This is a genomic window from Actinoplanes sp. URMC 104, assembly GCF_051386375.1.
Lineage (GTDB): Bacteria > Actinomycetota > Actinomycetes > Mycobacteriales > Micromonosporaceae > Actinoplanes.
In genome coordinates this window covers 1-56841 of record NZ_JBPQTO010000005.1, presented here as the reverse complement: position 1 = coordinate 56841, position 56841 = coordinate 1, and the positions used below count along the sequence as shown (strand labels likewise).

Annotated in this window: 50 protein-coding genes (1 of these 50 only partly in view); 23 read left to right on the top strand and 27 right to left on the bottom strand. The window is 73.6% G+C overall.

The features are described 5' to 3' along the window. The 4 genes in view from ACSNN8_RS20170 to ACSNN8_RS20155 are tightly spaced (at most 49 nt apart) and all read right to left on the bottom strand, a layout consistent with a single transcriptional unit that may run on beyond the window. Positions 1-538 carry the beginning of a putative bifunctional diguanylate cyclase/phosphodiesterase gene (locus tag ACSNN8_RS20170; protein WP_436650818.1) on the bottom strand. 1655 nt of this gene lie to the left of the window's left edge, so only the first 538 of its 2193 coding nucleotides appear in the window; its start codon is at positions 536-538; the stop codon falls past the left edge of the window. Between the two features lie 49 nt (positions 539-587). After that, positions 588-2177, bottom strand: a complete 1590-nt coding sequence (locus ACSNN8_RS20165; RefSeq protein ID WP_436650817.1) for an acyl-CoA dehydrogenase family protein — start codon at positions 2175-2177, stop codon at positions 588-590. Positions 2178-2211: 34 nt separating this feature from the next. Beyond that, a complete protein-coding gene (locus ACSNN8_RS20160; protein ID WP_436650816.1) occupies positions 2212-2703 on the bottom strand; it encodes a DinB family protein in 492 nt (163 codons plus the stop codon). A gap of 23 nt (positions 2704-2726) precedes the next feature. Beyond that, positions 2727-3272, bottom strand: coding sequence for a hypothetical protein (locus ACSNN8_RS20155; RefSeq protein WP_436650815.1), 546 nt, complete (start codon positions 3270-3272; stop codon positions 2727-2729). A 302-nt stretch (positions 3273-3574) separates the two neighbouring features. Between ACSNN8_RS20155 and ACSNN8_RS20150 the strand changes: the two genes are divergently transcribed. After that, a complete protein-coding gene (locus tag ACSNN8_RS20150; protein WP_436650879.1) occupies positions 3575-5806 on the top strand; it encodes a glycoside hydrolase domain-containing protein in 2232 nt (743 codons plus the stop codon). Then, positions 5803-7107, top strand: a complete 1305-nt coding sequence (locus ACSNN8_RS20145) for a glycosyltransferase (RefSeq protein ID WP_436650814.1) — start codon at positions 5803-5805, stop codon at positions 7105-7107. The genes ACSNN8_RS20150 and ACSNN8_RS20145 overlap by 4 nt, the downstream gene beginning before the upstream one ends. Here ACSNN8_RS20145 and ACSNN8_RS20140 read toward each other — a convergent pair. After that, positions 7094-8287 (bottom strand): cytochrome P450, encoded by a 1194-nt coding sequence (locus tag ACSNN8_RS20140; protein ID WP_436650813.1) that lies wholly within the window; start codon positions 8285-8287, stop codon positions 7094-7096. The genes ACSNN8_RS20145 and ACSNN8_RS20140 overlap by 14 nt on opposite strands. A 302-nt stretch (positions 8288-8589) precedes the next feature. Beyond that, positions 8590-9381, bottom strand: coding sequence for a trypsin-like serine protease (locus ACSNN8_RS20135; protein ID WP_436650812.1), 792 nt, complete (start codon positions 9379-9381; stop codon positions 8590-8592). A 137-nt stretch (positions 9382-9518) separates the two neighbouring features. On the opposite strand from ACSNN8_RS20135, the gene ACSNN8_RS20130 reads away from it, so the two are divergent. After that, entirely contained in the window at positions 9519-10343 is an 825-nt protein-coding gene (locus ACSNN8_RS20130) for a hypothetical protein (protein WP_436650811.1), read from the top strand. Positions 10344-10347: 4 nt separating this feature from the next. Here ACSNN8_RS20130 and ACSNN8_RS20125 read toward each other — a convergent pair whose 3' ends face one another. From ACSNN8_RS20125 to ACSNN8_RS20115, 3 genes are read right to left on the bottom strand one after another with little or no spacing between them, the layout of a single operon-like run. Beyond that, positions 10348-11739 (bottom strand): NAD(P)(+) transhydrogenase (Re/Si-specific) subunit beta, encoded by a 1392-nt coding sequence (locus ACSNN8_RS20125; RefSeq protein ID WP_436650810.1) that lies wholly within the window; start codon positions 11737-11739, stop codon positions 10348-10350. Beyond that, positions 11736-12020, bottom strand: a complete 285-nt coding sequence (locus ACSNN8_RS20120) for an NAD(P) transhydrogenase subunit alpha (RefSeq protein ID WP_436650809.1) — start codon at positions 12018-12020, stop codon at positions 11736-11738. The genes ACSNN8_RS20125 and ACSNN8_RS20120 overlap by 4 nt, the downstream gene beginning before the upstream one ends. After that, positions 12017-13138, bottom strand: coding sequence for an NAD(P) transhydrogenase subunit alpha (locus tag ACSNN8_RS20115; RefSeq protein ID WP_436650808.1), 1122 nt, complete (start codon positions 13136-13138; stop codon positions 12017-12019). The genes ACSNN8_RS20120 and ACSNN8_RS20115 overlap by 4 nt, the downstream gene beginning before the upstream one ends. Positions 13139-13204: 66 nt before the next feature. Between ACSNN8_RS20115 and ACSNN8_RS20110 the strand changes: the two genes are divergently transcribed. Then, positions 13205-13945, top strand: coding sequence for an acetoacetate decarboxylase family protein (locus tag ACSNN8_RS20110; RefSeq protein ID WP_436650807.1), 741 nt, complete (start codon positions 13205-13207; stop codon positions 13943-13945). Between the two features lie 118 nt (positions 13946-14063). Then, on the top strand, positions 14064-14837 hold the full coding sequence (locus ACSNN8_RS20105) for a polysaccharide deacetylase family protein (protein WP_436650806.1): 774 nt from the start codon (positions 14064-14066) through the stop codon (positions 14835-14837). Here ACSNN8_RS20105 and ACSNN8_RS20100 read toward each other — a convergent pair. Continuing rightward, the gene (locus tag ACSNN8_RS20100; protein ID WP_436650805.1) at positions 14830-17370 is read right to left on the bottom strand and encodes a hypothetical protein; all 2541 of its coding nucleotides are present in this window, start codon (positions 17368-17370) and stop codon (positions 14830-14832) included. The genes ACSNN8_RS20105 and ACSNN8_RS20100 overlap by 8 nt on opposite strands. A gap of 288 nt (positions 17371-17658) precedes the next feature. Between ACSNN8_RS20100 and ACSNN8_RS20095 the strand changes: the two genes are divergently transcribed. Next, positions 17659-19239 (top strand): methyl-accepting chemotaxis protein, encoded by a 1581-nt coding sequence (locus ACSNN8_RS20095; RefSeq protein ID WP_436650804.1) that lies wholly within the window; start codon positions 17659-17661, stop codon positions 19237-19239. Between the two features lie 61 nt (positions 19240-19300). Here ACSNN8_RS20095 and ACSNN8_RS20090 read toward each other — a convergent pair whose 3' ends face one another. The 4 genes from ACSNN8_RS20090 to ACSNN8_RS20075 are packed head-to-tail and all read right to left on the bottom strand — an operon-like array spanning position 19301 to position 24874. Continuing rightward, positions 19301-20821 carry a methyl-accepting chemotaxis protein gene (locus tag ACSNN8_RS20090; protein WP_436650803.1) on the bottom strand — a complete coding sequence of 507 codons (1521 nt, stop codon included), beginning with the start codon at positions 20819-20821 and terminating at the stop codon, positions 19301-19303. A gap of 58 nt (positions 20822-20879) precedes the next feature. Next, complete coding sequence (locus ACSNN8_RS20085) at positions 20880-22247, bottom strand: transaminase (protein WP_436650802.1); 1368 nt, start codon at positions 22245-22247, stop codon at positions 20880-20882. Between the two features lie 40 nt (positions 22248-22287). Then, positions 22288-23178 carry a nucleoside hydrolase gene (locus ACSNN8_RS20080; protein WP_436650801.1) on the bottom strand — a complete coding sequence of 297 codons (891 nt, stop codon included), beginning with the start codon at positions 23176-23178 and terminating at the stop codon, positions 22288-22290. A gap of 4 nt (positions 23179-23182) precedes the next feature. Continuing rightward, a complete protein-coding gene (locus tag ACSNN8_RS20075) occupies positions 23183-24874 on the bottom strand; it encodes a sulfatase (protein WP_436650800.1) in 1692 nt (563 codons plus the stop codon). 145 nt (positions 24875-25019) lie between these two features. On the opposite strand from ACSNN8_RS20075, the gene ACSNN8_RS20070 reads away from it, so the two are divergent. Then, the gene (locus tag ACSNN8_RS20070; protein ID WP_436650799.1) at positions 25020-27413 is read left to right on the top strand and encodes a phosphoketolase family protein; all 2394 of its coding nucleotides are present in this window, start codon (positions 25020-25022) and stop codon (positions 27411-27413) included. Positions 27414-27500: 87 nt separating this feature from the next. Next, positions 27501-28379 carry a phosphotransferase gene (locus tag ACSNN8_RS20065; protein ID WP_436650798.1) on the top strand — a complete coding sequence of 293 codons (879 nt, stop codon included), beginning with the start codon at positions 27501-27503 and terminating at the stop codon, positions 28377-28379. A gap of 77 nt (positions 28380-28456) precedes the next feature. Here the strand turns inward: ACSNN8_RS20065 and ACSNN8_RS20060 are convergent, their stop codons facing one another. Further along, positions 28457-28918, bottom strand: coding sequence for a MarR family winged helix-turn-helix transcriptional regulator (locus tag ACSNN8_RS20060; protein WP_436650797.1), 462 nt, complete (start codon positions 28916-28918; stop codon positions 28457-28459). Positions 28919-28974: 56 nt separating this feature from the next. Between ACSNN8_RS20060 and ACSNN8_RS20055 the strand changes: the two genes are divergently transcribed. Further along, positions 28975-31119 (top strand): MMPL family transporter, encoded by a 2145-nt coding sequence (locus tag ACSNN8_RS20055; RefSeq protein WP_436650796.1) that lies wholly within the window; start codon positions 28975-28977, stop codon positions 31117-31119. Positions 31120-31121: 2 nt separating this feature from the next. Here the strand turns inward: ACSNN8_RS20055 and ACSNN8_RS20050 are convergent, their stop codons facing one another. Next, positions 31122-33698 carry a tetratricopeptide repeat protein gene (locus tag ACSNN8_RS20050; RefSeq protein ID WP_436650795.1) on the bottom strand — a complete coding sequence of 859 codons (2577 nt, stop codon included), beginning with the start codon at positions 33696-33698 and terminating at the stop codon, positions 31122-31124. A gap of 272 nt (positions 33699-33970) precedes the next feature. Here ACSNN8_RS20050 and ACSNN8_RS20045 point away from each other — a divergent pair, with 272 nt between their 5' ends. Beyond that, complete coding sequence (locus ACSNN8_RS20045; RefSeq protein WP_436650794.1) at positions 33971-34348, top strand: hypothetical protein; 378 nt, start codon at positions 33971-33973, stop codon at positions 34346-34348. A gap of 60 nt (positions 34349-34408) precedes the next feature. Here the strand turns inward: ACSNN8_RS20045 and ACSNN8_RS20040 are convergent, their stop codons facing one another. Then, on the bottom strand, positions 34409-34960 hold the full coding sequence (locus ACSNN8_RS20040) for an RICIN domain-containing protein (RefSeq protein ID WP_436650793.1): 552 nt from the start codon (positions 34958-34960) through the stop codon (positions 34409-34411). A gap of 398 nt (positions 34961-35358) precedes the next feature. Between ACSNN8_RS20040 and ACSNN8_RS20035 the strand changes: the two genes are divergently transcribed. Both ACSNN8_RS20035 and ACSNN8_RS20030 read left to right on the top strand, forming a co-directional pair. After that, the gene (locus ACSNN8_RS20035; protein ID WP_436650792.1) at positions 35359-36405 is read left to right on the top strand and encodes a calcium-binding protein; all 1047 of its coding nucleotides are present in this window, start codon (positions 35359-35361) and stop codon (positions 36403-36405) included. After that, positions 36303-36659 carry a GNAT family N-acetyltransferase gene (locus ACSNN8_RS20030; protein WP_436650878.1) on the top strand — a complete coding sequence of 119 codons (357 nt, stop codon included), beginning with the start codon at positions 36303-36305 and terminating at the stop codon, positions 36657-36659. Before ACSNN8_RS20035 ends, ACSNN8_RS20030 begins: the two co-directional genes overlap by 103 nt. 3 nt (positions 36660-36662) lie before the next feature. Here ACSNN8_RS20030 and ACSNN8_RS20025 read toward each other — a convergent pair whose 3' ends face one another. Then, entirely contained in the window at positions 36663-38873 is a 2211-nt protein-coding gene (locus ACSNN8_RS20025; RefSeq protein ID WP_436650791.1) for a putative bifunctional diguanylate cyclase/phosphodiesterase, read from the bottom strand. Positions 38874-38985: 112 nt separating this feature from the next. On the opposite strand from ACSNN8_RS20025, the gene ACSNN8_RS20020 reads away from it, so the two are divergent. From ACSNN8_RS20020 to ACSNN8_RS19975, 10 genes are all read left to right on the top strand, one after another. Then, on the top strand, positions 38986-39192 hold the full coding sequence (locus tag ACSNN8_RS20020; protein ID WP_436650789.1) for a hypothetical protein: 207 nt from the start codon (positions 38986-38988) through the stop codon (positions 39190-39192). Positions 39193-39246: 54 nt separating this feature from the next. Next, positions 39247-40968 carry a YncE family protein gene (locus ACSNN8_RS20015; RefSeq protein ID WP_436650788.1) on the top strand — a complete coding sequence of 574 codons (1722 nt, stop codon included), beginning with the start codon at positions 39247-39249 and terminating at the stop codon, positions 40966-40968. 17 nt (positions 40969-40985) lie between these two features. Beyond that, positions 40986-41543, top strand: a complete 558-nt coding sequence (locus tag ACSNN8_RS20010; protein ID WP_436650787.1) for a sigma-70 family RNA polymerase sigma factor — start codon at positions 40986-40988, stop codon at positions 41541-41543. Beyond that, entirely contained in the window at positions 41540-42235 is a 696-nt protein-coding gene (locus ACSNN8_RS20005) for an anti-sigma factor family protein (RefSeq protein ID WP_436650786.1), read from the top strand. Before ACSNN8_RS20010 ends, ACSNN8_RS20005 begins: the two co-directional genes overlap by 4 nt. A gap of 29 nt (positions 42236-42264) precedes the next feature. Then, positions 42265-43476: a TIR domain-containing protein gene (locus ACSNN8_RS20000; protein WP_436650785.1), complete on the top strand. Its 1212-nt coding sequence runs from the start codon at positions 42265-42267 to the stop codon at positions 43474-43476. A gap of 73 nt (positions 43477-43549) precedes the next feature. After that, positions 43550-44737 (top strand): tetratricopeptide repeat protein, encoded by a 1188-nt coding sequence (locus tag ACSNN8_RS19995; protein ID WP_436650784.1) that lies wholly within the window; start codon positions 43550-43552, stop codon positions 44735-44737. 22 nt (positions 44738-44759) lie between these two features. After that, on the top strand, positions 44760-45620 hold the full coding sequence (locus ACSNN8_RS19990; RefSeq protein WP_436650783.1) for an ABC transporter permease: 861 nt from the start codon (positions 44760-44762) through the stop codon (positions 45618-45620). An 11-nt stretch (positions 45621-45631) separates the two neighbouring features. Beyond that, a complete protein-coding gene (locus ACSNN8_RS19985; protein WP_436650782.1) occupies positions 45632-46660 on the top strand; it encodes a taurine ABC transporter substrate-binding protein in 1029 nt (342 codons plus the stop codon). Beyond that, positions 46647-47408, top strand: a complete 762-nt coding sequence (locus tag ACSNN8_RS19980) for an ABC transporter ATP-binding protein (protein WP_436650781.1) — start codon at positions 46647-46649, stop codon at positions 47406-47408. The genes ACSNN8_RS19985 and ACSNN8_RS19980 overlap by 14 nt, the downstream gene beginning before the upstream one ends. Then, positions 47405-48238 carry a TauD/TfdA dioxygenase family protein gene (locus tag ACSNN8_RS19975; protein WP_436650780.1) on the top strand — a complete coding sequence of 278 codons (834 nt, stop codon included), beginning with the start codon at positions 47405-47407 and terminating at the stop codon, positions 48236-48238. The genes ACSNN8_RS19980 and ACSNN8_RS19975 overlap by 4 nt, the downstream gene beginning before the upstream one ends. Here ACSNN8_RS19975 and ACSNN8_RS19970 read toward each other — a convergent pair. Then, entirely contained in the window at positions 48235-49044 is an 810-nt protein-coding gene (locus ACSNN8_RS19970; protein WP_436650779.1) for a tetratricopeptide repeat protein, read from the bottom strand. The genes ACSNN8_RS19975 and ACSNN8_RS19970 overlap by 4 nt on opposite strands. A 34-nt stretch (positions 49045-49078) precedes the next feature. Then, positions 49079-50053, bottom strand: coding sequence for an SDR family NAD(P)-dependent oxidoreductase (locus tag ACSNN8_RS19965; RefSeq protein WP_436650778.1), 975 nt, complete (start codon positions 50051-50053; stop codon positions 49079-49081). A 137-nt stretch (positions 50054-50190) separates the two neighbouring features. Here ACSNN8_RS19965 and ACSNN8_RS19960 point away from each other — a divergent pair, with 137 nt between their 5' ends. Further along, positions 50191-51150, top strand: a complete 960-nt coding sequence (locus tag ACSNN8_RS19960; protein WP_436650777.1) for a hypothetical protein — start codon at positions 50191-50193, stop codon at positions 51148-51150. Here ACSNN8_RS19960 and ACSNN8_RS19955 read toward each other — a convergent pair. The 7 genes from ACSNN8_RS19955 to ACSNN8_RS19925 all read right to left on the bottom strand — a co-directional run bounded on the left by ACSNN8_RS19955 (position 51147) and on the right by ACSNN8_RS19925 (position 56743). Then, positions 51147-51449: a hypothetical protein gene (locus ACSNN8_RS19955; RefSeq protein WP_436650776.1), complete on the bottom strand. Its 303-nt coding sequence runs from the start codon at positions 51447-51449 to the stop codon at positions 51147-51149. The two genes, ACSNN8_RS19960 and ACSNN8_RS19955, sit on opposite strands and share 4 nt — an antisense overlap. A gap of 355 nt (positions 51450-51804) precedes the next feature. Next, the gene (locus ACSNN8_RS19950; protein WP_436650775.1) at positions 51805-52047 is read right to left on the bottom strand and encodes a hypothetical protein; all 243 of its coding nucleotides are present in this window, start codon (positions 52045-52047) and stop codon (positions 51805-51807) included. 157 nt (positions 52048-52204) lie between these two features. Continuing rightward, the gene (locus ACSNN8_RS19945) at positions 52205-52969 is read right to left on the bottom strand and encodes an SDR family NAD(P)-dependent oxidoreductase (protein WP_436650774.1); all 765 of its coding nucleotides are present in this window, start codon (positions 52967-52969) and stop codon (positions 52205-52207) included. 266 nt (positions 52970-53235) lie between these two features. Continuing rightward, positions 53236-54021: an SOS response-associated peptidase gene (locus ACSNN8_RS19940; RefSeq protein ID WP_436650773.1), complete on the bottom strand. Its 786-nt coding sequence runs from the start codon at positions 54019-54021 to the stop codon at positions 53236-53238. Positions 54022-54143: 122 nt separating this feature from the next. After that, on the bottom strand, positions 54144-54551 hold the full coding sequence (locus tag ACSNN8_RS19935; RefSeq protein ID WP_436650772.1) for a hypothetical protein: 408 nt from the start codon (positions 54549-54551) through the stop codon (positions 54144-54146). Between the two features lie 571 nt (positions 54552-55122). Then, positions 55123-55473, bottom strand: coding sequence for a hypothetical protein (locus ACSNN8_RS19930; protein WP_436650771.1), 351 nt, complete (start codon positions 55471-55473; stop codon positions 55123-55125). 361 nt (positions 55474-55834) lie between these two features. Continuing rightward, on the bottom strand, positions 55835-56743 hold the full coding sequence (locus tag ACSNN8_RS19925) for an IS5 family transposase (protein ID WP_436649504.1): 909 nt from the start codon (positions 56741-56743) through the stop codon (positions 55835-55837). Between the last annotated feature and the right edge of the window lie 98 nt (positions 56744-56841).

The following is a 56841-nucleotide window of genomic DNA, read 5'->3' as shown; positions in this document are numbered from 1 at the left end:
GGCCGGGCCGGCTGAGCAGGCGGACCACCACCGCGCACAGGAGCACGTCGCAGCTCGGGTAGCCGACCGTGACGAGCCGCTCGACCAGCGGGATGCCCAGGTCGCCCAGCGTCGGCTCGATGACGAACACCCAGTAGACGAGCCCGACGGCGGTGGCGACCACGGCGGCGTCGATCAGGCCGGCCCGGTTGCGGTGGGTGCGGTCCCGCGCGATCCGCAGCAGACCCGTGACGAGCAGCGGGTACGCCGTGAAGTAGATCGCGTCGTCCCAGTACGGGTACGGGTGGAAGCCGAGGAGGTGCCCGCTCACCTCGTACACGACGTCGGCGCTGACGTACGTGACGAAGCCGGCCGCGAAGATCCACCAGGCCCGCGCGGCGGCGGGCCGGCGGCGCCGGACGCCGGCCACCACGGCCAGCGACGACAGCACGCCGACGCCGTTGTAGACCACGCTGGAGGCGACGTGCTCGTACGGGATCAGCAGGTAGCCGGCGCAGACCAGCGCCCCCGCCACCATCCAGCTCCACCACGCGCGCATCACCTTGCGGATCGGCCACCGGCAGCCGGGGCTGAACCTTCGGCGGTTGCTAGGCGGGTGCGGCGCGCTCCACGATGGCCGCGGTGGCCGCCGAGCGGGGCAGGGTGCCGAACGTGTGGCCCCACTCGCCGCCCAGACGGGTGGCGCAGAACGCGTCGGCGACGGCCGGGGGAGCGTACCGGACCAGCAGCGACGCCTGCAGGGTGAGCGCCATCCGCTCCGCCACCAGCCGGGCCTGGTCCTCGTCCGCGGCGGCGCCCAGCGCGCCGATCGCCGCGTCGAGCCTGGGGTCCGCGCCCCGGGCCGCCGACACCTCGGCGTGGAAGGCCTCGAAGGCGGCGGGCTCGCGGCGCAGCGTCCGCAGCACGTCGAGGGCCTGGACGGTGCCGGAGCCCTCCCAGATCGAGTTGAGCGGGGCGTCGCGGTAGAGGCGCGGCATCCCGGAGTCCTCGACGTAGCCGTTGCCGCCCAGGCACTCCAGCGCCTCACCGACCACCGCGGGCTGCCGCTTGCACACCCAGAACTTGCCCACCGCGATCGCCAGCCGCTGGAACGCCTGCTCGCCGCGGTCGACCGCCCCCGCGAGCCGCATCGCCAGCAGCGTGGCGGCCTCGCTCTCCAGGGCCAGGTCCGCGAGCACGGCGCGCATGGCGGGCTTGTCGGCGAGCGGGCCGCCGAACGCGTGCCGGTGCCGGGTGTGGTGGATGGCCTGCGCCAGCGCGGCCCGCATGCCCGACGCCGAGCCGGTCACGCAGTCGAGCCGGGTCATCGCGACCATCTCGATGATCGTCCGCACGCCCCGGCCCTCGCCGCCGACCAGCCACGCCACCGTGTCGTCGAACTCGGGCTCGCTGCTTGCGTTGCTGCGGTTGCCCAGCTTGTCCTTGAGCCGCTGGATGCGGAATGTGTTGCGGGTGCCGTCGGGCAGCACGCGCGGCACCAGGAAGCACGAGAGCCCCTGCGGCGCCTGGGCGAGCACGAGGAACAGGTCGCACATCGGCGCGCTGGTGAACCACTTGTGCCCGCGCAGCCGCCAGGTGCCGTCGCCGGCCGGGGTGGCGCGGGTGGTGTTGGCCCGCACGTCGGAGCCGCCCTGCTTCTCGGTCATGCCCATGCCGGCGAGCAGGCCGGCCTTCGTGGCCGGGGTGCGCAGACCCGGGTCGTACGACCGGGAGGCGAGCAGCGGCTCGTAGAGCGCGGCCAGCTCGGGCGCGTGCCGCAAGGCGGGCACCACGGCGTAGGTCATCGACACCGGGCAGGAGTGCCCCGCCTCCACCTGCGACCAGACGAACAGCCCCGCCGCCCGGGCCACGTGCCCGCCCGCCCGGCGCTCGGCCCACGGCGCGCCGGTGAGCCCCTCGCCGACCGCCACCTCCAGCAGCCGGTGCCACGACGGGTGGAAGTCCACCTCGTCGACGCGGTGGCCGTACCGGTCGTGGGTGAGCAGCCTCGGCTCGTAGCGGTTCGCCTCGTCGGCCCACCGCTGCGGCTCCGCCGTGCCCGCGAGCTTGCCCAGCCGGTGCAGGTCGCCGACCGCCCAGCCCGCGCCCTCGCGCTCGAGGGCGCCCAGCAGCGCGGCGTCGGCCGCGACGTCCACGTCGACCAGCGGCGGCGGCTGGTTGAACACCTCGTGCGTCACACCCCGGAATGTACCCCCGGGTAACTTGCCGGGGCTATCGCCCGGTGATGCCGTCGAGCTGCTCGCGCAGGATGTCGGCGTGCCCCGCGTGCCGGGCGGTCTCGCTGGTCATGTGGGCCACCACCCACCGCAGGCTCAGGAACCTGCCGTCCACCGGGTTGACCACCGGGGCCGTGAGGTCGCCGGCCTCCCGCACGATGCGGTTGCTCTCCGCCACGGCCGCGCGGTAGCCCTCGAGGACCGTCGCGGTGTCCAGGCCGGCGGGCACGGTCATGTCGAAGTCGTAGTGGTGCTCGCCCAGCCCGGCGACGTGGTAGCCGAACCAGTAGCGCTCGCCGTCGGTGAGGTGCGCGACCAGCCCGAGCAGGTTGGTGCCCGAGCCGACCAGCACCCGGCGCAGCTGCTCGTCGTCGAGGCCGTCGGTCTTCTTGAGCACCGACTCCCGCGCGAAGTCGAGGAACGCGAGCGCGGTGTCCAGCTCGCTGTCGTCGTTGCGCGGCACGGGCCGGCGCTGGGTCTCGGGCATCCCGGCACGATAGCGCCCGGGCGTCAGGACCGCGCGCCCTTGAACAAGCCCCGCACGCGGGAGCGGACCCCGTCGAAGGCGAACAGCGCGATCAGCAGGGCGAGGCCCATGAGCGCCGGCCCGGCGACCCCCGCGATCCGCCGCCACCGGTCGGGTCGTGCCGCGCGGGCCTCGCTCTGCGCCGTCGTGCCCGCCGTCGCGGACGTCGCGGGGGAGGGCGCCTTGGGCAGCACGGTGTAGCGCAGCTCGTTGTTCTGCGCGATCCGCCGGCCCGCGGCGGTGCGGGCCAGCACGCCCCAGCGCACGGTGTTCGGGCCCGGCTTGGCGGTGGCCGGCACGCGCACCTCGGCCAGCCAGCGGCCGCCGGACTGCCGGCACTCGACGCCCCGGTCGCGGAAGAACACCAGGCAGCCGACGATCCGGACGTCCTCGCTGCGCGGGAACACCACCACGCTGATCCGGTCGCCCGGGCGGGCCGTCTGCGGGGAGACCGACACCCCGAAGTCGGCGGGAGCGGCCGCGGGCTGGGCGAGGCCCAGCACGAGGAGCGCGGTCACAACGACTGCCATGGCGCCCCCAAGGACGGTGAGCCGCGCGGACGGTTCAGCTCACGGTGCACGCGGGCGGGCGGCGCTGTCAGCCGGATCGAGGACACCCGGGATCCGCACGCGCCGCTTCGGCGGTGCCGTGCCTCGCGGCGCGTGCGGGGGTCCGGAAACGAAGGATGGCGCACGTCCGGGCGCGGGGGGAGTCCCCGGACGTGTCGGAAATCCGTCCCGAAAGGGGGTGGTGCGCCCGCCCGCCGGTTGTCGACCCGGGGAGTTCACGTCGCCGAAACCTCCGGCCGCGCGCCGCTGGATAGTGTCCCGTCATTCTCGACGACGTTGACCCCTTCATCGGCACCGCGGCCACGGACCTGCCTCCCGCCCGCGGTCTGGCCGCCACGTGGTGGTGGCCCAAGCCCCAGGTGGGCAACACCCACCCGGGCGCCACATCGCCGCTGGGCATGGTGTCCGCCTGCGCCTACTCCGGCGCCTACCCCACCGGCTACGGGCGCTACACCAAGAACACCGAGGGCGTGCCCGAGACGATGTTCGACCGGATGCAGGCGTCCGGCTTCACCCACTTCCAGCAGTCCGGCACCGGCGCCATCCGCAAGTACTACAACTACGTGCGGGTGACCCCGATGGTGCAGTCGCTCGACGACCTGGGGCAGGCGTGGCCGCTGCACGACGAGACTGCCGAGGCCGGCTACTACGCCGCCACCCTGGGCACCGGCATCCGCTGCGAGATCACGGTCGGCGAGAAGGTGGCCGTGCACCGCTACACGTTCCCGGCCAGCAGCAGCGGCCGCGTGGTGATCGACCTGTCCTGCGGCGGCCTGGCCACCGAGCTGGGCCGCACGGTGCCGCTGCGCGCCCAGATCGAGAGCATGGGGCACGGCCGCGCGCAGGGCACGGTGGTGATGGAGGGCGTGCCGCTGTCGGTGTACGCCGAGGTGGACAGCCCCAACTGGCGGCAGATGCTCTGGTACGACCGCCGGCTGATCGACGGCGGCACCCGGCTCGACTTCGACAGCATCCGACACACCAACCTGCGCCCGTTCGGGATGCTGTTTTTGGGCTCCACCCGGCCCGGGCAGACCGTCGAGGTGCGGCTGGGCTTCTCGCTGCGCGGGTGCGAGCAGGCCCGGCGCAACCTGGAGCGCGAGTGCGGCACGCAGGGCACCGCGTTCGTCGCCGTCCGCGCGCGGACCCGGGCCGGCTGGCGCGAGCACTTCGGCAAGGTGCAGGTGGACGGGGGCACGCCGGCGCGGCGAACGGTGCTGGCCACCTCGCTCTACCACGCGCTGATCAAGCCCTGCTTCGCCGACGACGAGAGCCCGTTCTGGCCCACCTCCGGCCCGTACGCGTTCGACGTCTGCACGATGTGGGACATCTACAAGACCCAGATCCCGCTGCTGGCCACGCTCGCCCCGGAGCGCGCCGCCGACCTGCTCGAGTCGCTCGTCCGGGTGTGCGAGGAGGAGGGCAACTTCCCGATCGGCTACCGGATGGCGCGCGGCGCCGACCGGTTCTTCCGCCAGGCCAGCGCGCTGGCGCACACTGCGCTCGCCGACGCGCACGCGCTGGGCCGGGCCGGCATCGACTGGGCGTGGGCGCTCGTGCACATGGTGGACGATCTGCGGCGCATGTACGGCGAGGACTTCTACGAGCACGGCGTGGTGCACCCGATCACCCACACGCTCGACCTCGCGTACGGCTACCACTGCACCGCCCGGGTGGCGCGCGCGCTGGGCGACAAGCGTCTGGCCGCCGACCTCACCGAGCGCAGCCGCGGCTGGGTCAACGCGTTCGACCCGGTCACCGGCCTGCTGCGCGACTCGGAGTTCTACGAGGGCGGCAAGTGGAACTACTCGTTCCGGCTGCTGCACGACATGCGCGCCCGCATCGGCCTGGCCGGCGGCGACGCCGCGTTCCTCGGCAAGCTCGACGCGTTCTTCGGCTACGGCGCCGAGCCGGTCAAGCAGCCCGGGCAGCGCCCGCCGGCCGCCGAGATGCAGGCCGGGTACGCCCTCAAGCGGTTCGAGGGGCTCAACAACGAGCCCGACATGGAGGCCCCCTGGGCCTACCACTACGCGGGCCGCCCCGACCGGACGGCCGAGATCGTGCACTCGGCGCTGACGTGGCAGTTCGGCACCGGGCCGGGCGGGCTGCCGGGCAACGACGACTCCGGCGGGCTCAGCGCCTGGTACGTCTGGGCGTCGCTGGGCCTGTTCCCGGTCGCCGGGCAGCACCTGTTCCTGATCAACGCGCCGGCGTTCGAGCGCGCCGCGATCCAGGCGCCCGAGGGCGAGTTCGTGATCGAGACCAGCGGCCACCGCGAGACCCCGATCGGCGTCGACGGCCTCGACCGCGAGCCGCCGCCGCTGTACGTCCAGAGCGCCACGCTCAACGGCCGGCCCCTGCACGCCACCCACCTGAGCGCCGCGGACGTGCACCGCGGCGGCCGGCTGCACCTGCGGCTGGGCCCGGAGCCGTCGAGCTGGGGCAGCAGGACCCGCCCGCCTTCCCTGTCCGACCCGACGGAGGAAACCCGGTGACCAAGCAAGCACGCCGTCTCGTCATCGTGGTCCGCGCCGACCCGGTCATCTGCGGCCACTCCGGCGAGGCCCGCAACCTCGCCGAGGTCGCACTCACCCGCGGCTTCACGGACGTCCGCCTGCTCACCTGGCCGATCCCCGTGCTGCAGGCCGCCGGGCTGCCGCTCAAGCCGCTCGACCGGCTGCTGCCCTACAGCAAGGGCATCACCGTCGAACGGCCCGAGTCCGTCGGCGACTACCGGGTGCCCGACGGCCGGCACCTCGCCGGGCTCACCGGCCGGCTCGTGGAGCTGCTCTGCGAGCCGGTGCCCACGGTGTGCCTGTCGATGTATCTGGTGCCGCACACCACGGTCGTCGTCGACGCGGTGCACGCGGCGCGGGTGGCGGGCCTGAACCCCGACGTGCACACCATCGCGAAGGCGGTCGGCTCCGACGTCACCAACGTCATCCGGCAGTGCCTGCGCGAGGGCCGCTTCGGCGCGGCGACCGTGCTGTTCACGACGTTCCTGGCCAACGACGAGCTGGTCGCGGTCTCCGAGTACACCCGCGACGAGATCATCGCGTCGGCCGCCGAGGTGGACGCGGCGTGCGGCACCTCGTTCGCCCGGCAGTGCCGCGAGCGGGTGACCGTCAGCTACCCGCCGATCGACTCCTCGGCGTACCTGGACCTGGACCCGGCGGCCGTGGACGCCGCGCTGGCCCGGCGCGGCCTCGACCGCGACGGGTACGTGCTGTTCCTGTCCCGGGTGGCGCGGGCCAAGGGCATCCACGACCTGGTCACCGCGTACGGCCGGATGCGCGCCCGCGAGCGGGTGAAGCTCGTCGTCGCCGGCACCGGCCCCGCGCTCGAGCAGGTCCGGGCGATGGCCCGCGACGACGACCGGATCGTCTTCCTGACCGACGTCGACGACGCGGAGAAGCCGCTGCTCATGCGCGGCTGCGCCGCGTACGCGCTGCCCACCAGGCCCGAGCCCGACTTCGTCGAGACCTTCGGCATAGCCCTGGCCGAGAAGATGCTCGCCGGCGGCGGCCCGGTCGTCACCACGCTCACCGGCGGCACCGGCGAGGCCGTCGGCGGCACCGCCGTCATCGTCGAGCCCGGCGACGTGGACGCGCTGGCCTGCGCCCTCGACCACGCGGTGCTCGAGATGAGCGCCGCCGAGAAGGCCGAGATGGCCGGCCGCGCCCTGTCCCACGCGATGACCTTCGACCGCGCCGCCGTCTTCGACGGCCTCTTCTCCTCCGGCGTGACCCCCGTGGCGCCGCTCGGCCCGCTGCCGGAACGGGTCAGCCCGTGGTGACGGGCAGGGTGGCGAAGCCGCGCAGCGTGAGGCGGTCGCGCCGGACCGGGGCGCCGGCCACGGCCAGCCGCGGCAGCATGGTCAGCAGCAGGGGGAACGCGACCTGCGCCTCCAGCCGGGCGAGCGGGGCGCCGAGGCAGTAGTGGGCGCCGCCGCCGAAGGAGACCGGCTGGACGCCCTCGCGGTCGGGGTCGAAACGGTGCGGGTCGGGGTAGCGGGCGGGGTCGCGGTTGGCGGCGCCCAGCATCATCGTCAGCCCCGCGCCGGCCGGGGCGGTGACGCCGTCGCCCAGCTCGACCGGCTCGGTGGTGAAGCGGGAGGTCAGCTGCACCGGGGAGTCGTACCGCAGGATCTCCTCGACGAAGGCGGGCGCCAGCTCCGGGTCGGCGCGCAGCCGGTCGGCGTGGGCGGGGTGCTCGAGCAGCAGGTGCAGGCCGGTGCCGAGCAGGTTCGCGGTGGTCTCGAACCCGGCGACCAGCAGCAGCACGAGGTTGGCCAGCAGCTCCTCGCCGGTGAGCGTGCCGTCGGCGCCCGCCTCGACCAGCGCGCTGGTCAGGTCGTCCTGCGGGGCCCGCTGCCGCTGCGCGATCAGGCCGGTGAGGTAGTCCTCGAGGTCGCGCCCGGCCGCGTCGGCCCGGTCCATCTCCTCGACCGTGCTGATCGGCTCGAGCACGACGGTCAGGTCGGCGGCGCGCTGCCGGAACCAGGCGCGGTCGCCGGCCGGCACCCCGAGCAGCGCGCAGATCACGCCGATCGGCAGCGGGTAGGCGAACGCGGTCATGAAGTCGGCCGCGGCGGGCATCGCCTTGACCAGGTCCTCGGCCTGGCCGGCGATGACGTCGCGCATCGCCGCGACGCGCCGCGCGGTGAAGGTGGCCGCGGCGGCCCGGCGTACGCGGGTGTGGTCGGGCGGGTTGGTCTGCAGCATGGACAGCACCACCGAGGCGACCCCGCGGTTCTGCCGCCAGTCCGGCCAGAACTGGTCGTAGTCGCCCGCGTCGGCCAGCCGCATGCGCGGGTCCCGCAGCAGCCGGTTGGTCAGCGCGTTCGTGGTCACGTACCAGCGCTCGTCGGGGGCGAGGAAGGCCGGCGCGTGCGCCCGCAGCACGTCGTACGCCGGATACGGGTCCTCCCGGCCCTCGGGGGTGAACAGCGAGCCGAGCGCGGTGGCGAAGTCCATGGGGGACATTGTCGCCGCCGCGCGCCGGCCGTGGGGGGCTCGGGGGTGGGCGGGCCGCCGCCCCGCAGGCCCGCCCACCTCCTCACGTGGCCGCCGCCGCACGCCTGGACGAAGCGTGCTCCCGGCCGCGGCCACCGGGGCCCGCCGCGCCCCTCGCCAGGGTCGCCGGCCGGCCTCCATGAAGCTCGATGCCCCGCGTTCACGCTACGAACCCGCCGCGCCGCCCGGCTATCGGCCGTCCCAGCAGGACGCTCCCTCGCGTTGGGGAGGGCGTTCCGCCCGATCCGGCTACCCCGTGCGGGTCACAGCCCGGGCACGTAGGCGGCGAGGAACGGCCACGCCGCGCTGGCCCGGTCCACCCGGTTGGAGATGCCCACCCACGCCTGCGGGCGGCCCACCAGGTCGGGCGCCCCGCAGGTGACCCGGTCCGCGGCGCCCGCGGTGACGCTCTGCAGCAGCGGCACGCCGTCCTCCCAGCGCAGCAGGGGGCCGCCGCTGTCGCCGCGCCGCGAGCCGCCGTGCACCGAGGTCACGAACGTCATCGAGCCGCGGGGCGGGTCGGGGAACAGGCACGGCCCGTGGTTGACCGCCGCGAGCGAGGTGACCCGGACGTCGGCGGTGTGCGCCGAGCCGTACACGGTCGCCTCGCTCGCCGTGCCCAGCGGCCGCGTGGCGAGGCGGGCCGGGACCACAGTGGTCACCGGGGCGGCCAGCTCCAGCAGGGCGATGTCGTTGACCAGGCTGCGCGCGTCGTACCCGCCCATGCGGTGCACGGCCGCGACCGGCCACCCGGCGCCCACGGTGATCTCGCCCGGCCGGTAGGGGTGGCGCTGGTCGCTGTTCACGTTCGTGCAGTGCTGCGCGGTCAGCACCCAGGCGGCCGCGATCAGCGTGCCGGTGCAGGCGAGCCCGCGGTCCAGCAGCCCGCGGTCGGCCTCGACCCGCACGATCGCCGGCGCCCCCGCGCCGCCGCCGTCCTCCACCGTGGGCAGCGTGCCCACCATCGCCGACGCCTGGCCCGTCATCGCCCAGGCCACGAACGCGGCCAGGGCCATCGAGGCCGACCGCCTGCCGACCTGCCCGGTCACCCTCATGCACCCGACGCTAGAGACGGCCCGCGCCCCCCGGCATCGGCCGTCCCACCCGGTCCGGCGAGCCGTTCCGCGTAACCCGGACGGGGCGTGGCCGATACCCGACACTTGCGCGCCGCGGCGGCCGCCAGAATCACCGGATGGGTCTTCCGCCGCTCGCCCTGACCCTGGTGCTCGCCTCGGCCCTGCTGCACGCGCTGTGTAACGTCCTGCTCGGCCGGCTGGCGCCCGAGGGGTTCGACGGCGCGATCGCGGGCAACGCGCTCGGCCTGCTGGCCCTCACGCCGCTCGCACTGGCGCGCTGGCGGGTCGAGGACGCCGCGTGGGGCTGGGTGGCCGTCTCGGCGTGCCTCTCGGTGACCTACTTCCTGCTGCTCAACGTCGCATACGCGCGGACGCCCGTGCACGCGGCCTATCCGGTGGCGCGCGGTCTGGCCCCCGTGCTGCTGCTGGCCGTGGCGCTCGCCGCGGGCGACGAGGTGCCCGCGTGGGCCGCGCCGGGCGTGCTGGTCGTCAGCGCCGGCGTCCTGCTGACCGCGTCGGGGGCGACCCGCCGCTCGGTGGCGGCCGCCGCGCCGGTGGCGGTGTCGCTGGCCTGCTACACGTACGTCGCCTCGCTCGGTCTGCGGCACGCCGACCCCGCCACCTATCTCTGGCTGTCGATGGCGCCGCTGGTCGTCGTCTCCACCGCCGTGCGGCTGGCCACCCGGCCCGCCGCGCTGCGCGCCCAGGTCCGGCCGGCGACGTTCGTGATCGGCCTCGGCTCGGTCGGCGCGCACGTCCTCACGCTGGCGGCGCTCGCTCTGGTCGCCGCGGCGCAGGTGCCCGCGGTCGCCGCGCTGCGCGAGACCGGCATCCTGTTCGTCGTAGCGCTGTCGTGGCTCACGGGCGGTCGGCCCTCGGCGTCGGCGTTCGCGGGCTCCGCGCTCGTCTTCGCCGGTGTCGCGGTGCTCGCCCTCGCGTGAGGGGCTACCGTGCGTACGCGGAAAGACCGGCCAGCAGGGCACTCAGGCCCGCCTTCGCGTCCGCGAACAGCATGGCCGTGCGGGGGTCGGCGTAGAGCTCGTTGTCGATGCCCGCGTAGCCGTGCCCGAGCGACCGCTTGATCACGATGACGCTCCGCGCCCGGTCGACGTCGAGGATCGGCATGCCCGAGACCGGGTTGCCGGGCCGCCGCGCCGCCGGGTTGGTGACGTCGTTGGCGCCCACGACCAGCGCCACGTCGGTGCGCGGGAAGCCGGGGTTGCTCTCCTCGAGGTCCTGCAGCTGCTCGTAGGGGGCGTTCGCCTCGGCCAGCAGCACGTTCATGTGCCCGGGCATCCGGCCGGCCACCGGGTGGATGGCGTACGTGACCTCGACCCCGCGGTCGGTCAGCGCCTGCGCGAGCGCCACCGCCTCGTGCTGCGCCTGCGCGGCGGCGAGCCCGTAGCCCGGCACGATCACGACCCTTCCCGCGTACGCCAGCTGGATCGCGGCGTCCTCGGCGGTGACCTCGCGGACGGCCGCCGAGCCGGAGCGCGCCGCGACCGCGACGGCGTCGCCCGTGCCGTAGCCGCCGGCGACGATCGCGCCGATCGGCCGGTTCATCGCGTCGGCCATCAGCTTCGTCAGGATCGCGCCCGCCGCGCCGACCAGCGCCCCCGCGATGATCAGCGGGGTGCTGCCCAGCACGAAGCCCGCCATCGCCACCGCCGTGCCGGTGCACGCGTTGAGCAGCGAGATCACCACCGGCATGTCGGCGCCGCCGATCGGCAGCGTGAGCAGCACCCCGGCCGCCAGCGCCGCGGCCGCCGCGCCCGCCAGCGCCGGCGTGCCCCCGTCGAACCCGACCACCAGCACGCCCAGGACGACGACGACCACCGCGAGCGCCAGCGAGATCAGCCGGCCGTGCGGCACGACGATCGGGCGGCCCGGCACCCGCCCGGCGAGCTTGCCCGAGGCGATCAGTGAGCCGCTGAACGTCACCGCGCCGATCACCACGTCGAGCACGCCGGTCACCTCGGCGTGGGTGCTGGTCGCGCGGTCGCCGAGCGCGATCAGCGCCGCCGCGCCGCCGCCGACCGCGTTGAACAGGCTCACCAGCTGCGGCATCGCTGTCATCCGCACCACCCGCGCCGCCACCAGCCCGGCCACCGCGCCGCCGGCCGTGCCGAGGCCGAGCGCCCAGGCCGCGTACGCGGTGATCCGCCCGTCCTCGACGAGCACCGCGACCGTCGTCAGCAGCGCCACGCCCATGCCCGCGGCCGACACCTGGTTGCCGCGCCGGGCCGTGGCGGGCGCGTTCATCAGGTGCAGCCCGACCACGAACGCGCTCGCGCAGGCCAGGTAGACCAGGTGGACCGCGGTGTCGAAGCCGCTCACGACCGGCTCCGGAACATCGCGAGCATGCGGTCGGTCACCACGTAGCCGCCGGCCACGTTCATCGCGGCGAAGAACGCGGCGACGGCCAGCAGCGCGTACCCCGCCGGGGTGCTGACCGTGGCGGCCAGCAGCATGACGCCGACCAGCACGACGCCGTGGATGGCGTTCGCGCCCGACATCAGCGGCGTGTGCAGGGTGGCCGGCACCTTGCTGATCACCTCGAAGCCGACGAGCAGCGCGAGCGTGAACACGGTCAGGTCGGCCAGCAGCAACGGGCTCATCGGATCTCCCTCTCGTGGTGACGCAGCCGGGGGTGCACGACGGCGCCGTCGCGGCACACCAGCACCGCGGCCAGCACCTCGTCGGTGTCGTCGAGGTGCGGTCGTCCCTCGCGCAGCAGGCTGCCCAGCAGGGCGACCAGGTTCCGCGCGTACGCCGTGGACGCCGCGACGGGCACGGTGGCGGCCAGGTTCGGCGCGCCGATCACGGTGATGCCGCGGCCGGTGACCGTCCGGGTGTCCTCGGCGGACCCGGCCACGTTGCCGCCCAGGTCGATGACCACGGACCCGGGCCGCATCGCGGCCAGCGCCGCCTCGGAGACCAGCAGCGGCGAGCGGCCGCCGGGCACCCGCGCCGTCGTGATCACCACGTCGAACCGGGGCACGACCTCGTCGAGGGCCGCGAGCTGGGCCGCCGCCGCGTCGTCGGCGAGCCGCTGCGCGTACCCGTCGGCGGAGGCCTGCGCCGCGGTCGCGAGCTCGAGGACGGCAGCGCCGGTCGAGGCGATGTCGGCGCGGGCCGCCTCGCGCACGTCGTAGCCGGTGACCAGCGCGCCGAGCCGCCGCGCGGTCGCGATCGCCTGCAACCCGGCGACCCCCGCGCCCAGCACCAGCACCCGCGCGGGCCGGGTCGTGCCCGCGGCGGTCATCAGCATGGGGAAGAAGCCGCCGTACGCCTCGGCGGCCAGCAGCGCGGCCTTGTAGCCGGCCACGTTGGCCTGCGAGGTGAGCGCGTCCATCGGCTGCGCCCGGCTCAGCGTGCGCGGCAGCAGGTCGACGCTGATCGCCGTCACGCCCTGCGCCGCGAGCGACTCGGCGAGCGCGGGATCGCCGAGCGGGTCGAGCAGCCCGATCAGCACCCGGCCGGCGCCCAGCGCGGCGACGTCGCCGGGCGGGCGCACGACCAGCAGGACGTCGCTCCCGGCGTACACCTGCTCGCGGGATCCGACCTCGGCGCCGGCCGCCAGGTAGTCGCCGTCGTCGAACCAGGCGGCGCGTCCCGCGCCCGACTCGACCAGCAGCCGGACGTTCGCCGCGCGCAGCCGTGACACGCCGTCGGGGGTCAGCGCCACCCGGCGTTCGCGGCTCGCGGTCTCGCGCAGGACGCCCACTGTCGTCATCGACATATCGAAGCCCTATCACCTCGACGCTCGGCCGGGCTACCCGGTGGCGGGTAGGGTCGCCGCATGGCGCAGCGCGTGGGTGACGGCGTGTGGACCCTGCAGGGGAGAACCGTCACGCTGCCGGTGGAGATCACCTCGGCCCGCTTGACGGCCGCGGTCTTCACCTCGCGGGCCGCCGCGGTGCGCCCGCTGCTCGCCGGCGTGCCGCTGCGCCCGTTCACCGTGCTGGGCCGCGCGGTCGGCATGGTCCTGTGTGTCCACTACGACGAGTGGGCGCTGGGCGCCTACGACGAGGTCGGCGTCGGGCTGCTCGTGCGCGGCCCGTCCGGCCCGCCCGGGCTGCACCTGCTCGACCTGCCCGTGACCGGCGCCCTCACCCGCGAGGCGGGCCGCGACTTCTGGGCGCTGCCCAAGTGGCTGATGGACGCCGACCTGCGGTTCGCCCCGGCGCGCACCGACGTGGTGGTGCGCGACGGGGCCGCCGAGGCGGTGCGCGCGTCGTTCCGGCACGGGGGCGTGCGCCTGCCGTTCCCGCTGCGCGCCGCCCTGCCCGCGTGGTCCTGGCTGGACGACGGCGCCCAGCCGCGCACGCTGCTGCGCGGGCTGGTCCCGATGCGGCTGTCGGGCGTGCGGCTGGGCCGCGGCGCGTTCCGGGCGAGCTTCGGCGCCCACCCGATGGCCGAGCGGATGAAGGCGCTGGGCATGGCGGGGCAGCCGCTGCTCACCGTCCACGCGTCCCGGCTGCACGGGCCGCTGGGCGAGTTCCGGCCCGTCGCCGTGCCGTCCTCCGAAAGTCCGATCTGACCCGCGGACGTCCGTCTTTCGGCCGGTTCCCGCGGCCGGCAGGACCGTTCCCGTGGCAGAAGCGCGTCCCTTCCTTGATCGACCAGGCTGCGAGGCCGGAACGATCATGGAGGATGTCTTGGTCACTCGTCGTGCTCTGTTGCGTTCGGGCCTGCTCGCCGCGGGCGGGGCGGCCACGGCCGTCGCCGCCGGCGGTCACGTCGAGCATTGGCTCGGCTGGGACCGTCCGCCGCTGGGCGGTGGGTACGCGGCGGCGGCCGACGACCTGGGCGCGGTGCACCGCGGCGGGGTGCGGATCCACTACTTCGTGCCGACCACCGAGAAGGTCGTGGCGCTCACCTTCGACGACGGGCCGTTGCCGTCGTACACGCCCCGGTTCCTCGACGTGCTGGACGAGGCGGAGGTGCCCGCCACCTTCTTCGTGGTGGGCCGGCACCTCGAGGAGCACGCCGGGCTGCTGCGCGGACGCCTGGCCCGCCACGAGGTGGGCAACCACTCCTGGTCGCACGACGACCTGGCCACGCTGGACCTGGCCGGTGTCCGCCGCGAGCTCGAGCGCACCCACGACGCCATCCGGCGGCACCTGGGCCGCGAGGCCACGCTGCTGCGCCCGCCGTACGGGCACCTCGGCGGGTCCACGGTGCTGGCCGCCGACGCGATGGGCTACGACATCGCGCTCTGGTCGCAGCAGATGCGCGAGCGCCGCTACGCCGGCGACCCCGCCGCCCAGGCCCGCGACCTCGTCGGCGCGGTGCGCCCCGGCTCGATCGTGCTGGCCCACGACGCCGGCGACGAGCGGCGGCTGGTCGCGCTCGACGCCCTGCCCGCGGTCGTCGCCGGTCTGCGGGCCCGCGGCTACCGCTTCGTGACCCTCTCGGAGCTGCTCAGCTGAGGACGCTCGCCAGCCGCGCCGCCTCGGCCCGCAGGCGGCCGGTCCCCGCGGCGGTGGCCGCGGCGGCGACCTCGGGCAGGTCGGCCCGCGCGCCGATGGCGGTGGCGGTCGCCGCGGTGAGGGCGAGCAGGCCGGGCAGACCGGCCGGCGGGTCGTCGAGGCGCAGCAGAGCGGGCACGAGCGTACGGGCGACCGCCCACACGAGGTGCTGCGCGCCGCCGCGGGCGAGGTCGGCGAGCGCGTCGGTGGGCGCTTCGCGCCACGCGGCGAGCTCCCGGGCCAGCAGCTCGGGGTCCGCCCCGCCGTGCCGGGCCAGGTGGGCGAGCGCCGCGACGGCGTGCGCGCGGTCCCCGGCGCGGGGGGAGCCGAGGGCGTACGCGAGGGCGCGCGCGAACGCCGGGCCGAACGCGCCCGCCGAGCGGGCCAGATCCGGCAGCACCGCGGCGTGCCCGAGGACGTGGCGGGCGACCACCTCGCGGTGGCCGGGCAGGATCTGCGGCCAGCACGCCATCCCGGCCGGCTCGGGGCGCGGCTCGCCGGCCGGCGCCCCGACCAGCGTCTCGGGGCCGGGAGCGGGTGCGGGGTCGCCGGGCTGCGGCGGGGCGATCAGCGTGTCGGGGTCGGGGGCGTCGCGCAGCCAGGCGGCGAACCGGCGGCCGGCGGGGGAGGAGAGCCGGGCCGCGGCGGCGGCGATCGCCGGGTCGACCTCGCGCGGGAGCCGCAGCAGCGCCTGGGTGAGGTCGTGGCGGCCGGGCTGCCAGCCGTCGCGCTCGGCCTCGGCGAGGCGGAACAGCACTCGCGCCGGTTCCACGTGGCCGTCGACGGTCGCGGGCGTCGCCAGCAGCACGGGCTGCGCCGGGCCGGCGGCGACCTCGCGGACGCGGTCGAGCAGCATCCGTTGCAGACCCTCGGCGGGAGTCAGCGCGTCGGTCAGCGCCGCGAGAACCGGGCGGGCCGCCGCCGGGAACAGGACCGCGGCGGCGAGCACGCGCTCCAGCGGGACCGGCCGGAGAGGACCGTCGAGCAGGGCTGCCGCCTCGGCGGCGAGCTCGTCGGCCGTGCGCAGCGGCGGGGGCATGCGCTCCGCCTCGTACGGGATCGGTCTCGGCGGGAACAGCGGCGCGCGGGGGATGTCGAACGTCGCCAGCGGCTCGTCAGGCGCCGCCGGAGCGGCTGTGCCGGCGGGCTTGGCTGCGGGTGTGGCCGGAGCTGCTGTTACGGCGGGCTCTACTGCGGGTGTGGCCGAAGGAGCTGTGACGGCGGGCTTCGCCGCGGTGGCCGTTGCGGTGGCTGCCGGAGCGGCTGTGACGGAGGGTTCCGCTGTGGGTGCGGCCGGCGCGGCTGTTACGGCGGGCTTTGCTGCGGGTGCGCCCGGAGCGGCTGCCACGGCGGGCTTCACGGCGGTGGCGGCTGGAGCGGCTGTCACGGCGGCCGCGGCGAGCAGGTCGCGGGCGTAGCGGGGATGGCGGACGGCGGCCCGCTCCACCCAGGACAGCTGGGAGCGCACCAGCTTCTTCTCGGTGCGCCGCAGGACCGTACGGGTGGCCTCGACGACGGTGTCCCCGTCGAGCCGGCCGGAGTCGTCGAGCAGCCGCAGCGAGCGTTGCGCCACCTCGGCCACCGGGCCGTTCGGGCCGCCGAGCAGCTCGAGGAGGTCCGCGCGCCGCGCGAGGAGCTCGTCGGGGCTCAGGTCGAGGCGCCGGTACGTCTCGACGGCCGGCCGGGTGGCGACCCCCGAGCGCATCCGCTCGATCACCAGCCCCACGAGGCCGTCCCGGTCGATCCGCCCGGTCGAGGCCAGCAGCGCGAGCGCCGTGGCCCAGGCCGTGTCGAGCGCGGCCGCCGCCTTGGGCAGGCGGAACAGGTGCGGCACCAGCGTGTCCAGCCACGGGTCCGCCCCCAGGCGCGCCGCGAGCCGACCCGCGGGGTCCCCGGCGACGAACGCCATCAGCCCGGTGCTGCGCACGCCGGCGACGGACCCCTCCGCCGACGCCGGCCCCTGCTGCACCCGCGCGGACAGGTCCCGGATCCAGCCGCGCACGAAGGCCTCGGTCGCCGGCGGGAGCTGGCCCGTGGCGCGCAGGGCCGCCGCGGCGAGCGCCCACTCCCCGCGGTCCGACGCGTGGGCGCCCGGCAGCGCGGCCAGCCCGGCGGCGACCCGGCGCGGATCGGGCCGGCCCGGCGCGGACAGCACCCGGACGATCGCCGCCACGGTGTGCTCGGACATCGGCTCGCTCAGCCGGGCGGAGCGCAGCCACGCGACGACGTCCTCGGCGGCGGGCAGGCACCCGGCGCCCGCCACGAGCAGGGCCGCCTCCTGCCGGGGCCCGGCCGGCTCCGCGGCCCGCAGGCGCGCGGCCAGCGTGCGGCGCTTGGTCTCGTCGAGGTGCAGCAGCGTCTCGACGAGCCCGTCGACGTCGCCGTCGTCGAGCAGCCGGACGACGTCGTCGTAGGACCGGCGCGCACCCGCGGAGGCCGGGGCGGACCGGCGCGTCCGTGCGGCGGTCGCGGGAAATTCGCCTACGGCGGCCATGACTCGGACGGTAGCGGGCAACACCGCCTCACCGATCGAAATCCCCCTAGAACGTTCGAATCCCGTTGCCTAGCCTCCTAGGATGCCCTACGCGGAGCGGGCGTGGTCACGGAACAGCAGGCGCACCAACCACACCGTTCCCTGATCCGGCAAAGCCGCCGCCCTCACCGGAACGGCCCGATTAGCGTGATCGCGACAGCTTTCGTCGGAACCGTGCCGCGAACACTCAACCGCGGGGCCTCCGGTGCCGATCTGCCCCTCGACACCGAAACAGGAGAGGCACACCGCATGGGTCTGCTAGGAGCGTTCGACAACTGCTCGCTGCGTACGAAGATCGGGGCCGCGGTCACGGTGGGCACGCTCAGCGGCGTGCTCGTCGGTGGAGTCGCCCTCTACACCCTGCACGCCCACAACAAGGATGCGGCCACGGCGCAGCGCGAGACGATCGCGGTCGACGCGGCGGCCGGGGCGTTCGCCAAGAACATCGAGTCGTTCGGCGGCAACCAGTCCGCGCTGCGGCTCTACCCGTCGCTGCGGGAGTCGCTGCTGCAGAACCAGGAGGCCAACAAGGCCGCCATCGCGGACGCGCTCGCCACGCTGCGGGCCGCCTACGCCGGCGACCGGACCGGCACCGACGAGGTGGAGAAGGCCGCGGGGGACTGGAAGGCGTTCCTCGACTTCCTCCAGGAGGACCAGACCGGCCGCACCCCGGTCCAGCTCCAGGAGGCCGTCGCCACCTACAACCGGTTGTACGCCGCGCTGGGGCAGGACCAGCAGGCGCTGGCCGCGCGGGCGGCCGCGAACTCCGAGGCGGCCGTGAAGGCGGCCGAGGACGACACCACCCGGGCGACGTGGACGATCGTGGCGCTGCTCGTGCTCGGTGTGCTGGCCAGCCTGTGGCTCGGGTTCCGCGTCGCCGGCCGGGTGCGCAGCACCGTGGGCGCGGTGGGCCGGGTGGCCGAGGGGCTCGCCGAGGGCGACCTCACCCGGACGTCGGGTGTCACGGTCCGCGACGAGGTGGGCCGGATGGCGCTCTCCCTGGACCAGGCCGTCTCCCGGCTGCGCGAGGACGTCGTGACGCTGGCCGGCAACGCGTCCACGCTGCACGCCGCCGCCGGTCAGCTGACCGCGGTGTCGGGCGCGGTGGACTCGGCCGCCTCCGAGGCGTCGGTGCAGGCGGGCACGGTGGCCGCGGCCGCCGACGCCGTGTCGAACAACCTCCAGGTGGTGTCCGCCGGGTCGCAGGAGATGGGCTCGGCGATCCGCGACATCAGCGTCTCGACCACCGAGGCCTCCGAGGTGGCCGTGCAGGCCGTCGAGGTCGCCTCGGCCACCAACACGATCGTCGCCCGGCTCGGCGAGTCGTCCAGCGAGATCGCCTCGGTGGTCAAGACGATCACGGCGATCGCCGAGCAGACCAACCTGCTCGCGTTGAACGCGACGATCGAGGCCGCGCGGGCCGGCGAGTCCGGCAAGGGCTTCGCGGTCGTCGCCGGCGAGGTCAAGGACCTGGCCCAGGAGACGGCAAAGGCCACCGAGGACATCTCGCGCCGGGTGCAGGCCATCCAGAGCGACACCGGCGGCGCGGTCACCGCGATCGGCGAGATCTCCGCGATCATCGAGCGGATCAACGGCATCCAGATGACGATCGCCTCGGCGGTGGAGGAGCAGACCGCCACCACGCAGGAGATGAACCGCACGCTGTCGGAGGCTGCGGCGGGCGCCGGCGACATCGCGGCGACGATCGGCGGGGTGTCGGAGGCCACCCAGCGCACGACGGCCTCGGTCGGCGAGACGCGCCACGCGGCCGACGACCTGGCCACCACGGCCAGCCAGCTGCAGAGCCTGGTCGCCCGCTTCCGTTACTGATCTCCCCGTACGTGTCGAAGGGGCGCCCCGGGTTCTCCCGGAGCGCCCCTTCCCGTGCCGGTCAGTGTTCGAAGGCGTGCGCCATCGAGGCCTGCTCCTCGAGCACCTCGCCGATGCGGGCCTGCACGGCGTCGAGCTGCGCGATCGTGTCGCTGGTCGTGCGGATGCCGGAGGCCACCGACTCGGCGCTCGCCTGCAGGGCCGCGATCTGCTCCGAGACCCGCTTGGTCGCCTCGGCGGTCTCCCGGGCGAGCTCCTTGACCTCGCCGGCCACCACCGCGAAGCCCTTGCCGATCTCGCCGGCCCGGGCCGCCTCGATGGTGGCGTTGAGCGCGAGCAGGTTCGTCTGGTCGGCGATCGACGAGATGATCTGGATGACGTCGCCGATCGCCGCGGACGCGTCGTTGAGCGAGGCCACGTCGCCGGTCATGTCCGAGGCCCGGCCGACCGCCTCGTCGGCCACCCGGCTGGCGTCGGCGGTCGCCGTGCGCAGCCGCGACACGGTGTCGAGCAGCGCGCGGGCGTTCCGCGCGGCACTCTCGGCGCCGCGCACCACGTCGAGCCGCTGCGAGACGAGCTGCTGCACGTTGCGCAGCGCGTCCATCCGCGACTCGGACAGCTCGACGTACTCGGTGGTGAAGAAGTCCATCGTGCCGATGATCTTGTCGCCGCTGAGGATCGGGAAGCAAACGCCGGAGCGCACGCCCGCGCGCTGCGCGGCGGGGGCGCGCACGCAGTCGGTGAGCTGGCCGATGTCGCGAACGAACACCAGGTCGCGGGCGCGCCACGCGCGTCCCGACAGGCCGACGCCCTCGGCGAAGGTGGCCGCCAGCGTGACCTTCTTGAACTCCTCGCCGGCGGTGCCCGACTCGACGGCGAAGCGCAGCACGTTCTCCTGCTCGTCGATCTGCCAGTACGACCCGTACGCCCAGTGGAAGGCGGTGCGGACCGCGTCCAGCGCCGCCCTGATCGCCACGTCGGAGTCGGACGTGTGCCCGAGCGCGGCGACCACGTTGGTGACGGCGAGCCGGTCGTCGGCGACCTGCCGGGTGTAGTACGCCGTGAGGGCGGCCACCCGGGCCTGCTCGGCGACCCGCTGGATGGCGATCCACTTGCTGAGCAGCGACGCGTCCGGGTCCGGGTCGGTGCGGGAGTAGTACTCCATCACCGCGGTGACCCGCCCCTTGCTCACGGTCGGCACGGCGATTCCGGACTGCGCCCCGGCGCGCACCGCGGCGGCCAGCCGGGCGTCGGTGCCCGCCGCGCTCGCGTTGGCAACCGCCGGTTGGGTGGTGCGAGCGGCCTGCTGGACCAGCTGCGGCTGCCCCGCCGTGCCGCCGAGCGCCGAGGCCAGCCGGCCCACCTCGTACTCCAGCCGGGGCGCGCCGGCCTCGATCCGCCACACGGCCACGTACTCGAAGTCGTAGAACTCGAGGTACGTGGACGCGTAGATGCGCCAGCTGCTCGCCTCGTCGGTCACGCTCTCGAGGTTGTTCACCAGCTCCTCGAGCGCTTCGATGTCGCGGGGTTGCGCGCGCTGCGGTACGGGCTGGATCTCCGCCCGTCGTCCGAACAGACCCATGGCGTCAGGCTACGGAGTGAATTGACCTCGTTACGGCACTATCGCGAAAGCCCGGTCGTCAGGCCGTGAGCTCGGCGAGCGCCTCCGCGAAGATCTCGTGGTGACGCTCCACGTCGGCCGTGGTGGTCTGCGGCGCCATCAGCGCCATGTTGTGGAACGGGGTGAGCAGCACGCCGCGGTTGGCCAGATAGGTGTGCAGGAAGTCCTCGAGCTCGGCGTCCGCGGCGGCCGCCGACTCGGTGCCGTTGCGTGGGGCGGGGTCGGTGAACCGGTACTCGACCCGGGCGCCGAGCCGGCTGACCGACCACGGCAGACCGTGGCTCTCGATGATCTTGCGGATGCCGGTGGCGAACGCCGTGGCCGTCGCCGTCATGCCCGCGAAGGCCTGCTCGGTGAGCACCTGCTCGAGGCACGCGCGGGCGGCGGCCATCGACACCGGGTTGCCGGCCAGCGTGCCGCCGACGCCGCCCATGTCGACCAGGTCGAGGTCGGTGCGGCCGAGGATCTCGTCGGCCAGCGGGGCGCTCAGCCCGTACGCCCCGATCGGGATGCCGCCGGCGATCGACTTGCCGATCGTGAGCACGTCGGGCTCGAGACCCCAGGCCGCGGTGGCGCCGCCCGGACCGGCCGAGAACGTGTGGGTCTCGTCGTTGATCAGATAGGTGCCGTGGCGGCGGGTCAGCTCGCGCACGCCGGCCAGGTAGCCCGGCTCGGGCAGCACGATGCCGATGTTGGTCAGCGCCGGCTCCATCAGCACCGCGGCGACGTCGCCGTGCGCGAGCTCGCGCTCCAGCCCGGCCAGGTCGTTGAACTCGGCGACCCGGCTGGTCCGGGTGACGTCGACCGGCGCGCCGACGTTGCCCTCGCGCGAGACGCCGTGCCCGTCGGGGCCGACGACGATGAGCGACTCGTCGACCGAGCCGTGATAGCAGTAGCTGTTGACCAGGATCTTGGGCCGGCCGGTGACCGCGCGCAGCAGCCGGATGGCCCAGCGGTTCGCGTCGGTGGCGGTCAGGGCGAAGCTCCAGTACGGGATCCCGAAGCGGCGGGCCAGCTCGGCGCCCACGGCCGCCGCGTCCTCGGTGGGCAGCATGGTCGTGGCGCCGCCCAGCTCGCCGAGCCGCCGGGTGACCGCCTCGACGACCGGCGCGGGGGAGTGCCCGGCCATCGCGCCCGTGTCGCCCAGGCAGAAGTCGAGGTAGTCGTGGCCGTCGACGTCGGTGATCCGGTTGCCCGAGGCCTGCTGGAAGTAGATCGGGAACCCGGCGGCGGTCTTGTTCATCCAGGTCATCGGCACGCGGCCGAACAGGTGCTCGGAGCGCTGGTAGGCGGCGGCCGAGCGGGGGCGCTGGGCGGCGAAGGTGGCGCGCTCGCGGGCGGCGAGCTCGGCGAGACGGGTGCGATCGACCCCTGATTCCGTCGGCATGGCGGAACGCTACCAATGATCTCGTCGTGGGGCGAGCCTCCTACGACCCATTCCGTAGCAGACGCTCGAGGATGACCGGGCCCGCCGGCTCGGCCACGGCGAGCACGACGTCGATGCCGGGCGCCGCCGGGTCGGCCACCGTGCGGCCGTGCGCCACGTCGACGCGGACGCCCAGGCGGGGCTTGTCCGAGGCGGTCACCAGCCCGGTCGCCAGCGCGGCGGCGAGCGGGTCGTGCAGCGGCAGCTGGCGGGCGCCGAACCGGGGCTCGTACGAGTCGAGGTAGGCCGGCAGCATCGCCGCGATGGCGCGGTTCACCGGGTCGCGGGCGGCGGCCAGCGCCGCCCGGTCGTCCTCCGACCAGCGGTGCCGCAGGGTCACGTCGAGCGGCACGAGCGTCAGCGGCCACGGCGCGGCGAGGACCTCGGCGGCGGCGGACGGGTCGTCCGCGATGTTGGCCTCGGCCTGCTCGGGCCGGTTGCCCGGGGTGCGCAGGGCGCCGCCCATCACGGTCACCGCGGCGACCAGCCCGGGCAGCTCGGGCTCGGCGCGCAGGGCCGCCGCCAGGTTGCCGCAGGGGCCGGTGGCGAGCACGTGCAGCTCGCCCGGGTGGCGCCGGGCCAGCTCGACGAGCAAACTTCCGGCCGTACGGGAATCGGGTTGCCCGCCCCGGGGGAGCGGGACGCCGCCGACGCCGTTGCCGCCGTGCACGTGCGGGGTGCCGCCGCGCCACCGGCCGGCGCCGACCGCCACCGGGATGTCGTCGCGCCCGGCGAGCGCGAGCAGGCCCAGCGTGTTGGCCGCGGCCTGCGCCGCCGAGGTGTTGCCGTTGACCGTGCCGATGCCCGCCACGGTCACGTCGTCGTGGGCGAGCAGCAGCGCCAGGGCGATGGCGTCGTCGATGCCGGTGTCGCAGTCGAGGTAGAGCAGCATGCCTCTACGATGCCGGGGTCTGCCGGCCGAACGCGGTGAAGAACTTGTCGCGGAAGTCGCTCATCGGCCAGACCGGGGTGTCCGGCCGCGGGCGCAGGCCCTCGGCCCAGCCCCAGCCGGTGATCCGGTCGAGCACCTCCGGGTCCTTGGCGAGCACGGTGATCGGCACGTCGTGGCTGGCGCCGGCGCCCGCCGCGATCGGGGAGGGCTGGTGGTCGCCGAGGAAGACCAGGACCAGGTTGTCGTCGCCGTACAGCTTGACCCAGTTGATCAGCGTCGTCAGCGAGTAGACGATCGACTTGCCGTACTCGGCCCGGACCTTCTTCGGTTCGGCCCACAGCGCCTTGGGCTTCTGGCCGTTGTCGACCATCCGCTGGTAGATCGTGCCGTCGCCGACCTGGTTCCAGTCGGGCAGGTAGTCGGGGATCGGCGCCCACGGGGTGTGGCTGGAGACCAGCGGCATCTCGATCATCAGCGGGCCGCGGCCCGGCTTCTTGTACTCCAGGGCGTTGACCTGCTGGAGCGTGAACTGGTCGGGCATCGGCGACCAGCTGAACTTGGGGCCCGCGTAGCCCAGGTTGCGCGAGTCCCACACCGCGTCGTAGCCGTAGAAGGCGCCCTCGGGCCAGGCTCGGGTGGCGCCGGGCATGACGCTGACGGTCCGGTGGCCGATGTCGCGGAACGCCCGGGTGAGCGTGAGGCGGTCGCCGGCGACCAGGTTGCGGTACCGCTGCTCGTTGTTGATCCACACCCCGGACTCGAAGGTGGCGTGCGCCAGCCAGCTGCCGCCGCCGAAGGTGGGGGAGGTCAGCCAGCCGCTGCGCGCCGCGAACCCGGCGGCCTTGAGCTCGGCGGTGCCGCTGTCGAGCACCGGGCCGGTGATCCTGGACAGGGCGTCGCCCTCGACCGCGCTGCGGCCGTAGCTCTCCACGAAGGTGAACACGACGTCCTTGCCCTTGAGGCCGGTGAGCATCTGCGCCGCCGGGACGGTCTTGAACGGGTCGCGCTGCACCTCCGCGGCGAAGGTGGCCTCGTCACGCAGGCCGGCGCGCGCCTGGTGGGCGCGATCCCAGGCGTACGTGGCGGTGCTGCGCGCGGCCACCGGCACGGCGCCCCAGACCGAGACGCCCAGCGCGAACGCGAGCACCCAGGCCACGCCCGCGCCGCCGGCCGCGATCGCCGACGTGCGGCGGTGCCGGCTGACCAGCGCGCCGATCCGCAGCACCGACCACGAGGTCAGCGCGAGGATGGCCACGACCAGCAGCAGGATGCCCACCACAGCGGCGAGCGCGGCGGCTTGGCCGTACGCCTCGGAGGCGAAGCCGAACGCGTCGTCGAGCAGCACCCAGTCGAGCACCGGGTCGAACGGCCGGTTCAGCTCCTCGAAGAACCCCATGTCCAGGCACTTCTCGATGACCAGCAGGCCGAGGAGCGAGCCCGCCACGACCGCGAGGACCCGGCGGGCCCGGCGCGGCAGCACGACCAGCAGGCCCAGCAGCACGGCCCCCTCGATCGGCAGGCGCAGGAATCCCATCGGGGTCAGCCGCGACAACACGTTGGGGAACACGAGCGCCGCGAACAGCAGCACCCCGGCCGTGATCGTCAGCGCGAGCTGGACCCCCGGCCGGCTCCGGAAGGCTTGCAGGCGGGCACGGCGGCTGACGACGGCGGGCGGGCCGTCCTGGATCTCGGGCACGCCAGGGGGAACGGATGAGCGGGGCCCGTCGGTTCAGCGACACACCGAAGTCACTTCGACCCGGTACCAAAGACTCTATTGGCGCCGCGGGGGTAGCCCTAGCGTGAACGCCGACGAAGCGCCCTTGCGACGAGAGGACCTGCCCGTGTCCACGGCTGTCTCCGACCTGCTGCCCACGCTCGACGACGCCGACCTGGCCCGGCTCGACGCGTGGTGGCGGGCCGCGAACTACCTGACCATCGGCCAGATCTACCTGCAGGCCAACCCGCTGCTGCGCGAGCCGCTGACCGCCGGGCACATCAAGCCCCGGCTGCTCGGGCACTGGGGCACCAGCCCCGGGCTGTCGTTCGTCTACGCCCACGTGTCGCGGCTGATCCGGCACACCGGGCAGGACACGATCTACCTCACCGGCCCCGGCCACGGCGGTCCCGCGCTGGTCGCCGCCGGCTACCTCGAGGGCACCTACAGCGAGGTCTATCCCGCCGTCACCCGCGATGAGCTCGGCATGCGCCGGCTGTTCCGCCAGTTCTCCAGCCCCGGCGGCATCCCCAGCCACGTCTCGGTGACGACCCCCGGCTCCATCCACGAGGGTGGCGAGCTGGGCTACGTGCTGGTGCACGCGTTCGGCGCCGTGTTCGACAACCCCGACCTGCTCGCGATCGCCGTGGTCGGCGACGGCGAGGCCGAGACCGGCCCGCTCGAGGGCTCGTGGAAGGGCGTGTCGTTCCTCAACCCCGCGCACGACGGCGCGGTGCTGCCGATCCTGCACCTCAACGGCGCGAAGATCTCCGGCCCCACCGTGCTGGGCCGCAAGGACCCCGAGGAGGTCCGCAGCCTGCTGCGCGGCCACGGCTACGAGGTGATCGAGGTCGAGGGCGACGACGTGCCCGGCATGCACCACCGGTTCGCCGCCGCGCTGGCGCAGGCGTGGGGCCGCATCCGCGCCATCCAGCAGGCGGCGCGCGGCGGCGACTGGGACGGCGCCCGGCCTGCCTGGCCCGCGATCGTCCTGCGCACCCCGAAGGGCTGGACGGGCCCCGACCAGGTCGACGGCGTCCAGGTGGCCGGCACGTTCCGCTCCCACCAGGTGCCGCTGGCCGGCGTGCGCGACAACCCCGACCACCTCGCGCTGCTCGAGCGGTGGCTGCGCTCCTACCGGCCGGAGGAGCTGTTCGACGCCGACGGCGCGCCGGCGCCGCTGCTGCTCGAGCAGTCACCGGCCGGCGACCTGCGGATGAGCGCGAACCCGCACGCCAACGGCGGCGTGCTCACCCGCGAGCTCGACCTGCCCGACTTCCGCGACTACGCGATCGAGGTCAAGCAGCCCGCGGTCGCCCGCGCCGAGTCGACCCGCAGGCTGGGCGAGTTCCTGCGCGACATCTACCGCGCCAACCCCGACCGGTTCCGGCTGTTCTCGCCCGACGAGACCAACAGCAACCGGCTCGGCGCGGTCTTCGAGGTCTCCGACCGCGCCTTCCTCGAGCGGGTGACCCCGGACGACGTGGCGATCGGCCCGTCCGGCCGGGTGATGGAGGTGCTCTCCGAGCACAACTGCCACGGCTGGCTCGAGGGCTACACGCTGACCGGCCGGCACGGGATGTTCGCGACCTACGAGGCGTTCGCCATGGTGAGCGCGTCGCAGACGATCCAGCACGGCAAGTGGCTCGAGGAGGCCGACCACCTGCCGTGGCGGGCCAAGGTGCCCAGCCTCAACGTGCTGCTCACCTCGACGGCGTGGCGCAACGACCACAACGGCTTCAGCCACCAGGGCCCCGGCCTGATCCAGAATGTGCTCACCCAGCGCGGCACGGTCAGCCGCGTCTACCTGCCGCCGGACGCGAACTGCCTGCTATCGGTCGCCGACCACTGCCTGCGGTCGCGCTCCTACATCAACCTGATCGTCATCGACAAGCAGCCGCAGCTGCAGTGGCTCACCATCGACGAGGCGATCGAGCACTGCGCCCGCGGCGCCGGCATCTGGACCTGGGCGGGCACCGACGACGGCACCACCGACCCCGACATCGTCCTGGCCTGCGCCGGCGACGTCGTGACGATGGAGACCGTCGCGGCCGCCCAGATCCTGCGCGAGCGCCTGCCCGGCATGCGGGTGCGCGTCGTCAACGTCGTCGACCTGATGACGCTCGTGCGCCCCAAGGACCACCCGCACGGCATGAGCGGCACCCTGTTCACCGAGCTGTTCACCGACACCGTCGACGTCGTGTTCGCCTTCCACGGCTACCCCGGCGCCATCCACCAGCTGGTGCACGGCCGCCCCGACGCCGACCGCTTCCGGGTGCGCGGCTTCATCGAGCAGGGCACCACCACGACCCCCTTCGACATGACCGTCCGCAACAAGGCGTCGCGCTACCACCTGGTCATGGACGCCATCAACAACGCCCGCCGCCTCCCCCAGGGCGCCACCGACCTCAAGCAGTGGTGCGAGAGCCAGCTGGCCCGCCACGAGGCCTACGTGGTCGACCACCTGGAGGACATGCCCGAGGTCCAGGACTGGTCCCTCGGCGACTGGGCCACGTCCTGACCCTCCCTCCCCGGCGGCGCCGCCCGAGCGGCGCCGCCGGCCCCCACACCCCCGGCCGAGCCTGGTGCCCGCCGAAGTGACACTCCGATGAGCGGGAGCGTCACGCAGCCGTTCGACGACCGCGCTCGCCTGCTCTGTCCCGGCTTGCGCGTCGACTCCGTGCTGCACCGCACCGGCAAGGCGGTCCTGCTCGCCGGCGTGCTCGACGGCGTCGACGTGGTCGCGAAGCTGCTCACCGACGCCGGCCCGTTCTGGCAGGCCCGGTTCACCGCCGAGATCGACACCCACGCCGCGTTCGAGGTCGCGCCGCCACCGGTGCCCGCGCCACGCCTGCTCGCCGCCGACCCTGACGCCGGCGTCCTGGTCACCACCCGGCTGCCCGGCGTGCCGGTGGCCCGTGACCGGTACCCCGCCACGCTGCATCCCGACGCCGTGCGGGTGATGCTGCAGACGGCCCGGGACCTGCAGCAGTGGTCCGCATCGGGCAACGTGTTCACCGCCACGTGGGACTACCCGCACCGCTTCCACCGGTACCGCACCGACTACGGCCTGCTCGACGCCCGCGACGAAGCCGCCCTGAACGCGCTGGCCGCCGCGGCCGGGCCGATGCGCCCGGCGCACGGTGATCTGCTGCCCGCGAACGTGCTCCGCGCACCCGCAGGGATGCCGGCCGGGGTGGTGGACTGGGAGTTCACCGGCCGGTACCTGCCCGGCCTGGATGCCGCGCTGCTGTGGCTGGTTCTCGGCCGGCTGCCGGCAGCTCGGCAGGAGATCGAACGGTTCGCCGGCGACAGCGAGCCCGACCGGGCCGGGTTCTGGACCAACGTGGCTGCCTTGTGCATACGGGAGGTACGCACCCACGGCGACCTGCCCCACGGGCCGCTCCGTGCCGCCCGGCTGGCGTACCTCGCCGCGACGTGGAGGACGGTCCGCGCCCGGGTGCACAAGCTGGCCGGGCTGCTGTGATGCCGGTGGACTCGGTCCGCCGGGGATCCCCGGCCTCGCGCTGACCGACGCATCGCCGGGGTGGCGGGCCGAATCGGTCAGGAATCGGTCATCGCCGCGAGCACCTTGTGCAGCAGGGCGTTCAGCGTCTCGTCCTCGTCCGGGGTCAGGCCGAGCGCCTGTGGGGTGTTCATGGCCTGGACCAGCGGGGTCGCCCGGTCCAGGGCCGAGCGGCCGGATTTGGTCACCTGCACCACGCTCGCCTTGCCGCGGGGGCCGCGCCGGCGGGTGATGTGGCCGAGGCGTTCCAGGGAGGTGAGCAGTTCGCCGATGCTCTGCGGGGTCACCAGCACCCGGCGGGCCAGCTCGGCCTGGCTCAACCCCGGATCGCTCACCACCTGCACCAGGACGCCGAACTGCGTCGGGGTCAGGCCGGCCCGCGCCAGGGTGTCGACGAAGCGGCGCGCGACCGCGTGATGGGTGCGCACCAGCGTCCAGCCGGTCACCTGACCGGGGTCACCACCGGACCAGCCGGGATTCCGCTGCTCGACATCGCCCACGGACAGACTATAAGGTTCCTGACAGACCATAAGGATCCTTATAGCGGGGCGGAGCGATGCGACGCTGGACCACCTGGATGCTGCGCCATCGTGCCCTCGTGATCGTCGCCTGGGTTGTCGTCGCCGCGGCCGGCGGCGTGCTGGCCCCGCGTACCGTGGACGCCCTGCGGTACGAGTTCGCGTTGCCCGGCCGGCCTGCGTACGAGACCAACCAGCGCATCACAGCGGCGACCGGTGGCGGAGGAGCGGTCGACCCGCTGGTTCTCGTCGCCCGCCCCCGCCAGGCCGGCCCGGCCGCGCGCGAAGCGTTCGAGACGCAGGTGGCCCGGGTCACGGCCGCGTCCCCGGGCAGCCGCGTCCTCACCCCGGCCGACGCGAGCGAGCTGGCCTCCCCGGACGGCAGCGTCCTGGTCGCCCTGGTCTATCCCCGCGTGCTTCCGGGACCGGAGCCGTACGCCGCTGCGCTGCCGGCGCTCGAGGCTGCCGCCGCCCGGGCCGACGTCGGCGGGCGCCCGCTCACCGTCACCGGCACCACAGTGCTGGAGGAGACCTCGAGCGGCGGCAGGCGCGGGGTGCTGGTCGAGGCCGTGCTGGGCGGGCTGGGCGCGCTCGTCGTGCTCGCGGTGGTGTTCGGCTCGCTGCTGGCCGCCGTACCGCTGCTCGTCGCCCTGGTGTCGATCCTCGCCACCTTCCTCTGCCTGCTGGGCCTGACCGGGCTCACCGACGTGTCGTTCGTGGTCCAGTACCTGGTGGCGTTGATCGGGCTGGGGGTCGCCATCGACTATTCGCTGCTCATCGTCATGCGATGGCGCGAGGAGCGGGCCGGTGGCTCGGACAGTACGGCCGCGGTCGTGGCGGCCATGGCCACCGCCGGGCGGTCGGTGGTGTTCAGCGGGGTGACGGTCGCCGTGTCGCTCGCCGCGCTGGTGCTCGTACCGCTGCCGTTTCTGCGCAGCATCGGCCTCGGTGGCCTGCTGATCCCGTTGCTGAGCGTCGCCACGGCCACCACCCTCGTACCGGTCGTGCTCGCCACCGCGGGCGAACGCCTGCAATGGCCCCGCCGCCGGGTCACCGACCCGAGCAGCCGCACCTGGCGGCGCATCGCCACCGTGGCCGTACGTCGTCCCGCGCTCGTCGCGGTGGCGAGCACCCTGACGCTGCTGGCGCTGGCGGCGCCGCTGCTGGGCCTGCGGCTCGGCTCACCACGGCTGGACGCCTACGACGCGAGCACCCCGGCCGGGGTCGCCACGGCGCAGATCACGGACTCCGGGATCAGCGCGGGGGTGCTGCGCCCGACCGAGGTGCTGCTGCCACCCGCCGAGGCGCCGGGAGCGGTGGCGCGCTTCGCCGCTCTGCCCGGCGTCGCCGCCGCGGTCGCCCCGGCGCCGGCGGGCTGGAACACCCCCGCCGGGCAGCTGATCCAGGTCTGGACGGGCGAGGACCCCGCGACGGCGACCAGCCGGAAAGCGGTGCGCGCGGTCCGGGACACCGCGGCGACCATCCCCGGGGCGCGGGTCGGCGGGCACCCGGCCGAGGACGCCGACTTCGTCGCCGCGGTCTACGGCCACGCCCCGCTCGTCGTGCTGGGCATCGTCGTGGTCACGTTCCTGCTGCTGGCCCGGGCGCTGCGCTCGCTCTGGCTGCCGATCAAGGCGTTGCTGCTCAACGTGGTGTCGATCGCCGCGGCGTACGGCATCACGGTGGTGATCTGGCAGGACGGCGCCGGCAGTGAGGCGATCTTCGGCACGGCCGCGAGCGGCGCCATCACCATCTGGGTGCCGATCGCCGTGTTCGCGTTCCTGTTCGGCCTGTCGATGGACTACGAGGTCTTCATCCTGTCGAGGATGCGCGAGGCGTACGACGAGCACGGCTCCACCCCGCGGGCGGTGGTCGACGGCATCGCCCGCACCGGCCGGCTGGTCACCTCCGCGGCGCTGATCCTGTTCCTGGCCTTCGTCGCCCTGTCCACCGTGCCGGCCGTCGAGGTGAAGATCCTCGCCACTGCGCTGGCGCTGGGCATCGCCATCGACGCCCTGATCGTGCGGGCGCTGCTGGCACCCGCTGCGGTGGTGCTGCTCGGCCGGCTCAACTGGTCGCTGCCGCGGCCGCTCGCCGCCGTGCTGCGCCTCCCGCCGGAGCCTTCCCCGCGTACGCCATCGACCGCTGCCCGGGAGTCGCGCGGCCCGGCAGGCCCGCGCTGACGTCACCGCCGGTCGGCGCCGGCGGCCTCGGTCGCGGCCAGGTGGGCGCGGATCTGACCGGCCTCGGGCATGCCGAGATCGGTGTAGAGGGCCAGCGCGTCCCGGTAGTGCTCGCGGGCGGGGGCCGGGTCGCCGAGGGCCCGGTGGGCGTGGCCCAGGCCGGTGTGGGCCCGCGCCTGCTGCTGGCGGTCCCCGATGTCGGCGGCGATGACGCGGGCGGCGGTGTGGTGGTCGAGAGCGCGACGGGGGTCGCCCGCGGTGCAGGCGGCTTCGCCGAGACCGTTGAGCGCCCAGGTCTGGCCGGCGCGGTCGCCGATGTCGCGGAACAGGTCGAGCGCTCGCCGGTGGTGCTGGGCCGACCGGTCGTTGCGGCCGAGGCGGGCGTCGACGGTCCCCAGGCTGTCCAGCGCCCAGGCTTCCCCCCGCGGGTTGCCCAGCCGCCGGAACAGAGCCACGGCCTGCTCCTGGTGCTCGGCGGCCGACTCGTACCGGCCCAGCCGCTCCTCGGCCTCGCCGAGGTTGTTGAGCACGCTGGCCTCGCCGATCCGGTCGCCGGTGTGCCGCGAGATGGCCAGGGCCTGCGTGTGGTGGTCGGCGGCGGCGGCGTAGCGGCCCAGCCACCGCTCGACGACGGCGAGGTTGTTCAGCGCGCGCGCCTCCCCGGTGCGGTCGCCGGCCGACCGCGATCGGGCGAGGGCCTGCTCCAGGTGGTCGGCGGCGCGTGCGTAGCGGCCCAGCCGCTGTTCGACGACGCCCAGGTTGTTCAGGGCGTGGGCCTCGCCGATGCCGTCCCCGGACTGCCGGAAGAGGGCGTACGCCTGCTGGTAGTGGACGGTCGCCGACTCGTACCGGCCCATCTGGAAGTGGACGCCGCCGGCGCCGAGCAGTGCCTGCGCCTGCCCGGCCCGGTCGCGGATCTGGCGGGCGGCGTGCTGGGCGTGACCATGGATCGCCAGCGCATCGGCGTGATGACCGCTGTCGAGGTAGCGGTACAGGGTGCTCGACAGCCGGACCGACACCGCGGGCCAGCCGTGGCCCGCGGTGTGGACGGCGATCCCGGACAGGCAGAGCCGTTCGCCGTCCAGCCAGGCGCGGGCGGTGTCCGGGTCGGTCAGCGCGGGGGCCGGGGCGGCCGATGGGGGGATCCTCGGCCGGCGGTAGGCCTCCGCGGGGTGCAGGGTGTCCATGGCGGTGGCGGCGACGGCGACGTAGTAGTCGAACAAGCGGGTCAGGGCCTTGCGACGCTCGGGTGGGCGGTCCTCGTCGGTGGCCCGGACCGTGGCGTAGGCGCGCACGAGGTCGTGGAAGGTGTACCGGCCGGGGCCCGCCGGTTGCAGGAGATGATCGCCGGCCAGGTGGTGCAGGTGGGCCCGGCCGGCGGCGAGGTCGGTGTCGGCCAGCGCCGCGGCCGCGTAGGCGTCGAAGTCCGGCCCGGGGTGCAGCGCGAGCAGCCGCAGCAGTCGTCGCCGGTCGGCGGGCAGGTGCTGGTAGGACAGGTCGAAGGCGAGTTCGACACCCGTCTCCAGGCGCCGGTCGCCGTGGCGCTCGTCGAGCCGGTCGGCGTGGTCGGTGAACGTCCAGCCGGGCTTCGCCCGCACGTGCCCGGCGACCAGCCCGAGCGCGAGCGGCAGGTGGCCGCAGCGTTCGGCGATCCTCCGGACCGCATCGGGGTCGTCGCCGGCCGGTGTCCCGGGAGCGGCTCGAGCCAGGAACTGCCGGGCCTCGTCCGGGGTGAAGACGTCCACGCACAGGTGGGTCGCGGGGTCCAGGCCGGCCAGGCTGCACCGGCTGGTGACCAGGGTGAGGCAGCCCGGCACGGCGGGAAGCAGCGGGCGGACCTGGTCGGTGGTGGCGGCGTTGTCCAGCACCACCAGGGCGCGGGTGCCGGTGAGGCGATCACGGTAGGCGGCGGCCCGGGCCTCGAGGGTGTGCGGGATCTGCTGGGCGGGCATCCCGAGCAGGCGCAGGAATCCGTCCAGGACCGCGGCCGGGTCGGCCGGCGGCTGCGCCGGGTCCGGGTCGAAGCCGCGCAGGTTGACGAACAGCACCCGCTCGAACGGCTGCTCACGGTGGAGCAGGTGCCCGGCGTGCACGGCGAGCTGGGTCTTGCCGACCCCGGCCATTCCCTCGATCGCGGAGATCACCACCGCGTTCCCGTCCCGTGCCGCGTGGCGGAGCCGGTCGAGCTCGCCGGTGCGGCCGGTGAACCCGGCCAGGTCCTGCGGCAGGCTGTCCTGCACCCGCACCTGGGACACCGCCTCGATCTCCCCGCCCACGACCCGCAACGTCTGGCGCCACTGCGTCACGTATCCGGTCTCGGGGTGCAGCGCCTGCGCCACCGCGACCACCAGGTCGGTGTCCAGGCGTCGCCGGCCGGGACGGAAGCAGTACGCGACGGTGGACCTGCACACCAGCTCCCCGGCCGGCCGGCCCGCCGCCGTCCACGCCGCGTTGACCCGATCCTTGATGACCTCGTACGAGGGGTCACCGGCCCAGGCCTTCAGGCGGCGCAGCTGCCCGACGAGGTCGTCGAGGCTGGTGGCCTGCGCCGGATCGGGCAGGGTCGCGAACCGGTCCACCGGTGCGGTCCCCGGATCCCCTGGCATCGGCATCGCCCACCACCCCAATGAACCGCATCGATGTCCCGGTGCTTCGAAGGCTAGCTACCTCACGGCCCGGCGGCGGTCGCCCACCCGACTCACGGACCCACCGGCGTCCGAATTCGTCCGAACTCCGCCGCCGCCGGGCATCGACGTCGAAGACTTTCCAGGCGTGGCGGGGCGAGGGACCGGACGAGTCCGGCCCCCTCGGCCACCGTCCGTCCTATCGGAACTCGGGAAAGAAGATCACCATGCGAGTGCACCGGCCACTGGTTCTGCTCACGGCGGCAGCGACGGCGACCATGGCTCTCGTCGGCGTGTCGACGCCGGCCGCCGCCGCGTCGTGCGATCCCAACGTCGGCTACACGATCAAGGACGGCAACTACATCAAGGGCAGCGCGAGCCTGCCCTGCTCCGGCACGGCCACGGTGACGCTCCAGCGCACCTGGAACGGGATCTGGGGGACCGACCTGACGTCGATCACGCTCAACGGCGCCGGTGACAACCGCAGCGTCGTGTGGAACTGCAAGGGCACCGGGAGGTACACGTACCGCACCATCGTCACGTGGCGGAAGGTCAGTGGCCTGCCCGGTTTCAAGGAGTCGAACCACACCGAACACACCTGCTGAGACCGACGGCCGTCACGGGCGGTGCACGCCTGCACCGTCCGTGACGGCCGCGGTTCCCGGTCAGCGAGGGACGGAGATCCAGGTGAACTCGCAGCGGTTGCCCGGATCGGAGTAGGGGGCCGTCTTCAGGTCGGTGCCCGCGACGCTCGCGCCGGACGAGATGCAGTTGCCGTAGACCCCTTCTTCGAGGAAGTAGAAGTCCGGCGGGCCCGGGAACCACAACTCGGGCTTGAAGATGTCGTTACGGCGGCTGCTGAGGTTGTCGCTGCATCCGTAGAGCACCAGCGGCGTGCCCACGCCGCCCGCGTTGCGCACGTTCATGCAGGTGTGGCTGGCGCCGTTGACGATCAGCTTGTCCGGGTAACCCCAGGCCTGGCTGTCCCGGAAGTACCACTTCTGGGCGCCCACGTTGCGGCAGCCGACCAGCTCGATGACCGTCAGGTCGGCGAGCGACTCGCCCTGCGGCTGGGCGCAGAGGTTCATGTTGGCCAGCGGCTTGATCTGGTAGGGCCCCTGGGTGACGGCCCAGGCGGCGCCGGCGGGCACGGTGATGGCGGCGGCCGCGACGGTGATGATGACCATCACCGATCGCAGCAGAGACTTGAGGCGCAAGGAAACTCCCGTCCTTTGTGGAGTGGGGAGCATACGCCGATGGCCCGGGGGCGGTCACGAGCTCACCGGCGGAGCGGCATTCCGCATCGCCTTCACCACCGCCGGACCCATGAGGTCGAGGGCGAGCGGAGGAACGTCCTCGGGACGGAACCACCGGATCTCGTCATGCTCCTCGGGAGCGACGTTCGCCGGTGTTCCCTCCCGCGCCCGACGAGCCAGGCGCGGTGACGATCTCGTGCATGGCAAGGGATTGTCGCATGTCGATCCGCCGACGCCGTTCCGGAGACCCAGGCGACCGTAGAAGGAGGACGGCGCGTTGGCGATGGACCTGACGGGCAGTCTTGACCGGGCGACAGGGCCGTTCCTTCCGGCAGGATCTCTGGCTTGACTGCACACCTATGAGAGTCCGACTGACCGCTGCGGCAGCGACGCTGCTCGTGGCCGCCGCCGCCGCAATGGTCGCCGGCCCGGCCTTCGCCGCCACCCGGGCGAGCTGCCCGGTGCGGGCGACCGTCTACGGGACGACCGGCGACGACATCATCTCCGGCACGGCCGGCGCCGACACCATCTGCACCGGCGCGGGCAACGACGTCGTCCTCGGCAAGGGCGGAGCCGATCGGATCTACACCGGCCCGGGCAACGACCGCATCACCACGACCGGCCCGGCCCGGGCCAGCATCTTCGCGGGCTCGGGCGCCGACACCATCACCGCCGGGCCGGGCGACGAGCTGATCTACAGCGACAACCCCACCACCGGCCTGCGGGACAGAACCGACACCGGAACCGACGGCAACGACCTGGTGGACGCCGGCGCCGGCAGCGAGTCCATCACCGCGGGCGGCGGCAACGACCTGATCCTCACCGGCGGCGGTGGCGGCGCAAAACCCGCCCTGACCAGCGAGTTCGTGCACGCCGGCGCGGGCAACGACGTCATCCTGTCGGACTTTCGCAACCCGGTGGGCTTCGAGGAGATCCACGGGGAGGCGGGCTCCGACCTCATCTGGCCCAACCCGATCCGGCTCAACCCGCTCGGCAGCCACGCCGTCGGCGGCGGCGGCAAGGACGTCGTCATCCTGCTCAACGGGCTCCCCGACGGTGCGCACATGGGCGACCTGGGCACCACCGCCACCTTCCCGCTCGGAAGGTTGTGCTCGGTCACCGTCCCCCTGCCGACGGACCCCCGGCCGGGTGACTCCGGCAAGCTCGGCTGCAAGCTGCCGGTCAACGTGAAGATCCCGGGGCTGGTCAACGGGCTCACGCTGGGCGTCAGCATCGACGCCAACGGCAAACGCAAGAGCACGGTCAGCGTGCAACCGTCGGCGCAGCTCGCCACCGCGCAGGCCTGGCGGGACACGGTCCGGGGCACCTTCCCCGTCGAGACCTGCATCTGCGATCCGAAGCTGCCCGGCTGGGCGTCGATCCTGGGCGACACCGTCTACAACTGAGCGCCTGCGAAGATCGCAGCCATGCTGATTCGCGAGGCGTGCTGGCCGCCTGGCGCGGCCGCGGCGTCGCTTCGGCGCTGCTCGACGCGGTGATCGACCTGGCCGGGCAACGCGGCGTGCCCGGGCTGAGCCTCAGCGTCGAGGACGGCAACGCTGCCCGCCGTCTCTATGAGCGGGCCGGCTTCCAGGTGGTCGGCCGCACCGGCGGCTCCGACACCATGCTGCTGCGTCTCGGCCGGGAGCAGCGCGGCTGACCCTCACCCGGCGATCGCCGCGGACAGGGCGAAATCCGGGTCGGCGACCGGCCGCCCGAAGTGGTAGCCCTGCAGCAGGCGGTACCCCAGCCGGTGCAGCGCCTCGGCCTGGGCCGCGGTCTCGACGCCCTCGGCGACCGCGGCCAGGCCCAGCCCGGAGCTGACCTGGAACAGTGCCTCGGCGATGACGGTGTGACGGCCGGCCTCGGTGATGTTGTCGACGAACGACTTGTCCACCTTGAGGATGTCCACGGGGACGGTCTGCAGCAGGCCCAGCGACGAGTGGCCGGTGCCGAAGTCGTCCAGGGCGATCCGGACGCCCAGCGCGCGCAGCTCGTGCAGGGCGACCACGGCCTGGCCGCCCTCGAAGACGGCGGTCTCGGTGACCTCGACGGCCAGGCAGGAGGCGGGTAGCCCGCTCTCGGCGAGCGCGGCCGCTACCGTGGCGGCGAAGTGCGGGCGGGCGAGCTGTCGGGCCGAGACGTTGACGCTGACCCGGTCGGGTGCGGCCTCGCCCAGCTCGGCACGCCACGCCGCGAGGCGGTGGCAGGCGGTGCGCAGGATCCACTCGCCGAGCTCGACGATCAGGCCGTTGCGCTCGGCGACGGGGATGAACGCGGCGGGGCTGACCAGCCCGCGGGTGGGGTGCTCCCAGCGGACCAGCGCCTCGACGGCGGCGACGCGGCCGCGCGGCAGCTCGACGATGGGCTGGTAGACGACGCGGAACTGGTCGTTGTCGAGCGCCGTACGGATCTCCGCGCCGAGGCGGACGTGCTCGCCGGCTCGTTCGTCGAGCGCGGGCGTCCAGCGCCGTACGGGCTCGCCGGTGTGCTTGGCCGCGTACATCGCGGACTCGGCCTGACGCATGACCTCGACCGGGCTGAGGCCCGCCCCGCCGGCCAGGCCGATCGCGACGCCCACGTACAGCTCGTGGCCGCCCGCCATGACGGGTGCGCTCAGGGTGCCGGCCAGCGCGGCGGCGACCTCGCGGGCCTGCTCGGCGCTCGCGTCGGCGAACAGCACGGCGAACTCGTCGCCGCCCAGCCGCGCGACCAGGCACGACGACGGCGCCGCGGCGGACAGGCGGCCGGCGAGGGTCTCCAGCACCCGGTCGCCGATCGGGCGGCCCAGCTCGTCGTTGACGTTCTTGAAGCCGTTCAGCCCGAGCAGCGCCATCTGCGGGCGGCCCGCGGCCAGCGCCTCGTCCAGCGCCACCTCGAAGTGGCGGCGGCTCGCCAGGCCGGTGAGCGTGTCCTGCATAGCGGCGCGGGACAGCTCGGCGGACTGGCGGCGCACCTCGAACACGAAACCGGACATCCGGGCGACGACCAGCAGGACCAGGGCGCCCGCGCCGATCGCGACCGAGACGCGGCCGACCAGGTCGGAGCCGACGCTGGGCACCAGCAGCAGCGCGGGGGCGAGCAGCGCGAAGATGCCGAACAGCACGAGCCGGCCGGGGCCGACGCGCGCGGACTCGCGGCCGGTGGCGGGCGGCGCGGCCATCGACGGGTGCAGCGCCGCGGCGCCCCACAGGACGTACGAGAGCAGGAACATCGGGTCGGTGGGGTGGGTGCTGGCCGTGGAGTAGAGCGGGATGACGGAGAACGCGGTGTCCGCGGCCAGCATCATCGTCAGGGCGGCCACCAGCAGGTGCACGCTGAGCGTGCGGGCGCCGCCGCTGGTGAACAGCCGGGCCAGCAGGGCGATCAGCAGCACGTCGGCGACCGGGTACGCGACCGTGACGACGCGCTCGATCAGCGACGCGGCCGAGCCGGCGGCCACCGGGTGCAGCACGAAGATGAAGAACACCAGCCCCAGGCCGGTCGCCACGATCGCGGCGTCGATGAGGTCGCCGGTGGAGCTGCGGTGCTGCCGCACGAGCAGCAGCAGACCCGTCGCGAGCATCGGGTACGAGCCGAGGTAGAACGCGTCGGCGAGGGACGGGTACGGCGACAGGTGCAGCACGGCGTCGTAGATGGCGTACGTGATGTCGCCGAGCACGAAGGTGATCTGGCCGGCGGCGAACCAGTGCCACATCGCCGGGCGGCGCGGCCGGTGCAGCCGGGTGCCCGCCACGATCGCCAGCGCGGTCAGCAGACCGATGGCGTCGTAGGCGGCGCTCGCCTGCAGGCTGCCCTCGGGCAGCAGGTACTGACCCGCGACCGCGATGACGCCGGCCGCGAGCCACCAGATCCAGAGCCTTCCGTGCCTCACGTCCGGTCATCGGCGCGCCGGGGGAGAACTTGAGCCCCAGCGACGCGGTTCACTGAGGGCCGGCGCCATGATCGGCTTGAACCGGGGCGCGGCGGCGTCCGTACCACCGCGCATGTGGGATGACGGACGGTTGCTGGCAGCGCTCGCCGCGCTGCCCGCCGAGGCCTTCGTCGAGGGCCCGGCCGACGACGACGACGACGAGCTGAGATGGCGCCGTACGGCCAGACGCCTGCGGCAGGAACTGGGGGCGGCGCCACGCCCGGCGAGCGGGGGTGGGCTCGCCCCGGTCGTGCCGCTGCGGCCTCACCCGGCCGACTGACCCGATCTTCCGCCGGTTGACCGGTCGCCGCATGATGGGCGCGGTGAGAAGACGATGACCGACCACCTGCCACCGGGGCTCGCCGGGCGGCTCGGCGACCCCGACCGCGACGTGCGGCTCGCCGCCGTGGCCGACCTGCGCGAGCTGGCGGGCGGCGCGGACCGCGACGCCGCCGTGGCCGCCCGGGCCGCGCTCGTGCGGCTGGCCACCGACGACAGCCGCCAGGTGGGCGAGGCCGCCGGCGCGGCGCTGGCCGCGACCTCGATCGCGCTCGACCCGCCCCGGGTCGACTTCGGCGCCGTCCCGCCCGGCACGCCGCGTCTGGCCGCCGCGGTCCGCATCCACGGCTCCCCGATGGCGCTGGCCTCGGGGCTGCGCGTCACCGGGACGGGGCTGCGGGCCCGCATCGCCGGCGACCAGCTGCAGGTGCAGTGGCTGCCCGGCGCCGGCCCGCTGACCGGCATGGTGTCGCTCGACGGCCCGGCCGGGGCCGCGGACCTGCCGGTGACCGGCCACGTCGCCGCGGTGCCGCTGGCCGGCGCGGCGGCCGAGGCCCGGCGCAGCGCCGTCGCCGGTCTGGGCAGCCTCCAGTCCTCGCTGCCGCCGCCGGACCCGGTCCGCGCCGCCGGCCCCGCCGGGCGTCGCAGGGGCGTCGGCCTGGTCGTCGCGGCGGCCACCGCGGTCGTCGTGCTCGCCGGCACCGGCATCGCCGCGGCCGTCACCTCCCGCGACGAGGCCCGCCCCGCCCCGGCCCCGGCCGCCCGCGACGGCGCAAAACGGGCCGGCGCGGCCCCGGCCGCCTCCCGCGACGGCGCAGAACGGGCCGGCTCGGCCGGGGACGCCGGCGCCCGCACCTCCGTCGCCCCGCGGCTGACCAGCCTCGACGAGCCCACCGTCGCCGGGACCATCCGGGTGGGCGACGAGCCCGAGGGCGTGGCGGTCTCGCCGGACAGCCGCACGCTCTACGTCGCCAACCAGAGCGAGCGGGTCCTGTCGGTGGTCGACCTCGCCTCCCGCGCTGTCCGGTCCGTGCCGCTGCGCAACACGCCGCGCTTCGTGGCCGTCTCGCGCGACGGCGCGCGGGTGTTCGTCTCGATGTACGAGGACGACCTCAGCGGCAGCGGCGTGGCCGTCCTGGACGCCCGGCGCCTGATCGCCCTGCAGTACCTGCGGACGGGCGTGCAGCCGTACGCCCTCTCGGTCGCCCCCGACGGACGGCTGTGGGTGCCGATCCACGGCGGCCGCAACGTCGAGATCTACGCCGCCGACGGGCGCACGCTCGCCGGGCGGGTGTTCGTGCCGCAGAACCCGCACGCCGTCGCGTTCGACGCGGACGGGCAGCGCGCCTTCACGCCCGACCACGAGTCGAGCACGGTGTCGGCCATCGACATGCGCACCGACCGGCGGATCCGCTCGATCCCGGTCAGCGCGGCGCCGCACAGCCTGGCCGTGTCCCCCGACGGGCGTACGGTCGTGGTGGCCTGCTTCCGGGCGAACGCGGTCGACGTCGTCGACGCGGTCACCCTGCGGCGGCGCGGGCCCTTCCCGGTCGGCACGAAACCGCAGGCCGCGGCGTTCGCCACCGACGGCGGGCACGCGTACGCGGTCAACGAGGGCAGCAACTCGGTGTCGGTCCTGGATCCGCGCACCGGCCGGGTCACCGCTACCGTGCCGGTGGGGCGCAGCCCGCGGACCATGGCCGTCGCCCCGGACGGGCGGTTCGCGTACGTGTCCAACGGCGACGACGACACGGTCACGATCGTGCGGGTCGGCTGAGGCGGGGGAGGACCGGAATGGCTTCGTGGTCGCGCAGGCGCGAGAGCAGCGCCGACGAGGTGCTCATCCGCCGGCTCTACAACGAGCACGGCGGGGCGCTGCTGGCGTACGCGACCCGGCTCATGGGGGACCGCGCGCTGGGCGAGGACGTGGTGCAGGAGACGCTGATCAGGGCGTGGCGCAACCCCGGCGCGCTGACCGAGGACAAGGGCTCGGTGCGCGGCTACCTGTTCACCATCACCCGCAACATCGCCATCGACCGGCACCGCGCGCGCCAAGCCCGGCCCGCCGAGGTGGCCGAGACCGTCAGCAGCACGGCGGTCTCGGGCGACCACGCCGACGCGGTGGTCGACTCGATGGTCGTGCTGGGCGCGATGGGCAAGCTCTCCGACGAGCACCAGCAGGTGCTGCGCGCGATCTACTTCCAGGGCCGCACGGTCGACGAGGCCGCGGAGTCGCTCGGCGTGCCCGCGGGCACGATCAAGTCGCGCAGCTACTACGCGCTGCGCCGATTGCGGGAGGCGATCGCCGAGCAACCGCCGGGCCGGGTCGTCGCGGAGGGGGCAGCGGGATGAGCGAGCACGAGAACGAGCTGCTCGGCGCGTACGTCCTGGGGGTGCTCGACCCGCAGGAGCGGGCCGGGGTGCAGAGCCACCTCGACGGCTGCCCGCAGTGCCGGCGCGAGCTCGGCGAGTTGCGCGAGATCGAGGCCGTGCTGGGCGAGCTGCCGCCCGAGGCGCTGGTCGAGGGCCCGCCCGAAGGTGGTGACCTGCTGCTGCAGCGCACCCTGCGGCAGGTGTCGCAGGAGCGGACCAACAGCGACCGCGTACGCCGGACGGTCTGGCTGGCCGCGGCCGCCGTCGCAGCCGTCGCGGTCCTGGGCGGCGGCGCACTGCTCGGCCGCAGCACGGCGCCGTCGCGCCCCGCGGTCGAGGCCGCCCCCGCTGCCACGCTGCCCGCCGACGCCCGTACGGCCACCGCCACCGACGCCTCCACCGGCGCCACCATGACCGTCGCCGTCGTCCCCGCCGCCGGGTGGGTGCGCGTGCACGCCGAGGTCAGCGGCGTCGCCGCGGGCCAGCAGTGCCGCCTCTACGTGATCGCCCAGGACGGCTCGCGCCGCGAGGCCGGCAGCTGGCTGGTCTCGAAGAAGGCCGAGGCCGAGGGCGGCTCGGTCGACGGCGCGGCCCTGGTGACCCCCGACGACGTGGCCGCCGTCCAGGTCGAGACGTTCGCCGGCCGCCCCCTGGTCACCGTGCCGGTCTGAGGTCCGCCGGACGGTCGACGACGCCTTCGGTGGAGGTGCTCCAGGTACACTTGCGAGGTCACAAACGGTGCGCCCTCTCCTCCGGATCGGCGGCGATCATCGACATGACGGCTCGCGTGCAGACGTCCTTCATCAGCTATTCCCGCCCTGACGTTCCGTGGGCCAGGTGGATCGGCTGGCAATTGGAAGCTGCCGGGTACCGCGTCATCCTGCAGGACTGGGATTTCTCCGGCGGCGACGTCTTCCTCGCCAAGATGAACGACGCTCTGCGTGATGCCGACCGGACGATTGTTCTGCTGTCTCGCAGTTATGCCGCGTCTCATTACTGTCGGCAGGAGTGGACCGCCGCCGTCCGAACGGAGGAGGACGGGAAGGCTCCGCTGCTCCCCTTCCGTGTCGAGGACTGCCCGGTTCAGGATCCGCTGCTGGCCAGCCGGGTTTATCTCGACCTGTTCGGCCTCAGCAGGCAGGACGCGCGCGACCTCGTGCTGGCCCAGGTGCGCGGTGCCGGACGCCCCCGCGCCGAGCCGCCTTTTCCGGGCGCCGAGCCGCCCTATCCGGCGACTGCCGCCGAAGAGCCTGCGCCGGTCGCCGTCGGGCATGTCCCGGCCGACTTCCCGATCTTCGGCCGCAGCGAGGAGGTCCAGCGTCTGGTCCGGCATCTGCTGGCGAAAACCAAGCGCCCCGTTCCGGTCATCGGCGGCCCGGGGATCGGCAAGACCGCGATCTGTGTGAAGGCGCTGCGGAACCCCCGAGTGGTCAAGCATTTCGGATCCCGGCGCTACTGGGTCCGGTGCAACGGCGCCCTGTCGGCCGAGGCGGTGCTGGCCATGCTCGCGACCAGCCTCAACGTACGGACCGGACCAGCGGACCCGCTTCCGCAGATCTGTGCGCTCCTGGAGAGGGCGCCGTCGGTCGTCGTGCTGGACAACGCCGACACGCCGTGGGAAGCGGACCCCGACGGCACCGAGGCATTGCTGCAACGCCTCGCCGCGGTCTCGGGGCTCGCTCTGGTGGCGTCGATCCGTGGCCGGCAAAGGCCTGACTACGTGCCCTGGCAGAAGCCGATCGAGGTGCGGCCACTGTCGCCACGGGACGGCCGCCGCTTGTTCCTCGACAAGGCGGGGCACGGCTTCGCCGACGATCCGCACCTCGACGAGATCATCGCGGCGCAGGACGGGTTGCCGCTGACCATCAGTCTGCTTGCCTGGCAAGCCCAGGGGGGAGTCCAACCTCGATGACCTCCGCGAGCGGTGGCTCAAGGAACGAGGCGAACAACTGCAGCGCGGTGGCCCGCACGAGGCGGACAGGCGGGTGTCGTTCGAGCTGTCGATCAACAGCAGCCGGACGACGCCGCAGGCACGTCGACTGCTCGCCCTGATCGGCGTGTTGCCCGACGGCGTCGCCCGTGGCGACCTGGACCTGCTGCTGCCCGGCGAGGGCGAGGACGCCGCACGCAGTCTGCGCCGGGTCGGCCTTGCCTCCACCGATAACGACCGTCTTCGCGTGCTGCAACCGATTTCCGATTATGTCTTCCGCAACTACCCGCCCGGGCGTGACGACCTTGCTCGAGCCGTCACGCTGTACCGGCGGCGGGGCGAGGACCTCGGCCGCCGGGCAGGCCAGGCCGGCGGCGCAGCCGCAGGCATGCTGCTCGCAGCTGAGATCGGCAACGTCGCAGCCATGCTGCGCCTCGGCCTGGACGACGACGATCCCGGGCCGAGCATCGATGCGGCGGTTTCCATCGCCTCGTTCATCCGCTTCTCGGGACTCGGGTCGACCGACATCCTGGCGTCCGCGGCCGAGGCGGCAGCCCGGATCGGTGATCGGCGACGCATGGCACACGTGTCGAGGTGCCGGGGCTACGTGGACTTCGTCCGTGCCCGCCTGAACGCCGCGAGGAGGCACTTCGACGCCGCCAACAAACACTTTCAGGCGATCGGCGACCTCGAGGGCTGGGCGGATTGCATCAAGGGCTCGGGACATGTGGCACGCGCCCAAGGTGAGCTGATGGTGGCTTGGACGTCCTACACCGAGGCCCGGAAACTCTTTGTGAGCAGCGGGAACGTCATCGGCGAGGCGGATGCCATAGCTGGACTCGCCGACGTCGATTTCGACGAAGGGCGTTTCGACGCGGCGGAGCAAGGCTACCGGCAGGCGCGCAAGCTCTACGAGCGTGGCGGACATGTGCGAGGTGTGGCCAACACCATCACCGACATCGGCTGGATCGCCTTGAAGCGGGGCGACCACCGCGCCGCCTCCGAGCGGCTGATGGAGGCCCGTCCGCTGTACGAGCAGGTCGGGCACCTGCACGGCGTGGCCAAGTGCGATCTCGGGCTCGCCCATGTCGCCCGGACCGACGGGCGCGAGGCCGAGGCGGAGGCGCTGTATCGGCAGGCGGAGCGGCTGTACCTGCGGGTGGGCGCGCGACGAGAGCAGGAGGCGGCGGCGCGCGCGCTCGCGGCTGTCCAGCAGGCGGGACGGTGGCTTCCTAAAACTTGATCGGTCGGGTAGGAATTGGCGCGTGACCACATCGCTCACCGCGCCGCCCGCTGCGCCGGCCGAATCCGCCGTGCGGCGGCGCTCCCCGCTGGCGCCCCGGGGTGACCGGCGGCGCCGGCTCGCGCTGCGGGTGCTGGCCCTCGTCGTTCTCTACGGCCTGTGGGAGCTCGCCGCGCGGACCACGCAGAACCCGACGTTCATCCCCTCGCCCGGCGCCGTCTGGCATCAGCTGATCGTCACCTCGACCGTGCACGACGGCATCCGCGGCTACAGCGGGCACCTGCTGATCGAGCACCTCGGGGTGAGCCTGCGCCGCATCCTGATCGGCTCGGCGATCGGCGTGGCCGGCGGCCTCGTGCTGGGCGTGCTGATGGGCGTGATCGGCTGGCTGCGGGTGGTCACCGAGCCGGTGGTCACGTTTGTGCGGGCGCTGCCGCCGCTGGCGTACTTCAGCCTGTTCATCATCTGGTTCGGCATCGACGAGACCCCGAAGCTGTGGCTGCTGTCGATCGCCGCGCTGCCGCCGGTCGCCGTGGCCACCGCCGCCGCGGTGCAGGGCGCGCCCACCGGGCTGGTCGAGGCCGCCCGGGCGCTGGGCGCGGGCCGCTGGGCGGTCATCCGGGACGTGACGCTGCCGAACGCGCTGCCGGAGATCTTCACCGGCATCCGGCTGGCGGTCGGCATCGCGTACAGCTCGGTCGTCGCGGCCGAGACCATCAACGGCGTCCCGGGCATCGGCGGCATGGTCCGCGACGCCCAGCGCTACTCGCAGACCGACGTCGTCGTGCTCGGGCTGTTCGCCATCGGCCTCTCCGGCCTGCTCATCGACGCCCTGCTGCGGACGGCCGAGAACCGGCTGATCCCGTGGCGGGGCCGTGCATAGATAGGATCGTTGTGCTCAAGAAGATCATTGCCGGACTCGCCCTGCTGTCGCTGGCCGCGTGCGGCAACGGCGCCGCCAGCGGGGGCGGCGGGGCGGCCGCCGACAAGAAGACGATCCGCATCGCGTACCAGGCGTTCCCGAGCGGCGACCTGATCGTCAAGAACCAGGGTCTGCTCGAGAAGGCGCTGCCGGACTACCAGATCACCTGGACGAAGTTCGACTCCGGCGCCAGCATCAACACCGCGTTCGTCGCCAAGAGCATCGACATCGCGGCCATCGGGTCCAGCCCGGTCGCGCGCGGCCTGTCGGCGCCGCTGAACATCCCGTACCAGGTCGCCTTCGTCCTCGACGTCGCCGGCGACAACGAGGCGCTGGTCGCCCGCAACGGCAGCGGCATCACCGACGTGGCCGGGCTCAAGGGCAAGAAGGTGGCCACGTCGTTCGCCTCCACCTCGCACTACAGCCTGCTCGCCGCGCTCGACAAGGCCGGCGTCGCCGAGAAGGACGTGAACATCGTCGACCTGGAGCCGCAGGACATCCAGGCGGCCTGGCAGCGCGGGGACCTCGACGCGGCCTACACGTGGCTGCCGACGCTCGCCGAGATCAAGAAGACCGGCAAGGTGCTCATCTCCAGCCGCCAGCTCGCCACGGCCGGCAAGCCCACCCTCGACCTCGGCGTGGTCACCACCGCGTTCATCGAGGCGCACCCCGAGGCCGTCGACGCGTGGCGCAAGGTGGAGGCCCAGGCGCTCGACCTGATCGCCTCGGACCCCGACGCCGCGGCCAAGGCCATCGGCACCGAGCTCAACCTCAGCCCCGCCGAGGCCAAGGACCAGATCTCGCAGGGCGTCTTCCTCAAGCCGGCCGACCTGGCCAGCGACGAGTGGCTGGGCACCGAGGGCAAGGTCGGCAAGCTCGCCGACAACCTGGTCAGCGCCGCCGAGTTCCTCAAGAACCAGCAGAAGATCGACGCCGTGCCGTCGCTCGCCGACGTGCAGAAGGCCGTCTACGTGAAGGGCCTGCCCGGTGTCCTCGGCTGAGCCCGCCATCGTCCTGGACGACGTCGAGCACCGCTACGGCGACGTCACCGCGGTCGGGCCGATCGGCCTGACCGTGCCCGAGGGCGAGTTCCTGGTGCTGGTCGGCGCGTCCGGCTGCGGCAAGAGCACGCTGCTGCGGCTGATCGCCGGGTTCGAGGAGCCGACCTTCGGGACCGTACGGGCGGCCGGCGAGCAGCCGGTGCCCGGGCGCGGCGCCGGCCTGGTCTTCCAGCAGCCGCGCCTGTTCCCGTGGCGCAGCGTCGGCGGCAACGTCGCGATGGCCCTCAAGTACGCGGGCCAGCAGGTGACCCCCGCGCGGGTGGACGAGCTGCTGGCCCGCGTGGGCCTGCACGACGTGGCCCGCCGCCGCACCTGGCAGATCAGCGGCGGCCAGCAGCAGCGCGTCGCCATCGCCCGCGCGCTGGCGGTGGACAACCCCCTGCTGCTGCTCGACGAGCCGTTCGCCGCGCTCGACGCGCTCACCCGCGAGCGGCTGCAGGAGGACCTGCGCCAGGTGAGCCACGAGACCGGGCGGACGTGTGTGTTCGTCACCCACAGCGTCGACGAGGCGGTCTTCCTCGGCAGCCGGGTCGTGGTGCTCACGCCGCGCCCCGGCCGGATCGCCCTCGACCTGCCGATCGGCCTGCCGCGCACCGGGCTCGCCCCGGACGAGATCCGCGGCCTGCCGGAGCTCGCCGCCCTGCGCGCCGAGGTAGGCGCCGCCGTACGGAACGAGGTGTCCGCATGATTCTCGACCAGCTGTCGCCGCACTTCGGCGCGATCGTCCACGGGATCGACCTGGCCAAGGCCTCCGACCAGGACATCGCCGACATCCGCGCCGCGCTCGTGGACCGCAAGGTGCTGTTCTTCCGCGACCAGGCGCTCGACGACGACACCCACGTGGCGCTCGGCCGGCGCATCGGCGAGCTCACGCCCTCGCACCCGGTGGTGGCCGGGGTCGACGAGGAACACCCCGAGGTGTACGCCCTGGACAGCGCGGACAACGGCTTCGCCGACGTGTGGCACACCGACGTGACGTTCGTGCGCCGCCCGCCGCTCGGCTCGATCCTGCGGGCCGTGACGCTGCCGCCGACCGGTGGCGACACCAACTGGGCCGATGCGCAGCTGGCGTACGACTCGCTGTCCGAGCCGGTGCGCGCCATGGTCGACCAGCTCACCGCCGTGCACGACGGCAACCGCGAGTTCGGCTACTACCTGGCCCAGCGCCGCGGCGGCCGCGGCAACGAGTGGGACGGCGAGGTCGTCACCAAGCTCGAGCCCATCGAGCACCCGGTGATCCGCGTGCACCCGGAGACAGGCCGCAAGGGCATCTTCGTCAACCCGGGCTTCACCTCGCACATCGTCGGGGTGTCGGAGTTCGAGAGCCGGGCCATCCTCGACCTGCTCTACGCCCACCTGACCAAGCCGGAGCACATCGTGCGGCACCGCTGGGCGCCGGGCGACGTGGCGATGTGGGACAACCGCAGCACCGCCCACTACGCCAACCGCGACTACGGCACCCAGCGCCGCGTCATGCACCGCATCACCCTGCGCGGCGACGAGCCGGTCGGCCCCTAGGGCTGGAACGCCTCCGCGCCCTTCGCCAGCCGCAGCCGGTCGTGCCGGCTCGGGGTCCGCGCGGCGACCGCGGCCAGCTCCTCGTGGCGGCCGTGCTTGGCCAGCAGGTGACCGAGGGCGGTGTACGCACGTGGGTCGCCGCCCTCGATCGCCTCGCGGATCAGCGCGAGCGCCTCGTCCGTGCGTCCCTGCTTCTCGACGGCGCGCACGAGGCGCGGGCGCAGGTGGTCGTGCCCGGCGGCGATCGCCTCGCGGTAGAACGCGATCGCCTCCTCGGTCCGGCCCGCCTCCTCCAGCGTCGGACCGAGGGTCCACGGGGCGATCCCGTCGTCCCCGGCCGCCAGCCGGTAGGCGGCGATCGCCTCCTCGATCGGGCCCAGCTTCGCGAGCACCTGGCCGAGCCCGCTGCCCGCGTGCGTGTCACCTGCCGCCATGGCGGCCCGGTAGGCCACCTCGGCCTCGTCGAGCCGCTCCATCGTCGCGAGCAGCGAGGCGAGGTTGTGGTGCGCGTGGGTCTCCCCGGCGGCGGCCGCTTGCTGCCAGGCCGCGAGGGCATCGGCGGGCAGCTCCGCCGACTCGTACATGCCGGCCCAAGCACTGTGCGGGCGGTCGTAACCGCGCTCGGCGACGGCCCGGCACTGCGCGCGGGCGTGGTCGAGATGGCCGTACTCGGCGAGGGTCTGCGCGATGAACGCGTGCGCCTCGAGATCATCGGGATCGGCGTCCGCGCGGAGCAGCACGAGCGCCTCGTCCACCCGCCCCTGCTGCAGGAGTTCGCAGGCGGTCTCGTACGGATCGTCGATCATGGACGCCACCTTAGGGGCAGATCCTGTTGCCGAGCTACCGCTCGAGCAGCTGCTCGCTGAGCTCCCACAGGCGGCGGGCCGAGTCCGGGTCGATCGAGTGCGAGGCGACGTCGGCGGTCGTGTACTCCGCGGTGACCGGGTCGTCGTTGACGGGCGAGATGTCGTTGTCCCACAGATAGACGCCGCCGATGCCGGCCAGCAGCGGGCTGGTCGCCGCGAACACGAGCGTGCTGGCGCCCTGCTGCGGGCTCTTCTGACCGCGCGCGGGGTCGATGATCGGGCGGCCGGCGTCGTCGATCAGGCCCTGGGCGCGCAGCGCGTCACGGCCCGCGGCGGCGTTGAGCGAGGTGCCGACGACGATGCCGGGGTGCACGGCGTAGCCGCGGATGCCCTCCGGGGCGTACCGGCGGTCGAGCTCGACGGCGAACAGCACGTTGGCGGTCTTCGACTGGGCGTACGCGGTCGTCGGGTCGTAGCCGGAGGTGAAGTGGGGATCGTCCCAGCGGATGCCGGCGAGCCGCTGCGCGCCGGAGGACACGGTGACCACGCGCCCGCCGTGCGCGGCACGCAGGGCGGGCAGCAGTGCCCGGGTCAGCTGGAAGTGGCCGAGGTGGTTGGTGGCGAACTGCACCTCGTAGCCGCGCGCGTCCACGGTGCGCCGGGCCGGCGCGGGCACCCCGGCGTTGTTGATCAGGATGTGCAGGGGCCGGGCCGACGCGAGCCAGGTCGTCGCGAACTCGTCGATCGATGCGGGGTCGAGCAGGTCGAGCCGGGCGAACCGCGCGCGGTCGATGCCGGCGATCGACCGGGCGGCGCGGTCCGGGTCGCGCGAGGCCACGGTAACCGATGCGCCGGCCTTGGTGAGGGCCCGGGTCGCCTCCAGCCCGACGCCCGCGTTGCCGCCGGTGACGATGACGTTGGTGTCGCTCAAGTCGATCCCGGCGAGCACGTCGTCGGCGGTTGCCGACGCGTCGAAACCGGTACCCAGCGGGTGCTGCTGCTGTGTCATGATGCTGTCGCCTCACGTCAAATGGAACTCTGTTCCGCTACGTTAACCGGAACGGCGTTCCGTTATCAAGGGCGGGAGCCGGATCAAGGGCGGGCACGTCGAAACAGCGGTCACGGCGACAACGCGGGGGAGTGGCGATGACGAGGCGGCGTCGGCTGGAACGGCTCGTGCTGGTGGGAGCTCTCGTGGGCCTGCAGGCCGGATGCGGCGCCGGCGCCGGGGCAGATGCCGCCGGGCCCGGGCCGTCGGCCGGCGCGTCGTACGCCGCCGAACCGAGGCCGTCGGTCAGCAGGCCGGGCCGCGCGGACAACGACCGCCGGCTGCGGGAACGGGCCCGGGTCGTGCTGGGCAACTACGAGAAGGCCCTCGTGGCGCGGCCGTTCATCCCGGTGGAAGGCGGCGACACCGACGTGATCGGCGCGGGCGGTGAGCGGCTCCAGCGGATCGCGGCGGCGGGTCGCCTGGAGGCGGGCGCAACCCTGCCACTGGCACCGCGGGAGACGGGGACGGTCGTGTGGCGCAGCGGCGATCCGCTGACCGTGCGGCTGCTCTCGGCGAGCCAGGCCCTCGCCCAGCTGCAGCTCACCAACCAGGCCGATTGCCAGGGCTGCCCCATCGTGAAGGTGATCGGCGCCCGGCTGACCACCATGCGCGCCATGACCACGCGGGGCGAGGCCACGGCTCCGGCGTGGGAGTACACGCTCGCGGGTTCGAAGTTGCGGGTGACCCGGGTGGCGTTCAAGGGCGGCAGCCCGCTGCGGGTCGATCCGCCGGCCGGTGACCCCGAGCGGATCCCCGAAGGCGCCGTGGCCGAGTCGGTGCACGTGCGGGGCACCCGGATGACCGTGAAGTTCACCGGCCCGCAGCGGGGCGCCGACCAGCCCTGCGGCGCTGACTACACGGCCGAGGCGGTCGAGTCCCGGAATGCGGTCGCGGTGCTGATCCGGGAGCAGCCCTACACCGGCGAGTACCCCGAGAACTACGGCTGCCTCGCGGTCGGCTACGCGCGGACGGCCACCGTGACGCTCGCGAAGCCGCTCGGCGGACGGGCCGTCCTCGAGGTGCAGCAGGGGCAGCCCGTCCTCAGCGTCCGCTAGGCAGCGGTCACCGGCACCTTCACCACGGCGTCGAAGCGGTAGCCGAGCGTGTTGAACTGCGCGATGTCGGGCTGGGTGTTGCCGCGGACGTCGGTGGCGCGGGCCTGCAGCACGTGGCTGCCCGCGGCCGGGCGCCAGTCGAGTTCCCAGCGCTGCCACGCGCCGTCGATCGACGGGCCCACCGGGCGGGCGCGGCGCCAGGTCGCGCCGCCGTCGGTGCTGACGTCGACGTGCCGGATGCGGCCCGCGGCCGACCACGAGCGGCCGGTGAGCCGCACCCGGGAGCCGGCCGGGAGCACCGCGCCGGGGTCGAGCTCGAACGCGCTCTTGATCGACTGGCGGTCGAACGGCTGCCCCTCGGCGGGGAAGTCCGGGCCGAAGAGCCGGTAGAACTGCGTGACCTAAAGCCGGAAATGGGCGGCGTCCACCGCACCCCCACTGAGCTGCATAAACGAGACGCAAAGATCCAGCACCTGGCGAGGTTTCTGCAAATTGGGGGCACCATGGGGGCGCAGGACCTGCTCTGGCGGCGTGTTGCAGCCCTTATCGGCCGGGCTAGATTAGCCGCCGCCCGGTCCGCCGGGCCTTCTGGGACTGGCGCCGCGAAGCTTTGGCGCCGGCTCCGAGGCGACCGACGCGACAAGCGCAACCAATTCAATCAGCGCGAGCGAGTCGATCGAGATGGCGACCGCAGCCCGAAGGATGATCGACCAGGCTGCGAACCGACGAGGGGGCCGAGCGGCGCGTAAGGCAGTGGCGCAGCCACCCGGATCTGTCGCCGCGCTTGTCGGCGGGCTCGATCAGTTCCAGGCCCCGGACGGCGCCGCGGCCGGCCTTGTTGACGGCGGTGAATGCCTTGCGGACCTGCAGCAGCGGGCAGTCGGTCCCGGTGATCAATTTCGGGGCGGCCTATTTGTCGGCTATGGCCGGGTCCAGCCATGCGTCGATGCGCTCGGGCGGCAGGATCACCGGGTGCGCTCGTTCGTGTCTCCGTTCAAGGACTCCGTGAACTTAACATTCTTGGTCGCACCGTCTCCGCCGGGACGAGTCGGGCTTAAGCGCGGCGCTCATCCAACTGGTTCCCGCCATCGACGACCAGGACCTGGCCGGTAATGTAGCCAGCCCTGGGCGAGACCAGAAATGCGACCGCTGCCGCCACCTCGTCGGGCCGTCCCGGTCGGCCCACCGGCGTCGCGGTGCCGGCCCGCAGTTCCTCCGGTGTGCTGGACGCGGTCGCGATCCAGCCCGGGGCGACGCTGTTGACGGTCACCCCATGCGGGCCACCCTCCAGCGCCCATGTTCGGGTGAGGCCGTCCATACCGGCCTTGGCTGCGGCGTAGGCGGACTGGCCGGGAACGCTGACGAACGGGCCGGTGACCGAGGAAATGTTCACGACCCGGCCGCGGCCACGTCTGATCATCCCAGGCATGACGAGGCGGGTCACGGTGAAGCAGGTGGTCAGCGTGATGGCGAGCTGCCGGTCGAACTCGTCCGGGTCGAGGTCGGTGAGCTCGGCGGATTCGTCGGCGTAGCCGGTCTGAGCCATGCCGGCATTGTTGACCAAGACGTCCAGCTCTCCCACTGCCGCGTGCACGTCGTCGATCAGCCGGCGCGCTTGGTCCCGGTCGCGCAGATCGGCGATGAATCCGACCGTGCCGGCGCCGAGTTCCGCTGCGCGTTCGTGTATCCGGCCGGTGGTGGCGGTGAGCGCCACCCGTAAGCCCGCCGCCACCAGGTCCGCCGCGATGGCGAACCCGATGCCGTCTGGGCTGCCGGCGCCGGTCACCAGCGCTGCGGATACCCGGTCGTCGTGTGCCATCGCAGTCACCGTACTACCCAGCTCCGCGCGGGCTCGCAGCCGGTGAGAGAGAGCCGGAACGGTCGACGGGCCACACGCAGGGGCAACAGCATTCGTCCGGCGGAAGGCGCTTCATGGCGTATCCGTTTCAGCCGACGAAAGCGCGCGTCGCGTCCGTGAGGTCGTTCGGACACGGCCCGCGCGGCGTGCTCGTCGAGGAGATGTCCGCCCATCACGCCGCTCCGGGTGGCACCCGGCTGGGCAGGGCGGTGGCGGGCACACAGCGGTCAGGCCGGTTGCAACTGCAGTACCGTGTCGCCCTGCTCGTCGACGGGCTCGATCAGCTCGGGGCCGCGGGCGGCGCCGCGGCCGGTCTTGTTGACCGCGGTGGACACCGCGCGGACCTGCAGCGGGGCGTAGTCGATGCCGGTGATCAGTTCGTGGGCGGCTTGTTTGTCGGTCAGTGCCGGGTCGAGCCAGGCGTCGATGCGCTCGGGCGGGAGGATCACCGGGGTGCGCTCGTTCATCTCGCCGGCCAGCCAGGTGGCGTGGTGGGTGATGATCGCCGCGGACCACAGCCAGCGGTCGGGGTCGTCGGCGTCTTTGTCGGGGTCGGCCCATTTCTCGTACAGCCCGGCGAACGACAGCATGCCGCCGGCGGGGTGCACGTAGTAGGGCTGTTTGTAGGCGTTGCCGTCGGCGTCCTGACCGGTGAGCCATTCGTAGTAACCGGTGGCCGGGATGATCGCGCGGTGCCTGGCGAACGGGCCGCGCCACGACGGTGCGGTGGCGAGCCGGTCGGCGCGGGCGTTGTGCAACGACGGCATCCGCTTGGCTTTGCCGGTCTTCGGGTCGGTGCCGGGCTTAAACCAGAACGGTACGAGCCCCCACCGCATGGCCCGGACCTCGCGCACGTCCCGGTCGCCGTCGTGGCGTTGCACGACGGTGTAGACCTTGGTGGTCGGGGCGACGTTCCAGGACGGCGCCAGCTCGACACCGTCACCCGGGCCGTCGGCGTGGTACAGCTGCTGCAGGTCGGGTCGGCGAGCTGACGACGCGTACCGACCGCACATGATGCCTCCTTGTTCTTCCGCCCGGCATCGACGGTATCCGACGGTGGTCACACCGTGCCGCAGGCGCGAGCTGGGCCCGCACGTCGGGGCCGGATTGTGCGTCGCCGCGGAGTTGGTGGCGGCTAGATGTCGCCGGTGTCCATGTCCAGTTTCTCGTTGGTGGGCACGTGGCTTGGCGGGCTGCGGTATATGCCGCCCGGCGTGGGCGGTAGCTGCTCGCCCGGCGGGCGGGGCAGTGCGGGCATGGGCACGGGCGTGTACGGAGCTGATCTGTTAACGGCTGCCCGTTCGCGACGGGGGGCGGCGGCCTCAGTGACGCTGCCGTCATCGCGGGGCGCCCGCGCGGCGGTGCCGGGCTGCATCGCCCGTTCAGGGGCGGGCTGGGCCGGTAGTGGGTGGGCCTGGGCGAGCGCGCCGAGCATGGTGAGATGGGCGACCGTTGCAGCGTCGAGGTCGTCGAAGCCGTCGTAGAGGTGTTCGGCATCGCTCAGGTAGCCCTCGGCGCGGGCACGGTGCTGTTCGGGGGTCATGCCCCAGCAAACCAAGGCGGAACGGCCGTCGTCCAGCGCGTGTCTGTGGTTGCTGCCCGGCGGCAAGCCGGCCGTTACGACGGTGATGTTGTCGGGACTTGCACTGGTTAGGACTCGCTCAACGCGAGCGGTGTTGATATTGCTGGGCCCGGACGACGGCGGATCGCTTGGGGAGAACCGCACGAAGTAGGCCGCCGCCCGGTACGGGCATCAGTGTATGGGTGAATTACACCGGTGGCGGCCAGGCGCGAACGCTCAAGCAGACGGCGACGGGGTGACCGACATGGTGGTCGCCGCGGGCGGGGCTGCGCCGCCCGCCACGCATTGAAGCTTCCCGGCATGCAGGAACGGGCACTGGCCGAGTCGCGGCGGAGCGAACGCATCACCTTGGGTGATTCGCCGCGACGTCTTGCCGACACTCACACGCTCAAGCTGACCCTGGGGCGGCATGAAGGTGACGGCCGCGCCCAATTGCCGAAGTCGCGCGAGTTACGTTCAACGCCACTGGTCGAACTAACGGCGGCGACGGTTAGTCGCCGTCCATGTCCAGGCGCTCGTTGGCCGGAATTTGTCAATCTCCCGCCGAATAGGGCAGGGTGTCGTCATCGTCCGGCGGGAGCGTCATGCGGAAACCGTCCCGGTCGGCGGGCGGCTGGTAGGTGCCGCGCCCGCCCAGCCTGCCGGTCGGCAGGGCGACATCGTCGGAGGTGGGCCTGTGCGCCTGGCGCGGGCCGCTTCCACCGGCCGCCGGGTGCACCGCCAGGGTGGCGTGGGCCTGGGCGAGCGAGCCGATCGCTCGGATCTCGGCGAGGATCGCCTCTCTCGCACCATCGTCCACCTCGTGGCGCTCAACGGCTGTGTACAGCCCGCCGGCGCGATTGAGTATTTCCTCGGCGCGGGCGCGGTGCTCATCAGGAGTCATGCCTGCGAGTCAACCGCCCGCCCACGGCGTCGTCTACCCGCGCCAGCAGTGCATGGGTCCGGGCGGGCAGCGTCAAGCCGTGCAACTGCGCAATCCGATGCCCTCATGTCGAAATGCCGGGGAGAGCGGGCGCCATCTCGTCCTTGTCAAGCTCCTCCACATGAGCCGCCAGGGCGGCCTTCGCCTGGTGCCGCGCGGGGGTCGCGGGTGAGATTGCAGCGACGTGGATGTCGTTCGTTGACACGCCTGCCAGCTCTGTCGCCGGCATGGCCGCCGGGACGAGCCTCGTCGCCAAGAGCGTGTCCACGGTGATTGCGGCAGCCGTTCCGGTCGTCAGGCTGAGGTGGGTAACCGGGCCGAGCTAGGGCGCGTCTCGAAGTGCGTGTAGCCACTCGTTGATCGCGGTGATGTGCAGGGTGGCTTCGTAGCGGACGGCAAGTTTGTCGAAGCGGGTCGCGACTGCGCGGTGTCGTTTGAGGCGGTTGATGCCGCACTCGACGGCGTGGCGTTGCCGGTAGAGCTGAGCGTCGAATGCGGGTGGGCGCCCACCGCGTGAGCCTTTGGCCAAGCGGTGGGCGTCCTGGTCTGTCTTGCTCGGGATGCAGGCCCTGATCCCGCGTCGACGCAGGTAGCCCCGGTTCGCGCGTGAGGTGTAGGCCCGATCCGCCAGGACCAGGTCAGGGCGCACCCGTGGGCGGCCAGGCCCGCAGCGTGGCACCCGGATACCGGCGAGCACAGGCGCGAACTGCGGGCTGTCACCACGGTGGCCCGCGGTCAGCAGCATCGACAACGGCTTACCACCTTGCTCGCAGGCCAGATGCAACTTCGTGGTCCAGCCACCGCGTGAACGTCCTAGAGCATGATCGGTCGGCTCCGGTCTGACCCCGCCGGCGGGTTCACGCTGAACATCGCTACGGGCTCCGGCTGCGTGTTGATGGGCCCGGGCGATGGTCGAGTCCACGCTGACATCCCAGGTGATCAGACCAGCGGCATCCGCGCGGGCCTGCAGTCTGGTCACGATCTGCGCCCAGATCCCGGCGCGCTGCCAGCGCCGAAACACTGCATAGACCGCCTGCCACGAGCCGTAACAGTCTGGCACATCACGCCACGGCGCCCCCGTGCGTACTCGCCAGCGGATCCCGTCGATCAGTTGCCGTTTCGTCCATCGCGACGGCCGACCTGACCGCTTCGGCGCAGGCAGCAACGCCGCCAGCAGCGCCCACTGTGCGTCGGTCAGATCGAACCGCCTCGTCACCGCTAAGGTGGCCACGAGGTCTCCGGTATTCAAGGTTCTTCTTCGTCGATGAACCCTTTACCGGAGACCTCTTCGTCTATCGATGATCAACACACCCACTTCGAGACGCGCCC

What these genes read in the sequence shown, in the direction of transcription:
- ACSNN8_RS20130 (WP_436650811.1), top strand. Translation starts at nt 9,519, where the DNA reads ATGGGTCTTCCGCCGCTCGCCCTGACCCTGGTGCTCGCCTCGGCCCTG.
- ACSNN8_RS20100 (WP_436650805.1), bottom strand. Translation starts at nt 17,370, where the DNA reads ATGGCCGCCGTAGGCGAATTTCCCGCGACCGCCGCACGGACGCGCCGG.
- ACSNN8_RS19940 (WP_436650773.1), bottom strand. Translation starts at nt 54,021, where the DNA reads ATGTGCGGTCGGTACGCGTCGTCAGCTCGCCGACCCGACCTGCAGCAG.
- ACSNN8_RS20065 (WP_436650798.1), top strand. Translation starts at nt 27,501, where the DNA reads ATGAGCGGGAGCGTCACGCAGCCGTTCGACGACCGCGCTCGCCTGCTC.
- ACSNN8_RS20095 (WP_436650804.1), top strand. Translation starts at nt 17,659, where the DNA reads ATGGGTCTGCTAGGAGCGTTCGACAACTGCTCGCTGCGTACGAAGATC.
- ACSNN8_RS20155 (WP_436650815.1), bottom strand. Translation starts at nt 3,272, where the DNA reads ATGGCAGTCGTTGTGACCGCGCTCCTCGTGCTGGGCCTCGCCCAGCCC.
- ACSNN8_RS20160 (WP_436650816.1), bottom strand. Translation starts at nt 2,703, where the DNA reads ATGCCCGAGACCCAGCGCCGGCCCGTGCCGCGCAACGACGACAGCGAG.
- ACSNN8_RS20055 (WP_436650796.1), top strand. Translation starts at nt 28,975, where the DNA reads ATGCGACGCTGGACCACCTGGATGCTGCGCCATCGTGCCCTCGTGATC.
- ACSNN8_RS20010 (WP_436650787.1), top strand. Translation starts at nt 40,986, where the DNA reads ATGGCTTCGTGGTCGCGCAGGCGCGAGAGCAGCGCCGACGAGGTGCTC.
- ACSNN8_RS20045 (WP_436650794.1), top strand. Translation starts at nt 33,971, where the DNA reads ATGCGAGTGCACCGGCCACTGGTTCTGCTCACGGCGGCAGCGACGGCG.
- ACSNN8_RS20135 (WP_436650812.1), bottom strand. Translation starts at nt 9,381, where the DNA reads ATGAGGGTGACCGGGCAGGTCGGCAGGCGGTCGGCCTCGATGGCCCTG.
- ACSNN8_RS19975 (WP_436650780.1), top strand. Translation starts at nt 47,405, where the DNA reads ATGATTCTCGACCAGCTGTCGCCGCACTTCGGCGCGATCGTCCACGGG.
- ACSNN8_RS20090 (WP_436650803.1), bottom strand. Translation starts at nt 20,821, where the DNA reads ATGGGTCTGTTCGGACGACGGGCGGAGATCCAGCCCGTACCGCAGCGC.
- ACSNN8_RS19965 (WP_436650778.1), bottom strand. Translation starts at nt 50,053, where the DNA reads ATGACACAGCAGCAGCACCCGCTGGGTACCGGTTTCGACGCGTCGGCA.
- ACSNN8_RS19960 (WP_436650777.1), top strand. Translation starts at nt 50,191, where the DNA reads ATGACGAGGCGGCGTCGGCTGGAACGGCTCGTGCTGGTGGGAGCTCTC.
- ACSNN8_RS19930 (WP_436650771.1), bottom strand. Translation starts at nt 55,473, where the DNA reads ATGACTCCTGATGAGCACCGCGCCCGCGCCGAGGAAATACTCAATCGC.
- ACSNN8_RS20110 (WP_436650807.1), top strand. Translation starts at nt 13,205, where the DNA reads ATGGCGCAGCGCGTGGGTGACGGCGTGTGGACCCTGCAGGGGAGAACC.
- ACSNN8_RS20035 (WP_436650792.1), top strand. Translation starts at nt 35,359, where the DNA reads ATGAGAGTCCGACTGACCGCTGCGGCAGCGACGCTGCTCGTGGCCGCC.
- ACSNN8_RS20020 (WP_436650789.1), top strand. Translation starts at nt 38,986, where the DNA reads ATGTGGGATGACGGACGGTTGCTGGCAGCGCTCGCCGCGCTGCCCGCC.
- ACSNN8_RS20005 (WP_436650786.1), top strand. Translation starts at nt 41,540, where the DNA reads ATGAGCGAGCACGAGAACGAGCTGCTCGGCGCGTACGTCCTGGGGGTG.
- ACSNN8_RS20120 (WP_436650809.1), bottom strand. Translation starts at nt 12,020, where the DNA reads ATGAGCCCGTTGCTGCTGGCCGACCTGACCGTGTTCACGCTCGCGCTG.
- ACSNN8_RS20140 (WP_436650813.1), bottom strand. Translation starts at nt 8,287, where the DNA reads ATGGACTTCGCCACCGCGCTCGGCTCGCTGTTCACCCCCGAGGGCCGG.
- ACSNN8_RS19945 (WP_436650774.1), bottom strand. Translation starts at nt 52,969, where the DNA reads ATGGCACACGACGACCGGGTATCCGCAGCGCTGGTGACCGGCGCCGGC.
- ACSNN8_RS19970 (WP_436650779.1), bottom strand. Translation starts at nt 49,044, where the DNA reads ATGATCGACGATCCGTACGAGACCGCCTGCGAACTCCTGCAGCAGGGG.
- ACSNN8_RS20015 (WP_436650788.1), top strand. Translation starts at nt 39,247, where the DNA reads ATGACCGACCACCTGCCACCGGGGCTCGCCGGGCGGCTCGGCGACCCC.
- ACSNN8_RS20085 (WP_436650802.1), bottom strand. Translation starts at nt 22,247, where the DNA reads ATGCCGACGGAATCAGGGGTCGATCGCACCCGTCTCGCCGAGCTCGCC.
- ACSNN8_RS20115 (WP_436650808.1), bottom strand. Translation starts at nt 13,138, where the DNA reads ATGACGACAGTGGGCGTCCTGCGCGAGACCGCGAGCCGCGAACGCCGG.
- ACSNN8_RS19935 (WP_436650772.1), bottom strand. Translation starts at nt 54,551, where the DNA reads ATGACCCCCGAACAGCACCGTGCCCGCGCCGAGGGCTACCTGAGCGAT.
- ACSNN8_RS20080 (WP_436650801.1), bottom strand. Translation starts at nt 23,178, where the DNA reads ATGCTGCTCTACCTCGACTGCGACACCGGCATCGACGACGCCATCGCC.